Raw genomic sequence first — 57,671 nt, 5'->3', positions numbered from 1 at the left:
TGGCACTGAACATTGACCCTACATGTGTAGGATAGGTGGGAGACTATGAAATTGCGTCGCTAGATGTGATGGAGTCGTCCTTGAAATACCACCCTTGTATGCTTGATGTTCTAACGTCGGTCCCTGAATCGGGATTACGGACAGTGCCTGGTGGGTAGTTTGACTGGGGCGGTCTCCTCCCAAAGAGTAACGGAGGAGCACGAAGGTGGGCTAAACACGGTTGGACATCGTGTGGTTAGTGCAATGGCATAAGCCCGCTTGACTGCGAGAATGACAATTCGAGCAGGTGCGAAAGCAGGTCATAGTGATCCGGTGGTTCTGAATGGAAGGGCCATCGCTCAACGGATAAAAGGTACTCCGGGGATAACAGGCTGATACCGCCCAAGAGTTCATATCGACGGCGGTGTTTGGCACCTCGATGTCGGCTCATCACATCCTGGGGCTGAAGTCGGTCCCAAGGGTATGGCTGTTCGCCATTTAAAGTGGTACGCGAGCTGGGTTTAGAACGTCGTGAGACAGTTCGGTCCCTATCTGCCGTGGGCGTTGGAAAATTGAAAGGGGCTGCTCCTAGTACGAGAGGACCGGAGTGGACGAACCTCTGGTGTTCGGGTTGTCATGCCAATGGCATTGCCCGGTAGCTAAGTTCGGAATCGATAAGCGCTGAAAGCATCTAAGCGCGAAGCGAGCCTTGAGATGAGTTTTCCCTGACGCTTTAAGCGTCCTTAAGGGTTGTCGTAGACTACGACGTTGATAGGCAGGGTGTGTAAGTGCTGCGAGGCATTGAGCTAACCTGTACTAATTGCCCGTGAGGCTTAACCATACAACACCCAAGGGGTTTTGTGGACTCATAGAAATACCAGACCTTGAATGAGTTTGAAGAGAACAAAAACAGCTTTCCAGATTATTTTGCCTTCAGTTTTTAAAACTGAAAGTAAAAGCAAAATTTGCTTGGCGACCATAGCATTGTGGACCCACCTGATCCCATGCCGAACTCAGAAGTGAAACACAATAGCGCCGATGGTAGTGTGGGGCTTCCCCATGTGAGAGTAGGACATCGCCAGGCTTTAATTTCGACTTTGTCTAGTTTCTAGACAAGTCACCATAGAGTTCTAGGTTTTCTTAGTATTTTATGTTGACTTTCAAAGTGGAAAGCGTATTATGCGCGTCCTGCTTAAGTGCTAAGGCACTGAAAGCAAAGCTCTTTAACAATTTAAACCTATCAATCTGTGTGGGCACTCGTTGATGAATATCAAAATTTGTTTTGCAATAGCAAAGCAAGATTTCCTCGGAAATCAATTTGGTTTCAATGAACTGAGTGACCAATACAAAATTAAGTTTACTTAATTTTGGCACAGTCAATTCATTACCATTCTGTTGGAATGGTAATAGCTTTAGAATTACATGTTTACTTCGGTAAATAATAGTTTTGAAGTCAGTATTCATTGAGCCGACAAAATCTTAAATTGAAGAGTTTGATCATGGCTCAGATTGAACGCTGGCGGCAGGCCTAACACATGCAAGTCGAGCGGAAACGACAACATTGACTCTTCGGATGATTTGTTGGGCGTCGAGCGGCGGACGGGTGAGTAATGCCTAGGAAGTTGCCCGGTAGAGGGGGATAACCATTGGAAACGATGGCTAATACCGCATAATCTCTATGGAGCAAAGCAGGGGACCTTCGGGCCTTGTGCTACCGGATACGCCTAGGTGGGATTAGCTAGTTGGTGAGGTAATGGCTCACCAAGGCGACGATCCCTAGCTGGTCTGAGAGGATGATCAGCCACACTGGAACTGAGACACGGTCCAGACTCCTACGGGAGGCAGCAGTGGGGAATATTGCACAATGGGCGAAAGCCTGATGCAGCCATGCCGCGTGTATGAAGAAGGCCTTCGGGTTGTAAAGTACTTTCAGTTGTGAGGAAGGGGGTAAGCTTAATACGCTTATCTCTTGACGTTAGCAACAGAAGAAGCACCGGCTAACTCCGTGCCAGCAGCCGCGGTAATACGGAGGGTGCGAGCGTTAATCGGAATTACTGGGCGTAAAGCGCATGCAGGTGGTTCATTAAGTCAGATGTGAAAGCCCGGGGCTCAACCTCGGAACTGCATTTGAAACTGGTGAACTAGAGTACTGTAGAGGGGGGTAGAATTTCAGGTGTAGCGGTGAAATGCGTAGAGATCTGAAGGAATACCAGTGGCGAAGGCGGCCCCCTGGACAGATACTGACACTCAGATGCGAAAGCGTGGGGAGCAAACAGGATTAGATACCCTGGTAGTCCACGCCGTAAACGATGTCTACTTGGAGGTTGTGGCCTTGAGCCGTGGCTTTCGGAGCTAACGCGTTAAGTAGACCGCCTGGGGAGTACGGTCGCAAGATTAAAACTCAAATGAATTGACGGGGGCCCGCACAAGCGGTGGAGCATGTGGTTTAATTCGATGCAACGCGAAGAACCTTACCTACTCTTGACATCCAGAGAAGCCAGCGGAGACGCAGGTGTGCCTTCGGGAGCTCTGAGACAGGTGCTGCATGGCTGTCGTCAGCTCGTGTTGTGAAATGTTGGGTTAAGTCCCGCAACGAGCGCAACCCTTATCCTTGTTTGCCAGCGAGTAATGTCGGGAACTCCAGGGAGACTGCCGGTGATAAACCGGAGGAAGGTGGGGACGACGTCAAGTCATCATGGCCCTTACGAGTAGGGCTACACACGTGCTACAATGGCGCATACAGAGGGCAGCAAGCTAGCGATAGTGAGCGAATCCCAAAAAGTGCGTCGTAGTCCGGATTGGAGTCTGCAACTCGACTCCATGAAGTCGGAATCGCTAGTAATCGTGAATCAGAATGTCACGGTGAATACGTTCCCGGGCCTTGTACACACCGCCCGTCACACCATGGGAGTGGGCTGCAAAAGAAGTGGGTAGTTTAACCTTTCGGGGAGGACGCTCACCACTTTGTGGTTCATGACTGGGGTGAAGTCGTAACAAGGTAGCCCTAGGGGAACCTGGGGCTGGATCACCTCCTTATACGAAGATATCGTTGATGAGTACCCACACAGATTGATTAGGTTTAGAAAGTAAAAGAGACGAAGAACTCCCAAGTTCTTCAATATCCAGTGTCCCGTTCGTCTAGAGGCCTAGGACACCGCCCTTTCACGGCGGTAACAGGGGTTCGACTCCCCTACGGGATACCATTGGGTCGTTAGCTCAGTTGGTAGAGCAGTTGACTTTTAATCAATTGGTCGCAGGTTCGAATCCTGCACGACCCACCATTCTTTCTCCGCGAAGGAATTAAAACTATCGTGGGCGATTAGCTCAGTTGGGAGAGCACCTGCCTTACAAGCAGGGGGTCACTGGTTCGAGCCCGGTATCGCCCACCATTCTCTAAATATTCTTGGTTATATTCATATCCAAACCACTTCTTTTGTCGCTGGTTGGTATGTTTGACTCTGAGAGTCTTTAGAAAATGTGAATTTTAGAACACTGGTTCTTAAAGTCTCATGCTCTTTAACAATTTGGAAAGCTGACTGATTGATTACTTACGAGTAATTCAATCAAATTTAAAAGTTCTCAATGTTTATCTTTAACTAGATAAACACAACAAACACATTCAAGTGTCTTGTATTCGAATCAAACCTAGTTTGATTCACAATTGAGTCCGGCAAACAGTTATCAAGAATTAACCCTTCTTGATGACAACCAAAACCTTGGTTAGTTGCCATACACTAAGACCCTTTCGGGTTGTATGGTTAAGTGACTAAGCGTACACGGTGGATGCCTTGGCAGTCAGAGGCGATGAAAGGCGTAATAACTTGCGATAAGCCCAGATTAGGTAGTAATAACCTTTTGAGTCTGGGATTCCTGAATGGGGAAACCCACTTACATAAGTAAGTATCCTGTTGTGAATACATAGCAACAGGAGGCAAACCGGGGGAACTGAAACATCTAAGTACCCCGAGGAAGAGAAATCAACCGAGATTCCGAAAGTAGCGGCGAGCGAAATTGGATTAGCCCTTAAGCTTTTAATGATGCAGGTGAAGACTCTGGAAAGTGTCGCAACAAAGGGTGATAGCCCCGTAACCGACGCATCATAATCAGTGAAATCGAGTAGGGCGGGACACGTGATATCCTGTCTGAATATGGGGGGACCATCCTCCAAGGCTAAATACTACTGACTGACCGATAGTGAACCAGTACCGTGAGGGAAAGGCGAAAAGAACCCCTGTGAGGGGAGTGAAATAGAACCTGAAACCGTGTACGTACAAGCAGTAGGAGCACCTTCGTGGTGTGACTGCGTACCTTTTGTATAATGGGTCAGCGACTTAATTTTAGTAGCAAGGTTAACCGTTTAGGGGAGCCGTAGGGAAACCGAGTCTTAACTGGGCGTACAGTTGCTAGGATTAGACCCGAAACCAGGTGATCTAGCCATGGGCAGGTTGAAGGTTGAGTAACATCAACTGGAGGACCGAACCGACTAATGTTGAAAAATTAGCGGATGACTTGTGGCTAGGGGTGAAAGGCCAATCAAACCTGGAGATAGCTGGTTCTCCCCGAAAGCTATTTAGGTAGCGCCTCGGACGAATACTACTGGGGGTAGAGCACTGTTAAGGCTAGGGGGTCATCCCGACTTACCAACCCTTTGCAAACTCCGAATACCAGTAAGTACTATCCGGGAGACACACGGCGGGTGCTAACGTCCGTCGTGGAGAGGGAAACAACCCAGACCGCCAGCTAAGGTCCCAAAGTATAGCTAAGTGGGAAACGATGTGGGAAGGCTCAGACAGCCAGGATGTTGGCTTAGAAGCAGCCATCATTTAAAGAAAGCGTAATAGCTCACTGGTCGAGTCGGCCTGCGCGGAAGATGTAACGGGGCTAAGCTATACACCGAAGCTGCGGCTACGTACCTTAGGGTATGTGGGGTAGGGGAGCGTTCTGTAAGCCGTTGAAGGTGGTCTGTAAGGGCTGCTGGAGGTATCAGAAGTGCGAATGCTGACATGAGTAACGATAAAGGGAGTGAAAAACTCCCTCGCCGGAAGACCAAGGGTTCCTGTCCAACGTTAATCGGGGCAGGGTAAGTCGACTCCTAAGGCGAGGCCGAAAGGCGTAGTCGATGGGAAACAGGTTAATATTCCTGTACTTCTTATAATTGCGATGGGGGGACGGAGAAGGCTAGGTGAGCCTGGCGACGGTTGTCCAGGTCCAAGTACGTAGGCGGAAAGTTTAGGTAAATCCGGACTTTCATTAACGCTGAGATACGATGTCGAGCTACTACGGTAGTGAAGTCATTGATGCCATACTTCCAGGAAAAGCCTCTAAGCTTCAGATTATAAGAAATCGTACCCCAAACCGACACAGGTGGTCGGGTAGAGAATACCAAGGCGCTTGAGAGAACTCGGGTGAAGGAACTAGGCAAAATGGTACCGTAACTTCGGGAGAAGGTACGCTCTTATCAGTGAAGTCCCTTGCGGATGGAGCAGACGAGAGTCGCAGATACCAGGTGGCTGCAACTGTTTATTAAAAACACAGCACTGTGCAAAATCGTAAGATGACGTATACGGTGTGACGCCTGCCCGGTGCCGGAAGGTTAATTGATGGGGTTAGACTTCGGTCGAAGCTCTTGATCGAAGCCCCGGTAAACGGCGGCCGTAACTATAACGGTCCTAAGGTAGCGAAATTCCTTGTCGGGTAAGTTCCGACCTGCACGAATGGCGTAATGATGGCCACGCTGTCTCCACCCGAGACTCAGTGAAATTGAAATCGCTGTGAAGATGCAGTGTACCCGCGGCTAGACGGAAAGACCCCGTGAACCTTTACTACAGCTTGGCACTGAACATTGACCCTACATGTGTAGGATAGGTGGGAGACTATGAAATTGCGTCGCTAGATGTGATGGAGTCGTCCTTGAAATACCACCCTTGTATGCTTGATGTTCTAACGTCGGTCCCTGAATCGGGATTACGGACAGTGCCTGGTGGGTAGTTTGACTGGGGCGGTCTCCTCCCAAAGAGTAACGGAGGAGCACGAAGGTGGGCTAAACACGGTTGGACATCGTGTGGTTAGTGCAATGGCATAAGCCCGCTTGACTGCGAGAATGACAATTCGAGCAGGTGCGAAAGCAGGTCATAGTGATCCGGTGGTTCTGAATGGAAGGGCCATCGCTCAACGGATAAAAGGTACTCCGGGGATAACAGGCTGATACCGCCCAAGAGTTCATATCGACGGCGGTGTTTGGCACCTCGATGTCGGCTCATCACATCCTGGGGCTGAAGTCGGTCCCAAGGGTATGGCTGTTCGCCATTTAAAGTGGTACGCGAGCTGGGTTTAGAACGTCGTGAGACAGTTCGGTCCCTATCTGCCGTGGGCGTTGGAAAATTGAAAGGGGCTGCTCCTAGTACGAGAGGACCGGAGTGGACGAACCTCTGGTGTTCGGGTTGTCATGCCAATGGCATTGCCCGGTAGCTAAGTTCGGAATCGATAAGCGCTGAAAGCATCTAAGCGCGAAGCGAGCCTTGAGATGAGTTTTCCCTGACGCTTTAAGCGTCCTTAAGGGTTGTCGTAGACTACGACGTTGATAGGCAGGGTGTGTAAGTGCTGCGAGGCATTGAGCTAACCTGTACTAATTGCCCGTGAGGCTTAACCATACAACACCCAAGGGGTTTTGTGGACTCATAGAAATACCAGACCTTGAATGAGTTTGAAGAGAACAAAAACAGCTTTCCAGATTATTTTGCCTTCAGTTTTTAAACTGAAAGTAAAAGCAAAATTTGCTTGGCGACCATAGCATTGTGGACCCACCTGATCCCATGCCGAACTCAGAAGTGAAACACAATAGCGCCGATGGTAGTGTGGGGCTTCCCCATGTGAGAGTAGGACATCGCCAGGCTTTAAATTAAATCTTTAGGTTGACCAACCTGGAGATATGGACGCTCACTTAGTGAGTTGACCACTGCGGAGTGGTAGTTCAGTTGGTTAGAATACCGGCCTGTCACGCCGGGGGTCGCGGGTTCGAGTCCCGTCCACTCCGCCACTATTTGAAAAGCCCTAGTCTTACGACTAGGGCTTTTTACGTTTCAAGGAATATGTTTTTAGGTCTGTACCTGAATAGCATAAGGCGTGGGTGATCGCTTCTTGTCGACGCCATCAATAGATTGAATAGCTTTTTCTCATTTAATACGCCTCTCCAAGCTGTCTTTCCTCATTACTATTAATAGCAGTATCTGTAAGTTCTGTTTCTAACTAATAGTTTTTATAATTCTAGCTTTTACTCGAAGAAATAGCTTTTTAGCTCAATTTGATGTGTTATGAACGCTGATATTAAGTCTTTAGGTTGGATATATCGAGGTGGGGTTGGGTTTAAACGGTAATATAAGTTCATCTCTATTAATTTATAATGATAAAAATTAAGCCCAGCATTAAAAATACTGGGCTTGTGCTTATAATATCTGTTTTAAAACTCTATCAGCTTTGACTCTGGTTATCTTCCGTATGAGCTTTTGAACTTGATCTGGGTAGGTTTCAATTTTTTCTAATTGCTTATAGGTGCAGATAAGCTGAGTGTGTTGAAGAATGTTATCTACTTCAGCTTGGAACTTGTTTGATAGATGGTTGTAGTGATCTTGAATAAAAATCCCATTCTCTAAATCTAACTTCCAAGCTCTTGGGTTTAAATTGTTCCCAGTTAACAGCATATAGCGTTTATCGACCCAAATCCCTTTTAGATGGAAGCTATTATTGTCATGTTTCCATAAGTGGATAGAAAGATTACGACTTGCAATATGTGACTCATTAGCTTTTGCAAAGCGTCGTAGGTTTACTTCATATAGGTAAGGTAAACCACCAATAGTTTTGAATTCTTCCTCCGGAGAGATAAAGAAGTCATTCGCCGTTTTATCGCCGACTACAATACGTATTTTTACGCCACGTTTAAGTGCTTTTTTTACTTCTTTGGCAAGGCTTGGTGGGAAATTAAAATAAGGTGTGCAAATGAATACTTCGTCTTTTGCTTGTGCAATCAGCTGATTTATACCTTGATTTAATCTATTACGTCTCTTTCCTATGCCTACTAGCGGAGTTATTGCCACTTGCTCAGTAGATATATCTTGAGAGTCGAACTTGTATTGAGAGCGTGCTAGAGCTGATCTAAGTTGCCTAATGGCTGGTTTAATCTCTTTTGTTGTTGGCTTTTTAGACTTTGCTAAGTCATTGACTGCACTATCTGCAATCATTTCATTATGTATATACGCATACATCGAGTTTGCTAGAGCTATGTTTTTCATAACATGATAGCGATCAAAGCGGTAGCGATCGTGGTAGTTCAAATAGATATTGTTGAGACTTGCTCCGCTATAAATAACGGAATCATCGATTATAAAGCCTTTGAGGTGAAGAACCCCAAAAACTTCACGACCACGGACAGGGACCCCATAAACTGGGATGGAATGTTCATATTGTTCTGCGAAGGTTCTATACATTGCAGCATTACCTTCAGAAGACTCAGCACCAATTAAGCCTCTTTGAGCGCGATGCCAATCCACACAAATACTGATATCTAATTCAGGCTTAACTTGCTTTGCTTCATACAAGGCGGTCATGATTTCACGACCTGCATCGTCGTCTTCTAAATACAATGCAACTAAGCAGATTCGCTCAGTTGCTGACGAGATTTCTTTAAGTAAACGAATTCTGAACTCTTGCGCTGAGAGTAGTACATCAAACTGATCTGGATCTTGTGCCAAAGTTGGCAACTGTACTAATGGATTCCTACTGGCAATCATATCGACTGTTTTACCTTAAAAGTATGCAAAATTGCGGACCACTAATTTTATCAAAGTCATACCCATAATGACTAGACAATCGAGCCATTCTTTAACAATTTGCTTGGAAGTGCATCGGAATGAGATCTTTACCGCTATTTGTGTAGCGTAAAAATAATGTTTTTAAGCTATTCGGTAGATCTACTACATCTATCTTCTTGAAATAATGTGCGGAGTAAAAGCTTTCAAGGTGGCGATAAGCAAAGCAGAAATCTTGGTTGGTGAGGATATTTGAGACGCAATAGTTCATTAACAGACTACCATGTCCTTGCCCACGTAACGCGGTTGAAATCACCATGCCAGTTAATAAGCGATATTCTTCAATACTTCTAAAGCGAACAATACCTATAATTGAGTTGTCTTTTGTTAATGAGTAAATTAACTCGCTCTTGTTTACTTTACCTGTTGGATAATGTTCTTTATAAAACTTTTTAACCAGTGGGACTTTTATTGGGTCTAGTTGACTTATTTCGACATTGTTCATTCTGTCACTGCGCTGTTTAATTATCTGCTGTAGAATACACTGAGTGTAATTTAACTAAATAGCGCCATGCAATCTTATCTGAACGCCAACCTCAAAGCTTTCCATACATTTTCGATTGATCAAACCTGTGAGGTATTAGTCGAAGTGCATTCCGTTGAAGAGCTCATCACCGTTTATCAATCAGAAGAGTGGAAACACTTACCTAAGCTGATACTTGGTAAAGGCAGCAATATGCTGTTTACAAGGCACTTTTCTGGCGTGGTTATAATCAATAGGATTTTAGGGAAAAAGGTCTCTGACGAACCCAATGGCTTCAAGTTACATATTTCTGGTGGAGAAGATTGGCCTGACTTAGTTGGATGGAGTGTAGAAAAGAATATGGCAGGTTTAGAAAACTTAGCTATGATTCCTGGGTGTGCAGGCTCCGCTCCTATTCAGAATATAGGTGCTTATGGTGTTGAATTTAAGGATGTTTGTGAGTATGTCGATATCCTTTGCCTTGATACTTTTAAAGTTAAACGACTATCGCGCAGTGACTGTTTATTTGACTATCGAGATTCAATATTTAAACATGATTTATATGAAAAATCAGTCGTCATCGCAATAGGACTATTTTTAGAAAAGCCTTGGAAGGCATGTAACCACTACGGACCATTAAAAGAACTTGCCTCTGATAACTTGTCTTCTCAATCTATCTTTAATGAGGTCTGCAAAATACGAACTGAAAAGCTTCCCGATCCAATGCAACAAGGTAATGCAGGAAGTTTCTTTAAAAACCCGGTGATCTCCAAGGATCTTTTTGATCGTGTTCAAGCTAAGTTTCCCGACATTGTTGGCTATCCCTGTGGTGAAACAGTAAAAGTTGCTGCTGGGTGGCTCATTGACCAATGTGGATATAAAGGTTTGCGTGAGGGAGGGGCTCAAATTCACGCTAAACAGGCACTTGTTATTATTAATGCAGGCTCGGCTACTTCAGATGATGTCATCATTTTGGCAAAGAGAGTCCGTGAGGCGGTACGTGCACGTTTTGAGATTGATTTGGAACATGAGGTTCGTTTCATTGGAAATAAATGTGAAACTAACTTAGCTGAAATTGTGGACAATCAATGATGAAAGAACATAGTACAAAGCTGACTCTACTCACGTGTCTTTCTGATGGTCAATTCCATTCAGGTGAAAAACTTGGTGAATTGCTCGGTATTTCACGAGCTGCGGTGAGTAAACATATCAAAGGCATACAGTGTTGGGGCATTGATATTTTCCGGGTACAAGGTCGTGGGTATCAATTAGCTGACTCTCTTGAAATGCTTAGTCAAAGCTCGTTAGTTGCAGCTTCCGATGACGCCTCAGTCGATGTGATTCCTATCATTGATTCTACAAACCAATATCTACTCGATAGAACGAATGAACTCGCTTCTGGATCGGTATGTCTTGCTGAGTATCAAGCCGCTGGACGTGGTCGTCGTGGTCGAGAGTGGGTATCTCCATTTGGCGCAAACTTATACTTATCAATGTATTGGAAACTTGATGCCGGCATGGCTGCTGCAATGGGGTTAAGCCTTGTTGTAGGGGTAGCTGTTGTCGAAGCCTTAGAAAAAATAGGGGTTCAGGGAATTAAATTAAAATGGCCGAATGACCTTTATTATAACGATAAAAAACTTGCAGGGATATTGGTCGAGCTATCAGGTCAAGCCGGTGGTGCTGCTCATATTGTCATTGGCTTAGGTCTAAATATGTCGATGAAATCGGAAGTTGAAGGGATTGATCAGCCATGGACGTCACTTACAGAAGTTTGTAATGGAGAAGTTCCTAACAGAACGGAACTTGCTCAAGCATTAATTTGCGCATGGCATACTGCGTTAACTGATTACGAATTGAATGGGATGTCAGGGTTTGTCCCTAGATGGAATCGCTTGGATAATTTCTTAGGTCGAAATGTACGGTTATTGATTGGACCAAGGGAGTTAGAGGGAGAAGTCATGGGAATTAATGAACAAGGTGCCGTGTTACTCAAGACTCATAATGGTCTTGAGAGTCACATTGGTGGAGAAATATCCCTTAGAAAAAATGATTAATCACTTCTACTACTTTCTTAAAAGTACTTCTTCTACTGTGTGATTTTGTCCTTTGCGTAGGATCAGATGGGCACGTTCTCGAGTCGGCAAAATATTTTGCTCTAGATTAAGGCCATTAATTGATTGCCAAATGCTTTCAGCTTTCTCAAAAGCTAATTGATTGGACAGTTTTGTATAATGACTAAAATAAGAGCCAGGTTTAGTGAAGGCTCCTTCTCTGAATTTCATAAAACGGTTGATATACCACTCTTTAATGAGTGAGCTATCAGCGTCGACATAAAGAGAAAAATCTAAAAAGTCTGAAATAAATACTCTATGTGGCTCATGTGGGTAATTCATCCCGCTTTGAAGTACGTTCAATCCCTCAATGATTAAAACATCAGGTAGGTCTACAACCTTGTTCTCACCCGTAATGTTATAGGTTAAATGTGAATAAACTGGAGCCGTAACATTACGTTTGCATGCCTTCACGTCTGAAACAAATTGGACTAAACGTTTTATATCGTAAGACTCTGGAAAACCCTTTTTAGTCATTAAACCTCGCGCTTGTAACTCCTCATTAGGATATAGAAAACCATCAGTCGTGATGAGTTCAACTTTAGGGTGATTTTCCCAACGAGATAATAAAGCTTTTAGTAACCTAGCTGTCGTACTTTTCCCTACAGCAACACTGCCTGCTATACCAATAATGAAAGGTGGCGCTTTATCTGTTTTATCTAAAAACTGATGTAGGACTGAATTACGGTTTTGTCTGGCGGCGACATATAGATTGAGTAAGCGAGATAAAGGGAGGTAAATGTCGACTGCTTCTTCAATTGTGAGCTTTTCATTAATGCCTTGAAGCTCTTTTAAGTCGCTTTCTGATAGCGTCATTGGCACGGAATTTCTTAGATCAGACCAATGCGTGCGATCAAATGACATAAATGGGCTCATACAACACTCTATAGAAAGAAAATCAATTGAATGGAAAATACAGCAAGCGGTTCATAAATCAAATATCTAAAATGATCAGCTTGAATATAATCTCCTAAAACTTGAGATAAACAGTACTCTAAAGTGCCTATATTGAAGATTTTTTTAATTTTTTTAATTTTCCTATTGCAAGGTGGAAAATCATTCAATAAAATGCGCCCCACTTGTGCCGACTTAGCTCAGTAGGTAGAGCAACTGACTTGTAATCAGTAGGTCACCAGTTCGATTCCGGTAGTCGGCACCACTTTCTCCATCTGTTATTCAGGCCATGAGAGAAAGCTAAAAAATTTGGAGGGGTTCCCGAGTGGCCAAAGGGAGCAGACTGTAAATCTGCCGGCACTGCCTTCGATGGTTCGAATCCGTCTCCCTCCACCATATTCTAAAGGTTAAATAGCTCAAAAGAGTTACGTGTTGCGTGCATCGTATAATGGCTATTACCTCAGCCTTCCAAGCTGATGATGCGGGTTCGATTCCCGCTGCACGCTCCAACTCATTTTTGTGTGCTGATATAGCTCAGTCGGTAGAGCGCACCCTTGGTAAGGGTGAGGTCCCCAGTTCGACTCTGGGTATTAGCACCAGTCTAAAGCATACTTTTCCTTTTTATATCATAACGCCATTTTTTTGGTTGCGTGGCTTAATGCCACCTAATACCCGTACCTAGAGGGACACCCCATGTCTAAAGAAAAATTTGAACGTACGAAACCGCACGTAAACGTTGGTACTATCGGCCACGTTGACCACGGTAAAACAACTCTAACAGCTGCTATCTGTACTACACTTTCTAAAGTGTACGGTGGTGAAGCAAAAGACTTCGCATCTATCGATAACGCTCCAGAAGAGCGTGAGCGCGGTATCACAATCGCAACTTCTCACGTTGAGTACGATACTCCTGAACGTCACTACGCACACGTAGACTGTCCTGGACACGCCGATTATGTTAAAAACATGATCACTGGTGCTGCTCAAATGGATGGCGGTATCCTAGTTGTTGCTGCTACAGATGGTCCTATGCCACAAACTCGTGAGCATATCCTACTTGGTCGTCAAGTTGGTATCCCTTACATCATCGTATTCATGAACAAATGTGACATGGTTGATGACGAAGAGCTACTTGAGCTAGTAGAAATGGAAGTTCGTGAACTTCTTTCTGAGTACGAGTACCCAGGAGACGACCTTCCAGTAATTCAAGGTTCTGCACTTGGCGCTCTAAACGGCGAAAAGCAGTGGGAAGACAAGATTGTTGAGCTTGCAGAAGCACTAGATTCTTACATTCCACTTCCAGAGCGTGCTGTTGATCTACCGTTCCTACTTCCTATTGAAGATGTGTTCTCAATTCAAGGTCGTGGTACTGTTGTTACTGGTCGTATCGAGCGTGGTATCCTACGTGTAGGTGACGAAGTAGAAATCGTTGGTATCAAAGAGACTACTCTTACTACTTGTACTGGTGTTGAAATGTTCCGTAAGCTGCTTGACGAAGGTCGTGCAGGTGAGAACGTTGGCGCACTTCTACGTGGTACTAAGCGTGATGACGTTGAACGTGGTCAAGTACTTTCTGCGAAAGGTTCAATCAACCCACACACTAAGTTTGAGTCTGAAGTATATGTACTTTCTAAAGACGAAGGCGGCCGTCACACTCCTTTCTTCAAGGGTTACCGTCCACAGTTCTACTTCCGTACAACTGACGTAACAGGCGATATCACTCTACCTGAAGGCGTAGAAATGGTAATGCCAGGTGACAACGTTCAAATGACTGTTGAGCTAATCGCTCCAATCGCAATGGACGAAGGTCTACGTTTCGCAATCCGCGAAGGTGGCCGTACAGTTGGTGCTGGTGTTGTAGCTAAAATCTTTGCATAAGATTTGACGAACCACTAGTAAAAAGGGCATCATTTGATGCCCTTTTTCTGCGCTAAAAAAAGAGTTGCTTGATTTAACGTCAATTTTAGCTCTTAGCAAAGAATTCTATGGTTATTTTGTTTGAAATGGCTATTAAATGTGTTGTTTTGCAACGCAAAGGAATGTGCCCTGCAACAGCGGGGTTATTGTCGTCTATATTTAAGACTTATCACAGGTTGGTTTTATGAAAGCAAACGCTGAAACTCCTGATAGCTCAAATGCAGCAGATACAATGAAGTGGGTAGCCGCTTTTGTTCTGTTAGCTGCCGCTGTTGTGGGTAATTACCTGTATGGTGAATTGTCTGTTGTAATTCGCGCTGCAGGTGTAGTTGTGCTGATTGCTGCCGCACTAGGCGTTGCAGCAACAACAACTAAAGGTAAAGCTGCGATCTCGTTCGCTCAAGAGTCTCGAGTTGAAATTCGCAAAGTGGTTTGGCCTACTCGCCAAGAAACTATGCAAACTACGTTGATCGTGTTAGCTGTATGTATTGTTATGTCACTAGTGCTATGGGGAATTGACGGCATTATGGTCCGTTTAGTTGCTCTAGCGACTGGTGTGTGAGGGTTCTGATTCATGAGTGAAGCTCCAAAAAAACGTTGGTATGTAGTTCAAGCCTTTTCTGGCTTTGAAGGTCGTGTTGCACAATCGCTACGCGAGCATATTAAAATGCACAACATGGAAGAACTGTTTGGCGATGTGCTAGTACCTACTGAAGAAGTAGTGGAAATGCGCGCAGGTCAACGTCGTAAGAGTGAACGTAAGTTCTTCCCTGGCTATGTATTAGTTCAAATGATTATGGAAGACGAATCATGGCACTTAGTGCGTAGTATCCCTCGTGTTATGGGCTTCATTGGTGGTACCTCTGATCGTCCGGCACCAATCACAGACAAAGAAGCCGATGCTATCTTGAACCGTCTAGAGAAAGCGAGTGAATCTCCGCGTCCTAAGACAATGTTTGAAGCGGGTGAAGTGGTTCGTGTTAATGATGGTCCGTTTGCTGACTTTAACGGTACAGTTGAAGAAGTAGATTACGAGAAGAGCCGCATTAAGGTTTCTGTATCGATCTTTGGTCGTGCAACACCTGTTGAGCTTGAATTTGGTCAAGTTGAAAAACTTGATTAAAAAAACACCTTTTTAGGGTTGTTATAGGCGCGAATTATGATTATAATTTCGCGCCTTTTTACTTCTATGGAAGTGAAAAGAATTTATTGAAAAACTGGGGAGCTTGTTTTACAAGCGCATGTACCCACTAATAGGAAATATCATGGCTAAGAAAGTTGAAGCTTATATCAAACTGCAAGTTGCAGCTGGTATGGCAAACCCAAGTCCACCGGTTGGTCCTGCTCTAGGTCAACACGGCGTGAACATCATGGAATTCTGTAAAGCGTTCAACGCAAAAACAGAATCTGTTGAGAAAGGTCTACCTACTCCAGTAGTTATTACTGTTTACAACGACCGTTCTTTCACGTTCGTAACTAAGACTCCACCTGCTGCTGTTCTTCTTAAGAAAGCTGCTGGCGTTAAGTCTGGTTCAGGTCGTCCAAACACTGAAAAAGTTGGTACTGTAACTGACGCTCAAATCCAAGAAATCGCAGAAACTAAAGCTGCTGATATGACTGGTGCTGACATCGAAGCAATGAAGCGTTCTATTGCTGGTACTGCTCGTTCAATGGGCCTAGTGGTAGAGGGATAAGATCATGGCAAAACTTACTAAGCGTATGCGCGTAATCCGCGACAAAGTTGAAGTTACTAAAGAGTACGAAATCAACGAAGCTGTAGCTCTTCTTAAAGAACTAGCGACTGCTAAATTCAATGAAAGTGTTGACGTTGCTGTTAACCTTGGCATTGATGCTCGTAAATCTGACCAAAACGTACGTGGCGCAACAGTGCTACCTCACGGTACTGGCCGTGAAATCCGCGTTGCTGTTTTCACTCAAGGTGCAAACGCAGAAGCTGCTAAAGCTGCTGGCGCAGATATCGTTGGTATGGAAGATCTTGCTGAGCAAGTGAAAAAAGGCGTAATGGACTTTGACGTTGTTGTTGCTTCTCCAGATGCAATGCGCGTTGTTGGTCAACTAGGTACTATCCTAGGTCCACGCGGTCTAATGCCAAACCCTAAAGTTGGTACTGTAACTCCTAACGTTGCTGAAGCAGTTAAGAACGCTAAAGCTGGTCAGGTTCGTTACCGTAACGACAAAAATGGCATCATTCACACTACTATTGGTAAAGCATCTTTCGAAGCTAACGAGCTTCAAGAGAACCTAGAAGCACTTCTAGTGGCTCTTAAGAAAGCTAAACCTTCTTCAGCGAAAGGTACTTTCCTGAAGAAAGTAAGCATCTCTACTACTATGGGTGCTGGTGTTGCTGTTGATCAGGCTAGCCTGAATACTCAAGCAAACTAATTTGATTAGGCGCAGATTTAGTGTATACTTCTGCGCCTAATATTTGTGGTTGGGTGGTTTTTGAAGCAATTCATAATCATCTATCCCAAGACCGTAGGCGCTGTTAATTTTCGAGAGAATATTGATAGCTTAATAAAACCTACGTAGGCGACGTTATAGATATTTTATAACATCGTAAACGCTCATTACACAATGTAATGAGTGCTGTAATCACAACCAGAGGTTAATCCAAATGGCTTTAAATCTTCAAGACAAAAAAGCAATTGTTGCTGAAGTCAACGAAGCAGCCAGTGGTGCACTTTCTGCAGTTGTAGCTGATTCTCGTGGCGTTACTGTTGGCGCGATGACTTCTCTACGTAAACAAGCGCGTGAAGCGGGTGTTTACATGAGAGTTGTTCGTAACACTTTAGCACGTCGTGCAGTAGAAGGTACTCAGTACGAGTGTCTACAAGACACATTTACTGGTCCATCTCTACTTGCATTCTCTAACGAGCACCCAGGTGCTGCAGCGCGTCTTTTCAAAGACTTCGCTAAAGAGAATAAAGACTTCGAGATCAAAGCTGCTGCATTTGAAGGCGCAGTTACTGATGCTGATGTACTAGCGACACTACCAACTTACGACGAAGCTATCGCACGCCTAATGATGTGCATGAAAGAAGCTTCTGCTGGTAAACTGGTACGTACTATCGCTGCTGTTCGTGATCAAAAAGAAGAAGTTGCGGCATAAGCCCTGCTTTATTTGATTACAAAATAAATTATTGTTGACTTAAAAGAGAATTGTTATGTCTATTACTAACGAGCAAATCCTAGACGCAGTTGCAGAAATGTCTGTAATGCAAGTTGTTGAGCTTATCGAAGCTATGGAAGAGAAATTCGGCGTATCTGCTGCTGCTGCAGTTGTTGCTGGTGGCGCTGCTGCTGAAGCTGCTGAAGAGCAAACTGAATTTGACGTAATCCTAACTGCTGTTGGCGGAAACAAAGTTTCTGTAATCAAAGCAGTACGTGGCGCTACAGGTCTAGGCCTTAAAGAAGCTAAGGGTCTAGTAGACTCAGCTCCTGCTGCACTTAAAGAAGGCGTTGACAAAGCTGAAGCTGAAGCTCTAAAAGCGACTCTAGAAGAAGCTGGCGCGACTGTTGAAGTTAAGTAATTATTACTTGATTTCTTAGCCGCAAGGCTAATGGCTGGTGGTTTATTAACCACCGGCCTTTTTGCGCTGTAGGGCTTTGATGAATTTTCCCGCTGTTTAACCATCATTGTCTGAGCAAAAAACCAATTCATATTTTCGAAATGATTGGTAACTACAGTAAACAGCTGTTAGTCACTACCCCCTCTGCTGAGTGTTTTGGGTAGTTTGGGTCACTTATCAGCGAGCTGAGGAACCCCATGGTTTACTCTTATACCGAGAAAAAGCGCATCCGTAAGGATTTTGGTACTCGTCCACAAGTTTTGGACATTCCATACCTGTTATCGATCCAGCTCGATTCGTTCGACAAATTTATCGAACAGGATCCTGAGGGGCAATACGGTCTTGAGGCTGCTTTTCGTTCTGTTTTTCCAATTCAGAGCTACAACGGCAATTCCGAGCTGCAATACGTTAGCTACCGTCTTGGTGAGCCAGTTTTTGATGTTAAAGAATGTCAAATTCGTGGTGTAACTTATTCAAAACCTCTACGCGTAAAATTGCGCCTAGTTATCTTTGATAGAGATGCACCTGCAGGCACCGTAAAAGACATTAAAGAACAAGAAGTCTACATGGGCGAAATTCCGCTTATGACAGACAATGGTACTTTTGTAATCAATGGTACCGAGAGGGTTATCGTATCCCAGCTGCACCGAAGCCCAGGCGTGTTCTTCGACAGCGATAAGGGTAAAACCCACTCATCGGGTAAAGTTCTTTATAACGCACGTGTAATTCCTTACCGCGGCTCATGGCTAGACTTTGAGTTCGATCCTAAGGATAACTTATTCGTACGTATCGACCGTCGTCGTAAGCTACCTGCTTCAATCATCCTTCGTGCACTTGGTAAATCGACGGAAGAGATCCTAGATCTGTTCTTCGACAAAGTGAACTTCGAAGTGAAAGACCAAACTCTATTAATGGAGTTGGTTCCTGATCGTCTACGTGGTGAAACTGCGTCATTCGACATTGAAGCTAACGGTAAGACTTACGTTGAGACTGGTCGTCGAGTTACTGCTCGTCATATCCGTCAACTTGAAAAAGATGGCGTTGAGCACATCGAAGTACCAGTAGAGTACATCGTTGAAAAAGTTGCTGCTAAAGATTACATCAATGAAGCAACTGGCGAGATAATCGTTGGCGCAAACCAAGAGATTACACTAGAGGCACTTGCTAACCTTTCTCAAGCAGGTCACAAAGCTCTAGAAGTACTGTTCACGAATGATCTAGACCATGGTCCATTCATGTCAGACACTCTACGTGCAGATAGCACAGTAGATCGCATCTCTGCATTGGTAGAAATCTACCGCATGATGCGTCCTGGCGAGCCACCGACGAAAGAAGCTGCAGAATCATTGTTCGAAAGCCTATTCTTCTCTGAAGATCGTTACGACCTATCAACTGTAGGACGTATGAAATTCAACAGCTCTATCGAGCGTGAAGAAGAAGAAGAGCGCGGTACTCTGGATGAATCAGACATCATTGAAGTGATGAAGAAACTGATCGGCATCCGTAACGGTAAAGGCGAAGTGGACGATATCGACCACCTTGGTAACCGTCGTATCCGTTCTGTAGGTGAAATGGCAGAAAACCAATTCCGTGTTGGTCTAGTTCGTGTAGAACGTGCCGTTAAAGAACGTCTAAGCCTTGGTGACCTTGATGCAATCATGCCTCAAGATCTTATCAACGCTAAACCGATCTCTGCTGCAGTTAAAGAATTCTTTGGCTCTTCACAGCTTTCACAGTTCATGGACCAAAACAACCCATTGTCAGAAGTTACGCACAAACGTCGTATCTCTGCTTTAGGTCCAGGCGGTCTAACTCGTGAACGCGCAGGCTTTGAAGTACGTGACGTTCACGTAACTCACTACGGTCGTCTATGTCCGATCGAAACGCCTGAAGGTCCAAACATCGGTCTAATTAACTCGCTATCTGCGTTTGCGCGTTGTAACGATTACGGTTTCCTAGAAACTCCGTACCGTCGCGTTGTAGATGGTGTAGTAACAGAAGAAGTTGATTACCTGTCGGCAATCCAGGAAGGTCAATTCGTTATCGCACAGGCAAACACGGTTCTTACTGAAGAAGCGACGTTTGCTGATGAGCTAATCACTGCTCGTCAAAAAGGTGAATCTGGTCTTCACCCTCGCGATCACGTTGACTACATGGACGTTGCGACAAACCAAGTAGTATCTATCGCTGCTTCGCTTATCCCGTTCCTAGAACACGATGATGCGAACCGTGCATTGATGGGTGCGAACATGCAACGTCAAGCTGTACCAACACTTAAGGCTGATAAGCCTCTAGTAGGTACTGGTATTGAACGTAACATCGCAGTTGACTCTGGTGTTACAGCGGTTGCTAAACGTGGTGGTCAAGTTCAGTCTGTTGACGCTTCTCGTATCGTAGTTAAGGTTAACGAAGATGAATTGGTACCTGGCGAAGCTGGTATCGATATCTACAACCTAACTAAATACACGCGTTCGAACCAAAACACATGTATTAACCAACGTCCAACTGTACTTCCTGGTGAACCAGTTGCACGCGGCGATGTTCTTGCTGATGGTCCTTCAACTGACCTTGGTGAACTTGCTCTTGGCCAAAACATGCGTATCGCGTTCATGCCTTGGAACGGTTACAACTTCGAAGACTCGATCTTAGTATCTGAGCGCGTAGTTCAAGAAGACCGTTTCACGACAATCCACATCCAAGAACTATCTTGTGTGGCTCGTGATACTAAGCTGGGCTCTGAAGAGATCACAGCTGATATTCCAAACGTAGGTGAGTCTGCTCTGTCTAAACTAGACGAGTCAGGTATCGTTTACATTGGTGCTGAAGTTAAGGGTGGCGACATCCTAGTTGGTAAAGTGACACCTAAAGGTGAAACTCAACTGACTCCTGAAGAGAAGCTACTACGTGCTATCTTCGGTGAGAAAGCATCTGATGTTAAAGATACTTCTCTACGTGTACCAAACTCTGTTTCGGGTACTATCATTGATGTACAAGTCTTCACTCGCGATGGCGTAGAGAAAGACAAACGTGCACTTGAAATCGAGCAGATGCAGCTTAAAGAAGCTAAGAAAGATTTAACTGAAGAGTTCCAAATTCTTGAGGGTGGCCTTCTTAACCGTGTTAAAGCTGTACTTCTGTCTGGTGGTTACTCTGAAGCTAAGCTTGATACTATCGGTCGTAAGCAATGGCTAGAGCAAGTTCTAGAAGACGATGCGCTACAAACACAGCTTGAGCAACTTGCTGAGCAGTGGGATGAGCTAAAAGCAGACTTCGATAAGAAGTTTGAAACTAAGCGTCGTAAAATCACTCAAGGTGATGATCTAGCGCCTGGCGTTCTTAAGATTGTTAAAGTTTACCTAGCGGTTAAACGTCGTATCCAGCCTGGTGATAAGATGGCCGGTCGTCACGGTAACAAAGGTGTAATCTCTAAGATTAACCCTGTTGAAGACATGCCATACGATGAGAAAGGTCAGCCTGTAGACATCGTACTTAACCCGCTGGGTGTACCATCGCGTATGAACATCGGTCAGATCCTAGAAGTTCACTTAGGTTTGGCTGCGAAAGGTATCGGTGACAAGATCAACCAAATGGTTAAGGAACAGCAAGAACTTCATAAGTTCCGTGAGTTCCTACAGAAGGTTTATGATCTTGGTGATACTCGTCAGAAAGTTGATATTGCTGAACTATCTGATGATCAGGTTCGTACACTGATTAAGAACCTACGTGGCGGTCTACCGATTGCTACTCCTGTGTTCGATGGTGCTTCTGAGTCTCTAATCAAAGAACTACTTAAACTGGGTGATCTGCCAGAATCTGGTCAGCTTAAACTGTTTGATGGTCGTACTGGTGATTCGTTTGAGCGTCCTGTAACTGTTGGTTACATGTACATGCTGAAACTGAACCACTTGGTTGATGACAAGATGCATGCTCGTTCAACTGGTTCTTACAGCCTAGTAACTCAGCAACCACTTGGTGGTAAAGCTCAGTTCGGTGGTCAGCGTTTCGGTGAGATGGAAGTATGGGCACTAGAAGCATACGGTGCTGCATATACTCTACAAGAAATGCTAACAGTTAAGTCAGATGACGTTAACGGCCGTACTAAGATGTATAAGAACATCGTAGATGGTAACCATAGCATGGAACCTGGCATGCCAGAGTCGTTCAACGTACTGTTGAAAGAGATTCGCTCGCTAGGTATCAACATCGAGCTAGAAGACGAAGAGTAATCCCTCTTTTTTAAAAGAAGATTGGATTACTTGGTAAAGGGGGCTCACTTTAGTCGGTGAGCTCCTTTAACTCCTTACAGGAGCTGAACGTGAAAGACTTATTAAACTTTCTAAAAGCACAGCATAAGACCGAAGAATTTGATGCAATCAAAATCGGTCTATCTTCACCAGACACGATCCGTTCGTGGTCTTTTGGTGAAGTTAAAAAGCCAGAAACAATTAACTATCGTACGTTCAAACCTGAACGTGATGGTCTGTTCTGTGCTCGTATTTTTGGTCCAGTTAAAGATTACGAATGTCTTTGTGGCAAATACAAGCGCCTGAAGCACCGTGGTGTTATCTGTGAGAAGTGTGGCGTTGAAGTTACACAGACTAAAGTTCGTCGTGACCGTATGGGCCACATTGAGCTAGCTTCACCAGTTGCTCACATCTGGTTCCTAAAATCACTACCGTCTCGTATCGGTCTACTAATGGATATCCCTCTGCGTGATATCGAACGTGTTCTTTACTTCGAAATGTACGTAGTAACTGAACCGGGTATGACTGATCTAGAAAAATCTCAGATGCTTACTGAAGAAGAGTATCTGGATCGTCTAGAAGAGTGGGGTGACGAATTCACTGCTAAGATGGGTGCTGAAGCGATCAAAGATCTGCTTTCAACAATGGACCTTCATCAAGAAGTGGAAGAAATGCGCGAAGAGTTAGAAACAACTAACTCAGAAACTAAGCGTAAGAAAGTTACTAAGCGTTTGAAGCTAGTTGAAGCATTCATCTCTTCAGGCAACAAGCCTGAGTGGATGATCTTAACTGTACTTCCAGTGCTACCGCCAGATCTACGTCCTCTAGTTCCACTAGATGGCGGTCGTTTCGCGACTTCTGATCTGAACGACCTTTATCGTCGTGTGATCAACCGTAACAACCGTTTGAAGCGTCTTCTAGAGCTAGCTGCTCCGGACATCATCGTACGTAACGAAAAACGTATGCTGCAAGAGTCTGTTGATGCACTTCTAGATAACGGTCGTCGCGGTCGTGCGATCACAGGTTCTAACAAGCGTCCTCTGAAATCTCTTGCTGATATGATCAAGGGTAAACAAGGTCGTTTCCGTCAGAACCTTCTAGGTAAACGTGTAGACTACTCTGGCCGTTCTGTAATCACAGTAGGTCCATACCTTCGTCTACATCAGTGTGGTCTTCCTAAGAAGATGGCACTTGAGCTATTTAAACCATTCATCTACAGCAAGTTAGAAACTCGTGGCATGGCTACGACAATCAAAGCTGCTAAGAAAATGGTAGAGCGCGAAGAAGCGATCGTTTGGGATATCCTAGACGAAGTTATCCGCGAACACCCAGTACTGCTTAACCGTGCACCTACACTTCACCGTCTAGGTATCCAAGCGTTTGAACCAGTACTAATCGAAGGTAAAGCGATTCAGCTTCACCCACTAGTGTGTGCGGCATATAACGCCGACTTCGATGGTGACCAAATGGCTGTACACGTGCCTCTAACTTTAGAAGCACAGCTAGAAGCTCGTACCCTAATGATGTCGACGAATAACATTCTGTCGCCAGCATCAGGTGATCCGATCATCGTTCCTTCTCAGGATGTTGTATTGGGTCTTTACTACATGACACGTGACAAGATCAACGTGAAAGGTGAAGGTATGTACCTTGCTGGCCCTGCTGAGGCTGAAAAGGCATACCGTACTAAGACTGCTGAGCTTCACGCTCGCGTTAAAGTGCGTATCACTGAAACTGTAGTAGATGAAGACGGCAATAGCACTACGAACACTGGTCTAGTTGACACGACTGTAGGTCGTGCAATGCTGTGGCAGATCGTTCCATCAGGTCTACCGTTTAGCATCGTTAACCAAAAGCTAGGTAAGAAGCAAATTTCTAACCTGCTTAACGAGTGTTACCGTAAGCTTGGTCTAAAAGATACAGTAGTATTTGCTGACCAAATCATGTACGCAGGTTTTGCATACGCGGCACTTTCTGGTGTTTCTGTAGGTATCAACGATATGGTTGTACCTCAAGCTAAATACGATGAAATTGAATCTGCTGAAGAAGAAGTTCGTGAAATCCAAGAGCAATTCCAATCTGGTCTTGTTACTGCGGGTGAGCGTTACAACAAAGTTATCGATATCTGGGCGTCTACGAACGACCGTGTTGCGAAAGCAATGATGGATAACCTATCTTCTGAAACAGTTATCAACCGTGATGGCGAAGAAGAACAGCAAGAATCGTTCAACAGCATCTACATGATGGCCGATTCAGGCGCACGTGGTTCTGCAGCTCAGATTCGTCAGCTAGCAGGTATGCGTGGTCTGATGGCGCGTCCAGATGGTTCAATCATCGAAACGCCGATCACAGCGAACTTTAAAGAAGGTCTAAACGTCCTTCAGTACTTTATCTCAACGCACGGTGCTCGTAAGGGTCTTGCGGATACAGCACTGAAAACAGCAAACTCGGGTTACCTAACTCGTCGTCTAGTAGACGTTGCTCAAGACGTTGTAGTACACGAACATGACTGTGGCACGCATGAAGGTATCGACATGATGCCTCACATCGAAGGTGGTGACGTTAAAGTAGCACTTTCTGAGCTTGCTCTAGGTCGTGTAGTAGCTGAAGACGTTCTTAAGCCTGGTACTGAAGATGTACTGATTCCACGTAATACTCTGATTGATGAGAAGTGGTGTCAAATCATGGAAGACAACTCTGTAGATAGCATGAAAGTGCGCTCAGTTGTTACCTGTGATGCAGACTTCGGTTGTTGTGCACAGTGTTACGGTCGTGACCTAGCACGTGGCCACCTAGTGAACCAAGGTGAAGCAGTTGGTGTTATCGCTGCACAATCTATCGGTGAACCGGGTACACAGCTTACAATGCGTACGTTCCACATCGGTGGTGCGGCATCTACTGCAGCAGCAGAGAACAGCATCCAAGCTAAGACAACTGGTACTGTGAAACTTCACAATGCTAAGTTCGTAGTAAACAAAGACAAGAAACTGGTTATCACTTCTCGTGCATCTGAGATGACGATTGTTGATGAATTCGGTCGTACTAAAGAGAAGCACAAACTTCCTTACGGTTCGATGCTAACCAAAGGCGACAACGCAGCAGTAACTGCTGGTGAAGTTGTAGCTAACTGGGAAGCGCATACCATGCCAATCATCACTGAAGTGGCAGGTCGTATCCAATTCGTAGATATGATCGATGGTATTACAGTTTCTCGTCAAACTGACGATCTAACTGGTCTTTCTTCAAGTGAAGTTACAGACGCAGCAGCTCGCCCAGCAGCAGGTAAAGATATGCGTCCAGCTATCAAACTTGTTGATGAGCAAGGTAATGACGTAATGATCCCTGGTACTGATATGCCAGCTCACTACTTCCTACCTGGCAAAGCGATTGTAAACATCGAAGATGGCGCTGAAGTTGGCATTGGTGACACATTATCTCGTATCCCTCAAAAATCGAGCGGAAACAAAGATATCACCGGTGGTCTACCTCGCGTAGCTGACCTATTCGAAGCTCGTAAGCCTAAAGAGCCTGCGATCCTTGCTGAGCACACAGGTACTGTGTCTTTCGGTAAAGAAACGAAAGGTAAGCGTCGTCTAGTAATCACTCGTGAAGGCGGTGACGCTTACGAAGAGATGATTCCTAAGCATCGTCAATTGAACGTGTTCGAAGGTGAGAAGATTGAGCGTGGCGATGTAATCGCTGACGGTCCTGAAACTCCACACGATATCCTGCGTCTACGTGGTATCCACGCTGTGACTCAGTACATCGCGAACGAAGTTCAAGAAGTTTACCGCTTACAAGGCGTAAAGATTAACGATAAGCACATTGAGACTATCGTTCGTCAAATGCTACGTAAGTGTACGATCACTCACTCTGGTGATTCTGAGTTCTTACCTGGTGAACAGGTTGAGTACCACAATGTTAAGATTGCTAACCGTAAGCTAGAAGCTGAAGGTAAAGAACTAGTACGTTTCGAACGTGACCTACTAGGTATTACTAAAGCATCGCTTGCAACTGAGTCATTCATCTCAGCAGCATCTTTCCAAGAAACGACTCGCGTACTAACAGAAGCTGCGGTTTCTGGTAAGCGTGATGACCTTCGTGGTCTGAAAGAGAACGTTATTGTTGGTCGTCTGATTCCAGCTGGTACTGGTTTCGCATACCACCAAGATCGTCAGAAGCAACGTGAAGAGCAAGCGGGTCCGTCAGCTGAGCAAGCTACCGATAACCTAGCAGCACTTCTAAATGCTGGTTTCTCTTCAGAAGAGTAATTCTTCAGAAGTGAATCTTTCTTACGAGTAATCGTTAAGAGATAAAAAGGCACCTTAGGGTGCCTTTTTTGTTTTCGGCGTTTTATATTTTTTTAGTATTTGAGTTTCAAAAGAGAACTAACTGCTAATTAGCAGACAATAAAAAAGCTTGTGAAAATCACAAGCTTTACAATCATGCCCATTAAGCATTAAGCATTAAGCATTAAGCATTAAGCATTAAGCACCTGGCGGTACAGCCAAGCTATCGGCGATTTGTTGGATTAGCTGATCTTCAACTTCGAATCTCGCTTCGATGATTTCTCCTATAAGAGATAAATCACTGTCGAAATCGGCTAGCTCATCTGTAGCGGTAATTGCAGCATACTTATCAGTGAAGTTAAGCAGGGGCTCCGTAGTTAATACAATATGCCCATAGCTTTGGTTAATCTCATCAGTGGCTTCAAAACCTGTAGACTGCCACTTGTTCATTACCATGTCGTAAATTTTAAAGTGACCTTCAGAGATATAGTCGACAAGGTGTTGGCAAAAATTTTGTAGTTCCGCAGGGGAAGGGAGTTCAGAAAGTGTGCTTGCTTTAGCTGAGCTCGGCTGAAGAGCCGCAAGCTTGCAATATTCAACAATGAGAGATTGTCGAGTTTCTAACCAATGATCGATGACTTCATTTGAGCCACCCCACTGTTCTTGTACTTGCTTGAATTTATTTAGCATGACCATGTCCTCATGATCTGACCACAGCCTTGTGATCGTATGAATTGCCGCAACAGGGGTCCGTTTCATTACTCAATTACTAAAAGTAATAGCTTGAATTATTCTATGCCACAACCCTAGTATGAAATTAGATTGCCAGTAAAATGAATGAACTGCAAGCAATGAGGGGGTGAGATGTTAAAAAAAAGTGACATTGATAAGTCTAAGTTAGCGTATTGGTGTGTGGTATCGGGAAGTGATATTTGGGTGGTGAATGATGAACTCCCATTTGGAACGGCACAGAGCTTAGGCTTGTCTCATGAATTGGCTATTTGCATTGGTCAGTACAATGACAAACCAGTGTACTGGGTGAATGACGCAGAATTAAATCAATCACTAGAATTGACTTCATTACGAGAATTATTGCATTGGCCTGAAGCCCAATTTTTATTAGCAAGTAAAGCGATTCAGTACGGACATATGTCTCAAAGTATGCGTTTTTGCCCACAATGTGGAGGACGAAATTTTTTAAATCATAATCAAATCGCAATGCAGTGCGGGGAATGCCGAACATTGCATTACCCGAGGATCTTCCCGTGCATAATCGTAGCGGTTCGTCATGCTAATAAAATTTTATTAGCTCAGCACCCGCGTCATAAGACTGGGATGTATACCGTCATCGCTGGCTTTTTAGAGGTCGGTGAAACAGTAGAGCAGTGTGTCGCGCGTGAGGTGAAAGAAGAGACAGGGATTGATGTCGATAATATCCGTTACTTTGGTAGTCAACCTTGGGCATTCCCTTCGAGCATGATGCTGGGTTTTTTTGCGGATTATGCTGGGGGAGTGGTAAAGCCAGACTACAGTGAGCTTTCTGATGCTCGCTGGTTTGAGGTAAATGAACTTCCTGAAGTTGCTCCTCATGGTACTATTGCTCGACAGCTTATAGATAAAACGGTAGAAGATGCCGCTTCATGATTCTTGCTTAATACGGCTCTATGATTTGCTATTACCGTTCATTCTGTTTCTGTAGTGATACTCGGTTTTGTTGCTGCTGAGATTGACGTGAAAAAGACAAAAAAAACCCTCCACAAGTGGAGGGGGTAAGTAAGATGTCGTTATGAGATGCTGAGTACAAAATACTCAGTTTATTATTGTAATTTTCGCTAGCGAACAAATATTTAACATGCGCCTATATAGGGTGCAAATTAACCATTGATTTAAAAGTTAATAACTTGATCTAGGTTGCAAAGCACACAGCTTTTGCGACCCAATCGGTGTTAGAATGCTTAACTTCAAAAATAGACAAGATTGAATTGGAATTTAACGGAATGACTGAACTAAAGAATGACCGCTATTTACGCGCACTGTTAAAGCAACCTGTTGATTGCACTCCTGTATGGATGATGCGTCAAGCAGGCCGCTATCTTCCTGAATATAAAGCGACTCGTGCTGAAGCAGGCGACTTTATGTCACTGTGTAAAAATGCAGAATTGGCGTCAGAAGTAACACTTCAACCTTTACGCCGCTTCCCTCTAGATGCTGCAATCTTGTTCTCTGATATTTTAACGATCCCTGATGCTATGGGGCTTGGTCTTTACTTTGAAACGGGTGAAGGTCCTAAATTTGAACGCCCTATCACATGTAAAGCTGACGTAGAGAAGATCGGTTTACCGGATCCAGAGGGTGAGCTTCAGTACGTAATGAATGCTGTTCGTCAGATCCGTAAAGACCTGAAAGGCGAAGTGCCATTGATTGGCTTCTCTGGTAGCCCATGGACACTTGCGACTTACATGGTTGAAGGTAGCAGCTCTAAAGCGTTTACTAAGATTAAGAAGATGATGTATGCAGAACCGCAAACTCTGCACCTACTTCTAGACAAGCTAGCAGATACGGTTATTGAATACCTAAACGCGCAAATTAAAGCGGGTGCTCAATCGGTCATGGTATTTGATACATGGGGTGGTGTACTTACTCCGCGTGACTACAACCTGTTCTCTCTTCAGTACATGCATAAAATCGTTGATGGTCTAATTCGTGAAAACGAAGGTCGTCGTGTACCTGTAACTCTGTTTACTAAGAACGGTGGCATGTGGCTTGAGTCTATCGCAGCAACAGGCTGTGATGCAGTGGGTCTAGATTGGACAATCAATATTCAAGACGCGAAAGCTCGAATCGGAGATAAAGTTGCTCTACAAGGCAACATGGACCCATCTATCCTTTATGCTCAGCCTGAGCGTATTCGTGAAGAAGTGGGCACTATCCTAGAAGGTTTTGGTGATGGTGGAACAGGGCATGTATTTAACCTTGGTCATGGTATTCACCTAGATGTGCCACCAGAGAATGCTGGTGTATTCGTTGACGCTGTTCACGAACTATCTAAGCCTTACCACAAGTAATTCTGAGTAAGATTATTGAAAGCGTTGCCAGGAAACCTGCAGCGCTTTTTTATTATCTGTTATCGGCAATATGCCTATTTTATTTTTCGGTGTAGCTCGCTCTCGCTAGGTATTTGGAGCATGGTAGGCTAATTGCTTTGAGACGTGTTCTTGGATGTAAGGAATGACGTCATCCAAAAACCATGGGTTCTTTTTAAGCCAGATATTATTTCGAGGAGAAGGGTGGGGTAGAGGGACATAATTTGGCGCCCACTTTTGCCATTGCTTTACCGTATCAGTCAGCGTGTTTGGTTTCTCATCTAAATAGTGCTTCTGTGCATATTGCCCAATAAGTAATGTCATTTTGATATTTGGTAAACATTCAATTACCCGCTTGTGCCATAAAGGCGCACATTCTTTTCTTGGAGGAAGGTCGCCACTCTTTCCTTTACCTGGATAACAAAGCCCCATAGGAACGATTGCGATTTTATGTGGGTCATAAAAAGTCGCTTTATCTATTTTTAGCCAGGCTCTTAACCTCTCACCACTGGCATCATTCCATGGGATTGATGATTCATGCACTTTCACCCCTGGAGCTTGCCCGATGATAAGCAGAGTAGCGTCCGGGTGAGCTTGAATGACTGGGTTAGCCCCTAGTTGTAACTCTGGCTCACAAACACGGCATGAGCGAATTTCTGAAAGTAGATCGTCAAACATAAGTCTTCATCGTTGAATGAGTTATGGCGCTAATTAAAAGTTAATACCCTTTATCAAAATCGATAAGGTTATTAAGTTGGAAGCCATCTCGCCATAATTGGTAGTTTTTAGCGAAAATATTTACAACCTGGCGTGGTTCGCTGAGTGCCGCGATATGTGGTGTGATTGTAATTTTTGTTATCCCCCAAAAAGGATGATCGGCAGAAAGAGGCTCTTGCTCGAAAACATCTAGGAAAGCATGATCTACCCAGCGATTTTTTAACGCTAATAGCAGAGCTTTATTATCCAGAGAGCTTCCTCTGCCTACGTTAAAGAGCAAGCAATTTCTACAGAATCCCAATGCTTGCTCATTAAGCAGATATTGAGTGTCTGGAGTAGCAGGTAAAGTGTTCACGACGATATCGGCTTGCTCTAAAGCAGCCTTAATCTCATTAATGTGGAAGGTATCTTTAAAGCTTAAGCTCTTAGAAGGGATGCCTGTACGATTAATACCAATAGTATGAATACCTAGTGCAGAAGCCGCATGAGCTAAATGACTACCGATTGTTCCTGTACCTAAGATAACCATCACCTTACTAGTGAGCGAAGTATACAAATGGGGCTGCCATAGGCGCTCTTTTTGTTGCTGGTGGTAAGTTTGGAAATGGCGATAATGATGGATACTATAACCGAGAACATATTCAGCAATCGCAGGACCAAATATCCCTTTAACATTGGTTAATGTGTAATCCTTTCGAAGGTTTGGATCGGTAAGAGCATTAATTCCAGCATAAGTGCTTTGTAGCCAGTCAAGTTGTGAAAAGTCGTCTAAGATAGAGGTAACCAATGGCGGAGAAGCCAAAACTATTTGTGCTTCTTTAGGGGATGAACAGATCTCAAGGTCAGGTAAGGCTTGGTTTTGAATGAGCTGTTTATAAGTATCATCATGTTCTGTCGCTATATAGAGCTTATTCGTGAAATTGTTCATAGACCTACCTTTTTTCCCTAGAGTTTATCAAGTACACTTCCGCTGTCTTTTTCTGCAATTATTGAGTGACTATGCTACAGAATCCACTGCAGGTTCGTCTTGAAAAGTTAGAACCTTGGCAACAAATCACCTTCATGGCGTGCTTATGTGAGCGTATGTACCCTAACTATGCCATGTTTTGTGATAATACAAAATTTGCTGAAGCGCGCATTTATCGTGATGTGTTAGACAGTGTTTGGGAAATCTTGACTGTTAAAACTGCAAAAGTAAATTTTGAACGCCAATTGGAGAAAGTGGAAGAGTTGTTCCCTAGCTCTGATGATTTCGACTTTTATGGTGTCTACCCTGCGATGGACGCTTGCCAAGGTTTATCAACTCTACTTCATGGTTTGTTAGACAGAGAATTCTTGTTTGAATCAATGATTAAATTGAGCCACCAATCAGTGAAAACAGTAGCTGATTTAGAATTTGCTCAAGGCTCTGATGAAATCACAAATGAGAACCAGAAAGAGAATGAAGCGGTTTGTGAAGAGTGGGATGTCCAGTGGGCTATTTTCCGCCCATTACGTGAAACGACAGAGCGTGATATCGAGTTGATTAAAGATTTACGTTTAGAATTACGTGAAGACCCGGTTAGTAATATCGGTGTGACATTATAAGTCAGGCTGTTCCTACTAATAAAAAAGGCTCCGATGGGAGCCTTTTTTATTATCTTATTTTAATGTCTCAGGAGAATCTTTTATTTCAGTAGGTTTCTCTTTAATGACTTCATCTTCGTCATCATCACGGCTCTCAATCACTCCGTGTGTTTCCTTCCATTTCTCCCAGCGTTGGAAAGCAAGCTCTTGCATGTCGGTGTTTTTATCAGCTTCGTCGACGATCTCTTCACCTAGTAGGTGCTCAAAGATATCTTCCAGCGTAATAATTCCTTGAACGGTACCATATTCGTCAACGACAAGAGCAAGTTGCAAGCGGTTAGCCATCATCTGGTCAAATGCTTTAACTAACCCTAGGTTGTTGAGAAGGACATGAATAGGTCTCATCACTTCGCCGAGCTTCTTCTGACCGCAGCCTGCTTGTTGTAAACGAAATAGCTCTAAGCGGTGAACAAAGCCAATGATATTGTCGCTTTGCTCATCAAATACAAGAGGTCGAGAGAATGGTGTATCTTTGTGTTGCTCTAAGAATTCATCAACACTCATCTCTGCATCAACGCGAAATACAACCGGTCTTGGTGTCATGACGTGCGTTACCGCCACATCTTGAATACCAAGTAAGTTACTTAGAATTTTAGATTCACCTTCAGCGAACTCACCACTTTCTTTTGCCAAAATCGCCATAGCAGAAAGTTCATCACGCATTTTTGGCTGTTGATGACCTCTCGCAAGACGTTTGGTGATTTGCTCAGAGAACCAAACAAACGGTGTTAAGAAAAAGACCATCCAGCGTAAAACGGTCGCTGACATTGGAGCTAGTTGTCGCCAGTACGTTGCACCAATGGTTTTAGGTACGATTTCAGATAGAACCAAAATAGCCAAAGTCAGTACGGCTGAGAATACACCTAGCCATTGGCTACCAAATACCACAGCAGCTTGTGCACCTGCTGTTGCTGCACCAATAGTATGTGCGATGGTGTTAAGAGTTAGGATAGATGCAAGTGGACGGTCGATATCAGTTTTAAGCTTACCTAAAGATTCTGCTGCAGGGTGCTCTTTTTGTTTCAGCTGAGCAATGTAGCTCGGGCTAATACTAAGTAGTACTGCTTCTAAAACAGAACAGATAAAAGAAATCCCGATAGCAACGGAAATGTAGATAGTTAGCAGCAGCATGTTTGCCCTTAATTAGATTGTACGCTTTAACAGCGATTCACCATGGATTATAGAGAACAAATTGTTTTTCGGACATCAATTATTTTCGCTTAAAGCCCCTTTAGATAAGGGCTGAGGGGAAGAAATAGGTAACAAATTGTGAGTTATTACTCATATTATGGCTAAAACTGCGGCATTAGAGCCAAAGATCGACGACAAACCTTTGCCAGACAGGGCATTTTTGTTTTAGAGTGAATTGAATTTAAAAATACAGAGAAGGGAAACCTAAATGAACAAGACTCAATTAATCGACTTTATTGCTGAAAAAGCGGACCTTTCTAAAGCTCAAGCTAAAGCAGCTCTAGAAGCGACCCTTGGTGGTGTGACTGATACACTAAAAGATGGCGAGCAAGTTCAGCTAATTGGTTTTGGTACTTTCAAAGTAAACCACCGTGCAGCTCGTACAGGTCGTAATCCAAAAACTGGCGATGAGATTCAAATCGCTGCTGCAAATGTTCCTGCATTTGTTGCTGGTAAAGCACTGAAAGATTCAGTGAAATAATCTAAACTGTACCGAGGTAGTCTATTTCTCACCTCGGTACAGGTTTTATGAATAAAGCATTTCTCTTAGCTTCACTATTATCGACATTTCTTCTTGGGTGCTCTTCATCCAATCCACGTCAAAACCTAGAACAATTTGAAACCTTTACAGGTGGACAAGTTATGGGTGATGCAACCAGCTTCTACTGGATCACTAATAAATTAACTAGCCCTCATACTGCTTCTGATTATGTTGTTGTAGGTGATTACGGTTGGTACAAAAGTGATTACAGTTGGAAAGAAGGTGAGCTCAGGGAACTCGTACGCGAAGGCAAGCAACGAGATACTTCAAACACTTTAGTACCTTATCGAGTCCATATCCGTTTCAATAAAACGGGTGAGGCGGTTTACCAGCAGTATCGTATTGATGGTCGAGTTCTGCCAATCCAACCTGTCCAATTACAGCGTTATCAAAAAGAAGCGCAATCTGTCATTGATAACGCCACGAAGCAAAACGGCGATGGTTTAGAGCTGATGCAAGGTTACTGGGATGGTAAAACATTCGAGACATGTTCAGGTTCTGAATTTGAGAATCTAGAATTTAACCAAACTTTACCGAGTTTTGTGATTGAGCGTTTAGCAAGTGTGGATAGCTATGCTGCTTTTCTGGGACGTAAATATTTAAACAAAGTGTCAGTTGAAGAGTTGCTTATGTTATCGGAAGACAGCCAAGATTGTATTACCCGACCAGAACTGTTGCCGCAGTAGTTTTACCGTAATAACGTTGTCGCCATAGCTTCGGTGGAATAACGTTATTCTAATAACTAAGCCATCAGTTCAACTTATAATATGGCAATAAAAAAGGTGCATCTCAGCACCTTTTATATTTTAGAGAGTATTCTCTTATCTCTATGACTCTTGCTCGCGCGCAATCGCACGGTAACCAATGTCATTGCGGTGGAACATACCATTCCAGCTAACTTGCTTAGTTAAGGCGTAGGCGCGCTCCTGAGCTTCAGAAACCGTATTACCTAATGCTGTCGCACAAAGTACACGACCGCCGTTTGTCACAACATCGCCAGCTTCGTTATTCGCTGTACCTGCGTGGAAGATTTTTTGACCTTCAACTTCGCTTGTAGGAAGAGTAATAACATCACCTTTTGCATAATCAGCAGGGTAACCGCCAGCGGCAAGGACCACGCCGATAGAAGCGCGAGGATCCCATTTAGATTCTGCTTCGTCTAGCTTTTCGTTAACAGCCATTAGACATAACTCAACTAGGTCTGATTCCATGCGCATCATGATAGGTTGCGTTTCAGGATCGCCAAAGCGGCAGTTATATTCGATAACTTTTGGCGTGCCATCAGCATCAATCATTAGACCAGCGTAAAGGAAACCCGTGTAAGGCGCGCCTTCTGCATCCATACCACGTACCGTTGGGTAGATAACTTCTTCAAGGATGCGGTTGTGGATTTCTGGAGTAACGACAGGAGCAGGAGAGTAAGCACCCATGCCGCCAGTGTTAGGACCTGTGTCTTTGTCGCCAACACGTTTGTGATCTTGGCTGGTGGCCATAGGCAGTACGCTTGCGCCATCAACCATCACGATGAAACTTGCTTCTTCGCCTTCAAGGAACTCTTCAATGACTACGCGGCTACCTGCTTCACCAAATGCATTGCCCGCTAGCATGTCTTTGATTGCGTCTTCAGCTTCTTCAAGAGTCATCGCAACGATAACGCCTTTACCTGCCGCAAGACCGTCAGCTTTCACTACAATTGGAGCACCTTGCTCGCGTACGTAAGCAAGTGCTGGCTCAATCTCAGTGAAGTTTGCGTAGTAACCTGTTGGAATGTCATGGCGAGCTAAGAAGTCTTTAGTAAATGCTTTAGAACCTTCAAGCTGCGCTGCTGCTTGCGTTGGACCAAAGATAGGAAGACTCACTTCGCGGAAGGCATCAACCACACCTATAACTAGTGGTGCTTCAGGGCCAACGATAGTCAGTTCGATTTTTTTCTCTTGAGCAAACGCGACTAAACCTGCGATGTCTTCAACGCCGATGTTTACGTTCTCAAGCTTAGGCTCAAGCGCTGTGCCTGCATTACCTGGAGCAATGAATACTGTTTCAACGTTTGGATTTTGAGCTGCTTTCCAACCCAAAGCATGTTCTCTACCGCCAGCACCGATGATTAATACGTTCATGTTTCAATCCTTAAGTCTTTAATTCTTAAAAGTCCCTCAAATTTGAGAGGCTCGATAGCAACTAATCGTTTAGATAAACCAATATTAGTGGCGGAAGTGACGCATGCCTGTGAAGATCATCGCCATGCCGTGTTCGTCTGCTGCAGCGATAACTTCGTCATCACGCATAGAACCGCCCGGTTGGATTACACATTTGATACCCGCTTCTGCTGCCGCGTCGATACCGTCACGGAATGGGAAGAACGCATCAGATGCCATTACACAACCTTCAACCTGTAGACCTTCGTCTGCAGCCTTGATGCCTGCGATTTTAGCTGAGTAAACGCGGCTCATCTGACCAGCGCCTACACCGATAGTCATGTCGCCTTTCGAGTAAACGATAGCGTTAGATTTAACGTACTTAGCAACTTTCCAGCAGAATAGAGCATCTTTCAATTCTTCAGCTGTTGGTTGACGCTTAGAAACCACTTTCAGGTCATCTTCAGACACCATGCCTTGGTCACGATCTTGAACTAGCAAACCACCGTTAACGCGTTTCACGTCAAAACCAGTTGTCTTAGTTGTCCACTCACCACACTCAAGCAGGCGAAGATTTTTCTTAGCCGCTACGATTGCTACTGCTTCAGCAGAAACAGATGGTGCAATGATAACTTCAACGAATTGACGCTCAGTGATAGCCGTTGCTGTTGCTGCGTCTAGTTCACGGTTGAAAGCAATGATGCCGCCAAATGCAGACGTTGGATCTGTTTTGAATGCACGGTCGTAAGCTTCTAGGATGTCTTCACCTAGTGCAACACCACATGGGTTAGCGTGCTTAACGATGACACATGCTGGCTCGCTGAACTCTTTTACACACTCAAGTGCTGCGTCAGTGTCAGCAATGTTGTTGTAAGAAAGTGCTTTACCTTGAATTTGGCGAGCAGTCGATACTGATGCCTCTTCAGGATTCGCTTCAACGTAGAATGCGGCTGCTTGGTGGCTGTTCTCACCGTAGCGCATGTCTTGTTTCTTCTCGAACTGTTGGTTGAATGTACGAGGGAACTTAGACTCTTCATCACCTTCTTTGTTCTCACCGTAAGATGGAACCATAGTGCCGAAGTAGTTTGCTATCATGCCGTCGTAAGAAGCTGTGTGCTCGAATGCTGCGATAGCGAGGTCGAAGCGAGTCTCTAGCGTTAGAGACTTCTCGTTCGCGTCCATTTCAGCAACAACGCGCTCGTAGTCGTGTGCGTTAACCACGATAGTTACGTCTTTGTGGTTTTTCGCTGCAGAGCGAACCATTGTTGGACCACCGATGTCGATGTTCTCAACAGCGTCAGCAAGGGTACAACCTTCTTTAGCAACGGTTTCTGCGAATGGGTATAGGTTTACAACAACCATATCGATAGGGTTGATACCGTGAGTTTCCATCACGTCATCATCTTGACCACGACGGCCTAGAACACCACCATGAACTTTTGGGTGCAGAGTCTTAACACGGCCATCCATCATTTCTGGGAAACCAGTGTAATCAGATACTTCTGTAACAGAGATGCCTTTTTCAGCAAGCAGGCGAGCAGTGCCACCAGTAGATAAGATATCTACACCACGGTTAGCAAGAGCTTGTGCAAATTCAACGATACCAGTTTTGTCTGATACGCTGATTAGAGCGCGGCGAATTGGACGAGCGTTATTCATGCTTCCATTTCCTCAAATTCATGGGGTTAAAATAAAGATATTTGCCAAAAAAGAACTTGTTTCTACCTTCCCACCTTAGGTTATTCTAGATACTGGTAAGAGATAAAATATTGGTCAGTTTTGGTAAAGACCTTTGGGGCGTTCTTATAATCAACATATAAGATAACCAACTCCAAATTTGATGGCGCAGATTCTAACTAATTTATTACAAAAAAGCTCGCGCAATCGTTTGGCATCTCAAAATTAATTAGGAAAAATGCCATTTCAGCTTCAAAAGTAACGAGATGGTTAATAGAAGAAGATAACCAAAGAGTCGAAATTATGTTTCAGATTGGTGAATTAGCAAAAAGATGTGGTGTTACTGCCGATACATTGCGCTTTTATGAAAAAAATAAACTTATTGCACCTGCGGGTAGGAGTGACTCAGGCTATCGTATTTACAGTGAAGAAAACCAAAAACAAGTCAGTTTCATTCTTAAAGCAAAAGAACTGGGTTTAAGCTTGGATGAAATCAGAGAGTTGCTGGAAATAAAGCTGGAAGCAACTGAGCATAGTTGCGCTGAAGTAAAAGCGATTACGACTGCCAAATTAGTTGTTATAGATGAAAAAATCAAAGAACTGGGAAGAATTAGAACGGCATTGAAGAAAATTAATGATGCTTGCTGTGGGCACGTGGATGATGATGCTAGTCATTGCTCGATATTAGGAGCATTTGCAAGTGAGGAGCATGAAGATTCGTGTTGTCAGCACGACAACATATAACAGGTCTAAGAAGCTTGAAGGATGTTGGCATTTAAAGGTGAGTCTATTTTGATAGTAGGTAAGTTATCATAATAAATAGTGACCTGATTACGACCTGTTTGCTTTGAGTAGTACATGGCTTTATCTGCTTGAACTAATAGCTCACGAACAGATGTGACCGTTGGATTTAATTCAGCTAGCCCAATACTCACTGTAGGGTAGATGGTATGCCCATCTACAGTGCATGGTGTAGACTCTATACTCGTTCTGATTGCTTCTGCGGTACTGTAAGCTTCAATTGCACTGGTATTCGGCAGCACTATTCCAAACTCTTCTCCCCCTAGACGGCCAATGTAGTCGTTCGAGCGGATAGACTGTTGGCAAATGTGCGCAACTTGAGTGATTACCTCATCTCCAGACAAATGACCCACACGGTCGTTAATTTCTTTGAAATGGTCAATATCAATCATTAAGCAGGCTACGTTTTGCTTTTGTGATTGTTTCATTTCATTTTCGAGACCGAGTAAGAACGCTCTTCTATTCAAAATACCCGTTAGCTCATCAGTTTCAGATAACCTCTTGAGCTCGGCTTCGTGCAGGTAAGCTTCTGTTATGTCTTTTTCTTGCCAGAGTATATAAGGGGCGTTATTCGTACGTGTCAGTGGTTTTAGAGTAGATTCAAACCATCTTTCTTCGGTGTTGCTTAACGATTCCAATTCTTCAATAGAAAGCTGTAGTTGCTGACAAGGTGAAATGGAATAACGAAATTGTTTGAGCTCTCCGGATGCTAAAGCGTGTAATGCATGCTGCATTAATTGCTCCGCAAGAGATGGTGGGAGAAGCGTATTGATTGTCGGATTGTCAGAAAGCGCCGTAGAAAGGGGAATATGCCCAAAGCTTTCAATGATTAATCCATTCTTATCGATCAGCAGATGACGATCAGGAAGCTCGCTTAGCAAGGTGCTGAGCCATTCTTCCCTTTGCATATCAACCATGTAGCATCCCGAATATAAGAATAATCGACCATTATATCGGTCACTCGGGGGTTATCAATCCTAACGGATCACAAATTGGCTAATATTTGTTCGTTTAATTTGTTTTACGTATAAAAAAACCGAATCCACAAAGTGAACTCGGTTTAAATCGAAAATTACGAAAGAACGATTAGTTCATGCCGTATTTTTTAAGCTTCTTGCGAAGAGTTCCGCGGTTAATACCCATCATAGTTGCTGCGCGAGTTTGGTTTCCGCGAGTGTACTGCATGATAGTGTCTAGTAGTGGCTGTTCCACTTCAGCTAATACTAGCTCGTATAACTCGCTGACTTCTTGACCGTTTAATTGAGCAAGGTAATTTTTCAATGATGCTTTAACTGAGTCACGTAGAGGCTTCTGCGTGATTTGGTCTTGTGATGTAACTGTCGTTACTGTCAATGCTTCTGAAGTCAGATTTTGTTCGAACATATTCGGTCTAGCTCTTCTCGTAATTATAGTGCAACGTGATCAAAATAACCTTCTAGCGCCTCAAGTTGCAGCTCAGCTGCCTCGAGAGCGTTGAAGGTACGGCGAAACTCACTCGCTTGTTCATGTTCTTTTAAATACCAACCCACATGCTTACGAGCAATGCGAGGGCCTAAAAACTCTCCATAAAATTCATGTAGAGCGTGAACATGACCAAGCATGATACTTTTCACTTCCTCAGTTGGAAGCTCTGGCATCGTGGTACCGTTTTCCAAATAGTGTAGGATTTCGTTAAAAATCCATGGGCGACCTTGGGCAGGGCGACCAATCATTAAAGCGTCCGCACCGGTGTACTCCAGTACAAACTTAGCTTTCTCTGGGCTATCGATATCACCATTAGCAATAACCGGTATCGAGACAGCTTGTTTTGCCGCTTTAATGTGTTTGTATTCTGCCTCTCCTTTGTACATACATGCGCGAGTTCTCCCATGGAGAGCAAGAGCTTGTATGCCGCAGTCTTCGGCTATTTTTGCTATGTGGACACAATTTCTGTTACTTGTGTCCCAACCCGTACGAGTTTTCAATGTTACTGGAACATCGACTGCATTCACGACCGCTTTCAAGATATCTTCAATGAGATCTGGATATTGGAGCAAAGCAGAGCCCGCGAGCTTTTTGTTTACTTTTTTAGCTGGGCAACCCATGTTGATATCGATGATTTGCGCACCGTTACCTACATTGAATTGCGCAGCTTCAGCCATCAGCTGTGGATCTGCACCAGCAATTTGTACAGAACGAATGCCCGATTCGCCTTCATGTACCATTCGCTGCTGAGACTTCGACGTTTTCCAAACTTTAGGATTGGAGGACATCATTTCACTGACTGCCATCCCCGCACCGTAGCGAAGACACAACTCTCGGAATGGTCTATCCGTCACGCCAGCCATAGGAGCAACGATTAGATTGTTCTTTAGTTGATAGTTTCCAATTTTCAAAACGTCATCACAGTTCTGTACTAGCAAGGGCGCGCATTTTACGCATTTTTTTGCTGCGTGAAAAGACTAATATTTGAGCATTTACAATTTGTTTTTGTAATTTGCATAAAATTCAATCAATTAGGCTGCAAAGTCTTGTCTAGCCTTGCTTGCGACCAGAGATTCGGCACCACTCAGTTTGAGAAGCTATCGGATCAATGTGAAGCTCGTCACGATAATAGTTCGCAACATCTTCCGCTTGTGTATCTAAAACACCCGACATTGCCAGTTGTCCGTTTGGTTTAACGAGACCTTTGATGATGCCTGATAGTTCACGAAGAGGTGCAGCTAAAATGTTTGCTACGACCACGTCTGCGATTAAGCCTTCAGGTTGATCTTGAGGCATATACACTTCAAGTTGATCGACAACACCATTACGCTCGGCATTATCTTTAGAAGCGACTAAAGCTTGAGGATCAATGTCGATCCCAACTACTTTTTCTGCGCCCAGTTTGATCGCAGCGATCGCTAAAATGCCAGAGCCGCAACCAAAGTCGATAACGGTCTTACCTGTTAAGTCGATGCTTTCTAACCATTCAAGGCAAAGTGCGGTAGTAGCATGTGTACCAGTACCAAATGCAAGACCAGGGTCTAGTAGAACATTGACAGCTGTTGGATCTGGAACGTCACGCCAGCTTGGGCAAATCCATAGTCGTTCGCCAAACTGCATTGGGTGGAAGTTATCCATCCACTCTCGTTCCCAATCTTTATCTTCTAGCTGTTCAACTTTGTAAGCGAAATCAGCAGGGAACATACCACTGGCTTTTATCTGCTGGATAACAAGCCCTGTATCAACCTCTGCATCATATAAAGCGAGAATGTCACAGTCACCCCAAAGTCGAGTTTCACCCGGCAGAGGTTCAAATACAGGATTATCTTTAGCATCAAGGAAAGTTACAGAAAGAGCGCCAGTCTCTTCCATTAACATATCGCCAATTGTTTCGGCATTTTCATTGGTTGCATTGAGCTTGATTTGAATCCAAGGCATGGCTGCATCTTCTATGTGATAAAATTTGGATGGCGAGTCTAGCAGAAATTATGAGCAAGTTCACGAAAACACCAACGATAAAATAGGGGAATATCGATTGAATTTTTCGGACCGATAAAAACAAAAATGCTCACCGAAGTGAGCATTTTTAGTATTCTATAGGGAACACGTTACTGAAGGCTGATTTCTATTGCAGACCAAGCTTCTTCTCAAGGTAGTGGATGTTTGCACCACCATGTTGGAAGTTTTCGTCGTTCATAATAGCCTGTTGAAGTTCAGTATTAACGTTAATACCTTCAACAATCATCTCACCCAATGCGTTCTTCATACGAGCGATAGCGACATCACGGTTCTCACCGTAAGTGATCAGCTTACCAATCATTGAATCGTAGTGTGGTGGCACTGTGTAACCAGTGTAAATATGAGATTCCCAACGAACACCCATGCCGCCTGGAGCGTGGAAGCGTTCAATCTTACCTGGAGATGGTAGGAAACGAACTGGATCTTCCGCGTTGATACGACATTCGATTGAGTGACCGCGCAGCTTAATATCATCCTGTGTGAATGATAGAGGCTGACCCGCAGCGATGCGAAGTTGCTCTTTCACTAGGTCGATACCTGTTACCATTTCAGTAATCGTGTGCTCAACCTGGATACGAGTGTTCATTTCGATGAAGTAGAACTCACCGTTCTCGTATAGGAATTCAAATGTACCTGCACCGCGGTAGTCAATTTCAAGACATGCTCGAGTACAGCGGTCACCGATATATTTACGCATTTCTTCAGTGATGCCTGGCGCTGGTGCTTCTTCCACAACTTTCTGGTGACGACGTTGCATTGAGCAGTCACGTTCACCAAGATGGATAGCATTACCTTGACCATCTGCAAGAACTTGAACTTCAATATGACGAGGATTTTCAAGGAATTTTTCCATGTAAACCATATCGTTATTGAAGCAAGCTTTTGCTTCAGCACGAGTCATCGCGATAGCTTCTGTCAGTTCCGCTTCAGAACGAACAACACGCATACCACGACCGCCGCCGCCGCCAGAAGCCTTGATGATTACTGGGAAGCCAATACGCTTAGCGTGAGCTTTGTTTTTCGCTTCATCATCATCTAGTGGACCATCTGAACCAGGAACACAAGGTACACCAGCTTTCTTCATTGAAGTGATAGCCGATACTTTGTCACCCATCATACGGATAGTTTCCGCTTTAGGGCCAACAAAGATGAAACCGCTACGTTCTACTTGTTCAGCAAAATCAGCGTTTTCAGATAGGAAACCGTAGCCTGGGTGTACCGCAACTGCACCCGTTACTTCCGCTGCGCTAATAATGCGAGGGATGTTTAGGTAGCTGTCGATACCGCGAGCAGGACCAATACAAATTGTTTCGTCTGCAAGAAGTACGTGCTTAAGATCGCGGTCAGCTGTTGAATGAACAGCAACGGTCTTAATGCCAAGCTCTTTACAGGCACGCAAAATACGCAGTGCAATTTCACCACGGTTCGCAATTACTAATTTATCTAACATAATGAGTGTTCTCTATTATTCGATAATTACTAGAGCTTGGTCGAACTCAACTGGTTGGCCGTCTTCAACTAGGATTGCTGTTACAACACCAGATTTATCAGCTTCGATTTGGTTCATCATTTTCATTGCTTCAACGATACATAGAGTTTCGCCAGCAGTTACAGATTGACCAACTTTAACGAATGGTTTTGCATCTGGGCTTGGTGCGCCGTAGAAAGTACCAACCATTGGAGAAAGAACTTGGTGACCAGCAGGAACTGCAGGTGCAGCCTCAACGACAGGAGCTGCCGCAACAGGAGCTGCTGCAACAGGAGCCGCTGCAACAGGAGCCGCTGCGTATTGAACAGGTGCTGCAGATACAGGGCTGTTACGACTGATTCGTACTGACTCTTCACCTTCAGAGATTTCTAGCTCAGAAATACCAGATTCTTCAACCAATTCGATTAGCTTTTTGATTTTGCGAATATCCATTGTTTCTTTCTCTTTATCTGTTGATTGACCTGACTCTATGACTGAGTAGGTAAGTATTAGTTCTGTCTTTAGACAGTTATTTTGACGTCAGCTTATTAATCGCTGCCATCAAAGCAAATTGATAACCTTGAGCACCTAAGCCACAAATCACACCTTCTGCTTTATCTGAAAGGTAAGAATGATGGCGAAATGATTCACGTGCGTGAACATTCGATAGGTGTACTTCAATAAATGGTATCGCGACTCCTAATAATGCATCTCGTAACGCAACACTGGTATGAGTGAAAGCTGCTGGATTTATTATAATAAAATCAATGGACTGATAAGCACTGTGTATGGCTTCGATCAGTTCATACTCACGGTTAGATTGTAGGTGCGACAACTCGACGTCTTGCGCGTTTGCTTGCTCGGTTAAAGATTCAATAATCTGTTCGAGTGTTTGAGAACCATAGTGTGCAGGCTCTCGTAGTCCTAAAAGGTTAAGGTTTGGACCATTTAAAACTAGAATGCGTAACTTTGTAGACATCGTGAGGGTATCTTCCTATATCGTGACAACGAGTGCGAATGTTCCCATTTTATTTACAATTTAGACGTATTTACCAGAGGTGAAACGTCCAAATTTTCAAATTAGACCCAGATTATAGCTAATTCAGCGAAAATCGCAGCAAATTACTGGTCTAATCACCTATAGTTCAGGTCGGGAGTTGTTACTAACTTATCAAAAAAGGTTCGCTACCTTAATTTTTGTACGGATAATTGAGATCAAGATCAGGCACAAAAAAACCGCCACACAGGTGACGGTTTGTAAATGTTGCTGTTTTAAACAGCTTGTAAAAGCATAGTGTGAAGCTTGTTATGCAATTTCTGCTTTTTCAGCAATAAGCTTATCAACTACACTAGGGTCGGCAAGAGTCGATGTATCGCCAAGGTTGCTGGTATCACCTGTTGCAATTTTACGTAGGATACGGCGCATAATTTTACCTGAGCGTGTTTTTGGTAAAGAGTCAGTCCAGTGCAGTACATCTGGCGTGGCTATCGGTCCAATCTCTTTTCTTACCCAGTCCTTCACTTCTTTATGAAGTTCAGCTGTAGGGAACTCACCGTCATTGAGTGTGATGTAAGCATAGATTGCTTGCCCCTTGATATCATGAGGAATACCAACAATGGCAGCTTCTGCTATTTTATCGAAAGCAACTAATGCAGATTCGATTTCCGCAGTACCCATACGGTGACCAGAGACGTTTAGTACGTCATCGACACGACCTGTGATCCAGTAGTAGTCGTCTTCATCGCGTCGAGCACCATCACTTGTAAAGTACATACCTTTAAATGTAGAGAAATAGGTCTGCTCAAAACGTTCATGATCACCATAAACTGTACGCATTTGCCCTGGCCATGAATCAAGAATAACTAGGTTACCGTCTGTAGCGCCTTCGATGATGTTCCCCATGTTATCAACAAGGGCTGGCTGAACACCAAAGAATGGGCGAGTTGCAGAACCTGGTTTCAGGTAAGTTGCTCCTGGAAGAGGGGCTATTAAGATACCGCCAGTTTCAGTTTGCCACCATGTATCGACAATCGGAGATTGCTCATTACCAATTGTTTTATAATACCATTCCCAAGCTTCTGGGTTAATTGGCTCACCTACTGATCCCATAATGCGTAAGCTATCACGAGAAGTACCTTCAACGGCTTCATTACCTTTTGCCATCAATGCGCGAATCGCGGTTGGTGCGGTATAGAGGATATTCACTTGGTGCTTATCGACTACTTCGCTCATACGGCTAGTATTTGGGTAGTTTGGAACACCTTCAAACAAGATTGTTTTTGCACCATTCGCAAGTGGTCCGTAAACAAGGTAGGTGTGACCCGTGATCCAACCTACATCAGCAGTACACCAGAAGGTTTCGCCTTCTTGGTAATCAAAAACATACTTAAACGTCATTGCCGCGTAAACGAGGTAACCACCTGTAGTGTGTAGAACCCCTTTTGGTTTACCTGTTGATCCTGAAGTATAAAGAATGAATAGCGGATCTTCGGCTTTCATTTCTTCCGGTTCACAGACCTCTGAAACTGTCGCTGTCGCTTCATGCCACCAAACATCACGATGTTCATGCCATTCCACATCGCCACCCGTACGTTTCATAACAATGACTTTCTCAATGTTTTTCACTTCTGGGTTGGTCAGTGCTTCATCAACGTTTTTCTTCAGTGGTACAGCTCTTCCGCCACGCACGCCTTCATCAGCTGTAATGACTACTTTTGAATCTGAATCAATGATTCGGCCTGATAGTGCTTCAGGAGAGAAACCGCCGAACACGACTGTGTGTACGGCACCAATTCGAGTACAAGCCAACATTGCTACCGCGGCTTCTGGAACCATTGGCATGTATAAACACACTACATCACCTTTACGTACGCCTTGCTCTTTTAGAGCATTTGAAAACAGGCACACTTCTTTGTGTAATTCATTGAAGGTCAGTGTTTTATCATCGGCAGGGTCATCGCCTTCCCAAATGATAGCGACTTCGTCACCACGATCGGCTAGGTGACGATCAATACAGTTTGCTGAAACATTTAATGTCCCGTCTTCAAACCAGCGAATATCCACATGACCAGGGTCGAATGAAGTGTTTTTTACTTGGGTGAAGGGTTTAATCCAATCTACTATTTTTCCGTGTTCACCCCAGAATCCTTCTGGGTCAGATACAGATTGCTGGTACATGGCTAGGTAAGTGTCATTATCCGCGTGTGTGGTTGCTTTGATATTGTCTTGTACTGGATAAACGTGGGCTTCACTCATTGCTTCTCTCCTTGTGCCTTCATTCCATGTGAACTGGGCAATTTCCGTTATGCGCTAATTCCGCTAGCTGTTTTTTAAACATGGCATTTATTTGAATTGTCTTTTATTGACTGCCTGTCGTGCTATCACTCTCGGCTAGGTGGGGAATTTCTACAATTAGACTTTAGGATGAGACGCCGCTTTCTACTTAAAAAAAGGGGCGTTAAGTTTATAAAATAGCGACTTATGTTGAAATTTGCGAGATTGATCTAACGTTGATTATTAAGAGCTAGTTTTCAATGGGAAGAGTTGAAACGCGGTAAGTCACCGTGTTTTAAACGAACGAAGACCAAAGCGGCAGAGATAGCATCTTGTAGAGCGTCGTGCTTGTTGTTTTGTTGGGGAAGCCCAAGTTGCTTACAAATGGCGTCAAGACTTAAGTCGAAGTAGGAATTAGGCAAATGTTTTTCGAACTTGTCTTGGTAGAGCAAACTGACTTCAATGAGTTTGTTTGGCATGGGAAAACCGAGTTGCTTGATGCATGCTCGGTCCAATATCTTCTTGTCATATCGTATATGGTAGCCCACAAGCGGGCGGTTGCCGATAAAGTCGAGAAGTTCAATTAGAGCCTGTTTTTCTTCGATACCATTTTTAAGATCTTCATGACGAATCTTATGGATTTTGATAGAGCCAGAATCTAGAGATTGAGGAGCCCTAAGACGAACTTCGAAGGGTTGGCTGGTAATAATACGGTTGCCGATGATTTTTGTTGCCGCAATAGTGACAAGTTCTGCTCGGTTTGGATCCAGGCTGGTGGTTTCACAATCAAGCGATACATATTCACTTTGATGTGGGGCAGTAAAAAGCTCTCTGTAAGGTGAACCCTTTAGCTTGTAATGCCAGAACCGTCGAGTAAGCCCATTCATAGAAAGAGGCTCATGAAATGTCTTTGGCTTATCACAGGCAGCCTTTGGTTTATCACAGATAGTTTTTGGCTAATCATAGATAACCTTGGGCTCGCCATAGATAAATAGATATACATTGGCATAGCTTAATCACGAACTTGGTAGTGGTAACCAAGCCATTGTTTGAATTTTTTGACCACATGCAAACTATGGCGGAGTAAGTCTCGGTCTGATCTCTCCATTAACTTAATATCTAGCTTATTACTGCTGTGCTGCTGGGTGAGCCTTTGTGCCAATCTCCACTTGAAAAATTGTTTAAGTGCCTCACTTAAATTATCGGCTGTACTTTGTTCAAGAACCTTTCTCTTGACTAAGGCATTGATGCGGTCAAAGGTATTTTTATGAGGAATATTGTATTCCAAGCTTAATGCACGAATACCATGCACTATAGGGAAGATACCGCCTTGCTTGATATCCAAACCAGACTTCGATTTTTTTACATTACCAAAGAGTGTTAACGGGACTGAGAAATTCAGTGCAGGTCGGCAAAATTCAGTGAGGATTAACTCTTGCCCGGCCATTAATTCACTGAGGTGTTTCTGGATTGGTTCAAGTAATTCTTTATTACCGGCGACAGCGTGAGCATCTGCCATAATCGCAATGTCCATGACTTTTTCGGGTGTCGCCGAATGTACCCAATTGGAGAGTGTTTTTTTCCATTCGAGTTGGGAGCTCACCCATTTGGGATTATTGACCATTACGTTACCTGGGCAAAGAGGGTAGCCCAGCTGTTGCAAGGTGTGAGTCAGGTTTTCCATCACGTATTCGCATTGATGCCAATGTAGTCCATCTTGAATGATGAGAGCGTTATCTTGATCGGTTTTTAAAATTTGCTCTCCACGACCCTCAGACCCTAATACAACGAAACAGCAATGATTATGTAAAGCGGGTGGAACGACTAACTCAAAGGCCTTTTCAATTATTTGCTCATTAACGGCTGATATTAATTCCATGATAAACCGGGTACGAATACCATTATTTAAAAGACTCTCCACAAGTTGACGTTGTTTATTTGATGCGAGTGCAAGTTCTTCAATACTGGTTGCTCTCGCGATACGCAGAGTCAGAACGTGTGAGTGTGTGGAAAAGGCACTTAATATTTGAGTCATATCGAGCATGCCAATCGCTTCGCTGCCATCACAGACCATGACTCGCTTCATGCGGTTTCTTGTCATGGTAATCATGGCATTAAAAAGAAAGTCATCTTCCTCCACATGGAACACTGGAAAAGTCGCAATATCCCCCACGGGCGTATCAAGTGGGAGGTTATCTATCATAACTGCATGGAGCATATTGGTGCGGGTAACAATGGCATAAGGATAGGGCTTTGGAGTTCCTATAGTTCTAGGATCATCGTAGGCCAAATGCACCAGTGCTGAATCTAATCCGCTTTCTTTTAATGCTTGAGTCACTTGATTGATTGGCTGTTCTGGAGTGAGGATCAGTGGCGGGTGATAAATAGAACTATCAACTTTGGTAAGAATAAACTCCGCCAAGTTTTGTTGCTCTTGAGCTTCTTTAATAAGCTGTTTGCGTTTAGCAAGGTTGTTATCAAAGTAAGCGGCAAATTGCCCGTTCTCGTTGTAAAGCTCTAAAAAAACATGAGAAGGGAGCAGATAGCTTAAGGTGTCCTCGAGAGCGATATATTGGTGCTTTACCTGCTCATTGAATTGGCTTCTTACATCAAAAATATCGTCATTGGCGTAGTGCGCGTAAATTTCTTTGTTGTCAGGCGATCGTTCTTCAACGGCACCTTTAATCAGTATATGCAGGTGGTGGCTCGGTTTATTGGCCTCAACGATGACTTCTTGCTCTCGATAGTATGCGACATCCAATGAAGAACGTAAGGTCAATTGTTCGCTTTCGGATAAACGATCAAAAGGCGGAGACTGCATATTAAATTTATCAGGCATCATCGTCGCACAATAAAGGAGTGATGATCTCAGTTTGCCAAAAATCGAGTTGAGCGCTAGACGACTTTAGTCTAGAAAACGAAGAAGCTGAATCTAGATAGTGATGAAGCTTAGGTTAAATAGTAATTAAGCTTAAGTAAGGTAGTGGTGAATCGATGAGTTTAAAAGGCAATATTGGCTTCCATATTTCTAATACGGAAATTTGCAACGTCGTTTTATTCCCTTTTTCGTAAGCAATAAGCTAGGCATAATTCATCAATGCTCTTTTCTGTCTTCTTTAATAGGTCTTCGCGATGCAAAACCCTTCACCTTATGGCTGGATATCTCAGTATTTTCTTGGCTTTTTCTTTGCCTATGGCGTTTATCTGCCATTTTGGGCGCTGTGGTTTGAAGACCAAGGTGTTGCGCCAAGCGACATTGGTATTTTAATTGGTGCTGGCTTTGCGACTCGTTGTGTCGCTAACTTTGTTATCACACCACGCATTCATAAAGTTGAGCACTTAATCCCTGCTTTACGATGGTTGAGCCTCGCTGCATTAATTTTCGTAGGTTTTCATTTCTTTACTGGAGGCAGTTTTGCACTAATGCTGCTGGCTACGGTTCTGTTTAATTTATGCTGCGGTCCTATCGTTCCTTTATCAGATGCGATGGCGAACTATTACAGCCGAATTAAGCTATTGGACTATGGGCGCACTCGTTTGTGGGGCTCTATTGCTTTCATTGCTGGTTCAACGGTTGTGGGCTTCTTAGTCGCTGAGTTTGGTACTGAAATGATTTTGTATACGGCATTAGCTGGCGTGCTTTTTTCTTTAGTCCTGTGCATGCGTAATCCAAGCATTATGCCAGTAACACAGCAAGAAGAAGAGGCGACAAGACCTAAGCTGATGCAGTTGCTGCGTGAACCTTCGGTAGTGAAGTTTTTAACGCTAATGGCTTTGATCCAAGGTAGCCATGCGGCTTACTACAGCTTTAGTGCGATTTACTGGAAAGAAGCAGGACACTCGGAAGCGATTATAGGTTACCTGTGGAGCTTAGGTGTTGTTGCGGAAGTCGCGGTATTTGCATTCAGTAAGCGATTATTTTCAGGCTGGACTCTACGTACTTTATTCGTTATCGCGTCAATTGGTGTTATGGCTCGTTGGGGGATCACCGCTTCGACCACGGCTATCTTCGCATTAGTCATGGTTCAGTTATTACACGGTGTGACTTTTGCGATGGCACATATTGCTGCTATCCAATACATTCAATCAGAAAAGCCAAGCAAAATGGTCGCACTCCAGGCTTTATACAACGCAATTCCATTGGGTGCATTCATTGCGCTGATGACCACTCTGAGTGGTTGGGGCTATGAATTATGGGGCGCTGATATTTTCTGGTTTATGGCGGCAATGGGTGTTCTTGCTCTGTTTATCAAGGTTGATGAGAAACACTCAGTAACAGATGTAAACAGTAAAACGAAAGCGGAGCCTGAAGCACAGAATTAGAGCGTTCAGATTGTGTTCGCCCTCTATCCTTAGTTTAATAAACTTTGCTCAATTAAAGCCTGCACATTGCAGGCTTTTTCATAAGGATATGAATGAATGCAAGGTAGGCTTATATGCAAGGTTGGATAGTCGTTCCAGTATCACTCGCGTACTTAGGCGTATTATTTCTTATTGCTTGGTATGGAGATAGACAGACTCGCTGGTTATCTCGTTGGCGACCATGGATCTACAGCCTTTCCATTGCGGTGTACTGTACTTCATGGACCTTCTACGGAACGGTTGGTCAGGCAAGCAATAACCCTTGGTCTTTTTTACCCATCTATCTCGCTCCCATCCTAGTTTTTACTTTGGGTTGGCGAGTCTTAGCGCGTTTGATTTTGATCGCGAAACGAGAGCACATTACCTCAATTGCCGACTTTATCGCGGCTCGTTACGGAAAGTCGCAAGGGCTAGCAGTGGCAGTTACCTTAATTGCGGTTGTGGGTATTCTGCCTTATATCGCATTGCAGCTACGCGGTATTACCATGGGGCTCGATATTGTTGCCCCAAACCTTGCTCATGATTTTGGTTATCAGGACTACCATGTTTCTTGGTTTGTGGTTGGGGCATTAGCCATTTTTACCATGTTATTTGGTACCAGACATATCGATAATACAGAGCATCACCGCGGTATGATGATGGCGGTGGCATTTGAATCCATCGTTAAGCTGGTGGCTTTTCTTATCGTGGGTATTTTCATCATTTATCTAGCGTTAAGCAGCAATGAAATCAACTTACTGGATGTCGCTTCTTCCACTTACAAGCCGCCTAATATTCCTACGTTAGCCATCCACACAGTGCTCACTATGCTGGCTATCGTCTGTTTGCCTCGCCAATTTCATACTATGGTAGTAGAAAACGAGAGACCACAAGATCTGCATACGGCTCGTTGGTTATTTCCTCTCTACCTTATTTTAATGGGATTGTTTGTTTTACCTATTGCTTGGGCTGGGCAAGGGTTGTTAACGACTATGCCAGCAGATACTTATGTCATCAGTGTGCCAATGGAAGTTGGGGCTAATCACATTGCACTATTGGCATTTCTTGGAGGTACGTCAGCCGCCAGTGGTATGGTTATCGTATCGACAATTGCACTTGCGATAATGGTTTCAAATGATTTAGTGATGCCGTTATTACTGCGTCGTATGCGTTTATCGCAACGAACTCACCGACACTTTTCTGGTTTACTGCTCATTATTCGTCGGGCGCTGATTTTACTGTTGTTGCTCGGTGCGTGGGGGTTCTATCAGGCTTTAGATAGTATCCACTCACTTTCTGCCATCGGCTTCTTATCGTTTGCAGCCATTGCTCAATTTGCACCTGCATTAATCGGCGGCATGTACTGGCGTTTGGGTAATCGTAAAGGCGTCTATGTCGGTTTAATGTTTGGATTCCTAATTTGGCTTATTACTCTGATGAGCCAAACCAGCATGCTTGCCGGAGATGGTGAAACTAACTTATTGCTATGGTTGATTACCCCACCACAAATATTGAGTGGTTGGGAAATTAGTAGCTCAGATTGGGGAATCGTCCTCAGTGTGAGTGTGAATACTTTATGTTATATCGCGGTGTCGTTACTGACGCGCCCAAGCCTAAGTGAACGCTTACAATCGGCATCTTTCATTGGCACACCGTTGCCTGAGAATGAAAACATCAGCTTGTATCAAGGGCGAGTCACGGTTGCTGAATTGGAGATGCTAGCATCCCGTTTTGTTGGACGACCGCGAGCTAAGTCTGCTTTCCAAACTTACTGGCAGCAGCAAGGTCCTCCTTTGTTACCTAATCAGCAAGCACCTGAGAGTTTGATTCGCCATGCGGAGCGAGTTTTAGCGGGTGTATTTGGAGCTTCGTCTGCCAAGTTAGTACTTACTTCTGCTTTGCAAGGCAGAAACATGCAGCTTGAAGAAGTGGCGACCATTGTGGATGAAGCATCAGAGCTTTATGACTTTAGCCGGGGCTTACTACAAGGTGCAATCGAGCACATTGGACAAGGCATTGCTGTAATTGATAAGCAAATGCGCTTGGTGGCGTGGAATCAGCGTTATCTAGAGTTATTTGAATTCCCCGCAGGTTTGATACAAGTTGGTCGACCGATCTCAGATGTCATTCGCCATAATGCTGAACAAGGCTTGTGTGGTCCCGGCGATCCTGAAGATCATGTTCGTCGCCGTGTGTACCACTTGGAGCAAGGTACTCGGCATACCTCTTCGAGAATTCGTGCTGACGGTCGAGTGATTGAGGTTCAAGGTAATCCAATGCCTGGCGGTGGGTTTGTGATGAGTTTTACCGATATCACGGTATTCAGACAAGCCGAACAAGCACTTAAAGAAGCCAACGAAAGTTTGGAATCTAGGGTTCACGAGCGTACTCAAGAGCTTGAAAAACTTAACCATCGATTAGTGAAAGCAACCAAAAAATCTGAATTGGAATCCCAATCAAAAACGAGGTTTTTAGCAGCCGTAAGCCATGATCTCATGCAACCACTTAATGCGGCTCGCTTGTTTGCCTCTTCACTATCTGAAGTGGCTAAAGATTCTGAAGTGAAGCAGCTGTCTTCCCACATTGAAAGTGCACTTGGGGCTGCTGAAGATTTGATTGGCGATTTGCTGGATATTTCTCGTTTGGAGTCAGGAAAATTAGAAACTCATGTGCATGCGTTTTCAATTAATGATGTGCTATCCAATCTTAATGCTGAATTCAGCGCGCTGGCTAAGCAACAAAACATACAATTTGAGATGATTCCTTCATCATTATTTATTGAGTCTGACCCTAAATTATTGAGACGTGTAATTCAGAACTTTTTAACTAATGCTTTCCGCTATAACCCGAGAGGAAAAGTGGTGTTGGGTGCTCGTCGTGTGAATGGGCAAGTTCGTATTGATGTATGGGATAACGGAACGGGTATTGATGAAGATAAGCAGCAAGAAATTTTTGAAGAGTTTACTCGTGGTAGCCAAGTCCGTGCTGATCAAGGATTAGGGTTAGGGCTCGCGATTTCAAAAGGGATTGCGCACGTGTTGGATCATCATATCTCTATGCGATCGTGGCCAGGGGAAGGGAGCGTCTTTTCTATCACTCTTAACCGAGCTGAAAAAATTATTGCGCCTCAGATTGTTCAAGCCGTCACGCCGACCAGCGACTTAGATCATTTGAAAGTGTTATGCGTGGATAATGAACCTGAAATTTTAGTGGGGATGGAGAATTTAATTGGTAGGTGGGGCTGTGAAATTAAAACAGCAACAGATTTGGTTCAAAGTCTAAAAGCTTTGGATGATGATTGGATTCCAGATGTGATTTTCTCTGACTATAGGCTAGACAATGGTCGAACTGGGTTAGAAGTGCTGCAACAGTGCCGACTGCGCTTGGGTAATAACTTCGAAGGAGTCATTATTAGTGCAGATAGAACGGATGACATGATGTCTGCGATCAAAGGAAACGGTTTTGGATTCATAGCTAAGCCTGTTAAACCATTAAAACTAAGAGCCATTTTGAATCGACTTGCTTAGGCTTTTTAAGAGTAAGAGTACAAACAGAAAGAAGGTCTCACTTGAGACCTTCTTTTTATTGAATCGTAGTTAACTTAAATCACGGATAACCTAATCCGCGATACCGCCTTGAGTTAGCTTGGTTGGATCAAGTAAGCGAGCTAACTCTTCTCGGCTTAAATCTGTTTCCTGTTCTGCGACATCTAAAATTGGGCGCCCTTCTTTATAGGCTTTTTTGGCAATGTCAGCCGCTTTTAAATAACCAATCACAGGGTTAAGAGCGGTGACTAATATTGGGTTTTTAGAAAGTGCTGAATCTAAGTTATCTTGTCTAACTGTAAATGTAGCGATGGCTTTATCTGCTAAGGAAACGGCACTATTGGATAGCAGCTCAATGCTTTCCAAAATATTGTGTGCAATCACAGGCAGCATCACATTGAGTTGGAAGTTGCCTGATTGCCCAGCAATGGTAATGGTAGTGTCATTGCCAATGACTTGAGCTGAAGCCATGGCAGCCGCTTCGGGAATCACAGGGTTCACTTTGCCTGGCATTATAGAAGAACCAGGCTGCAAAGCTTGCAACTCAATTTCGCCAAGACCAGCAAGAGGACCTGAATTCATCCAGCGAAGATCGTTCGAGATCTTCATGATCGCCACTGCCGCTGTTTTAAGCTGACCAGATAATGCGACGATCGCATCTTGGCTACTTAGGTTGAAAAAGAAGTTGTCGCTTGCTGTGAGCTTAAGCTTCGTGGCTTGAGATAGGTTATCTGCAAACTTACTAGCGAAACGCGGATCGGCATTGATCCCTGTTCCAACGGCTGTCCCGCCCTGAGCTAGAGCTGTGACAGAAGCAAGGCTATGTTCAATTCCTTGCTGGGCATGTTCAATTTGATATTTCCACCCACCCAGTTCTTGAGAAAAAGTGATCGGCATGGCATCCATTAGGTGCGTGCGCCCCGTTTTTACCACGTTAGATAACTCTGACTGCTTGGTTTCTAGCACTGATGTTAGGTGATTTAAAGCGGGCAATAGTTGTTTTTGAACAGCCATGACTACGCTCACTTGGATAGCAGTAGGCACGACATCATTACTGCTTTGCCCCATGTTCACGTGATCATTCGGGTTCACGTTGCCACCAAGTTGGGTAGAAGCGAGAGTGGCGATTACCTCATTAGCATTCATGTTTGAGCTAGTGCCTGAGCCCGTTTGATATACATCGATAGGGAAGTGATCAAGATGGTCGCCATCAATAATTTCTTGGCTCGCATCGATAATTGCAGCAGCAATATCACCTTCCAATAAGCCCAGTTGTGCATTGGTACTCGCCGCTGATTGCTTGATGTAGGCGAGAGCTTGAATGAAGCGAGTTGGCATAGTGTGCGAACTGAAAGAGAAGTTATCTACTGCTCGCTGAGTTTGTGCTTGGTATAGCGCGTTTTTAGGTACATGGACTTCACCCATGCTGTCCGTTTCAATTCTGTATTCTTGGGTCATCTTCTATCCTTGTTAGCCAAGTGGTGCTTGGACTTGTTGTAATTTTCTATGTAGGGATTGGTAGCGAGCATTACCTTCAACTTGTTGGCAGTAGTGTCGTTTTAAACAATAAAGAGGTGAGTAAATAGAATCGAGGCAGACTCGGCGGAAGATCATGCTGCGCTGAGGAGATTCGATTGCTTCAATCAAATGGAGGAAGATCTGACGTAAAAATAGTTCACAAAGTAAGATGTTTTCGTTTTCAGCGTGTTTTTCATAATAGGAAGCAAGTGTTATCCCGCAGTGGATATATTCTTGAATAACGTCGGGCTCGAAACCCGCTGAAGTCGTGGGTGCCGCAAAGCGATCTTGTGCTTTGTAAAACATTGAGTAGAGAATTTTTTGCTCTTCCATAGAAAGTTCTTCCATAAAAATCTTTCGATAATGTAATGATAATTATTATCGTTTGGGTTTTTAAACACAACCTCTTTATAAAAGAAAAGCCGATGCTATCAGCATCGGCTTCAGGTCGTTTCAATTTGAATCCCTACAATCCAACTTGAATCTTATATTTTCACTAGGTCTTAGTGGTCGTGAGCTTCACCTGCACCTTTAGGGTAACGGATGTTCTCAACCATCTCTTGTACATCTTGTGGAACTTCAGCTGTTACTTTATTCACTGCAATTGATACTACAAAGTTTAGACACATACCTAGCGTACCGATGCCTTCTGGGCTGATACCAAACCACCAGTTTTCAGGTGTGCTTGCTGCTGGGTTAATGAATTTGAAGTAAATGATGTAGCTTGCTGTGAAGGCAATACCCGTTAACATACCTGCGATTGCGCCTTCCTTGTTCATCTTCTTATAGAAGATACCTAGGATGATTGCAGGGAAGAAGGATGCTGCCGCTAAGCCGAATGCAAATGCCACTACTTGAGCTACGAAACCTGGAGGGTTAATACCTAAGTAACCCGCCCCGACAATTGCGACCATTGCTGCAATACGTGCGGCTAATAGCTCTTGTTTGTCGGTCATGTTTGGTCTGAAGCCTTTCTTCAGTAAATCATGAGAGATAGACGTTGAGATAACCAGTAGTAGACCTGCAGCAGTTGATAGTGCAGCGGCTAAGCCACCTGCAGCCAGTAGTGCTACAACCCAGTTTGGTAGTTTCGCAAGTTCTGGTGAAGCCAGTACGATGATGTCGCGGTTAATCTTCATCTCGTTGCGTTCATCACCCGAGTAGAACATTTTGCCATCGCCGTTCTTATCTTCCCAACCAACTAGACCAGTGCTTTCCCAGTTTTGGTACCAGCTTGGTGCTTCTGCTGCTGGAACACCTTGCATGTCAGGACCATTGATAGTTTCGATCATGTTTACACGAGCGAATGCTGCAACACCTGGTGCTGTTGTGTATAGCAAAGAGATGAACAGGAGTGCCCAACCTGCTGAGATACGAGCATCACGTACACGTGGTACTGTGAAGAAACGAATGATTACGTGTGGAAGACCTGCAGTACCAACCATTAGAGCTGCACAGATGAAGAATACATCCACCATGCTCTTGTTACCTTCGGTATAGGCGGTAAATCCGAGTTCTTCGGTTAGCCCATCCAGTTTATCTAGTAGATAAACATCGGTACCTGAAAGTGTTGACCCCATACCAACTTGTGGAAGTGGGTTACCAGTCATCATGATTGATGTGAAGATTGCTGGGACAAGGAAAGCGAAAATGAGGACACAGAATTGAGCTACCTGCGTATAAGTGATGCCTTTCATGCCGCCAAGTACAGCGTAGAAGAAAACAATACCCATACCAATGATGATACCAAGGTTAATGTCGACTTCTAAGAAACGGGAGAATACTACGCCCACACCACGCATTTGACCTGCTACGTAGGTAAACGATACGAAGATTGCACAAAATACAGCAACCATACGCGCGGTTCTTGAGTAGTAACGCTCACCGATGAAATCTGGAACCGTAAACTGACCAAACTTA

The 57,671-nt window shown here is 44.0% G+C and carries 42 protein-coding genes, 8 tRNA genes and 5 rRNA genes (2 of these 55 running past the window's edge); 32 read left to right on the top strand and 23 right to left on the bottom strand.

What is annotated here, in order from left to right:
- The 6 genes from OCU78_RS13680 to OCU78_RS13655 form a co-directional block, all read left to right on the top strand.
- Window positions 1-820 (top strand): 23S ribosomal RNA (locus tag OCU78_RS13680); it begins 2,074 nt to the left of the window's first position.
- Between the two features lie 127 nt (window positions 821-947).
- Window positions 948-1,063: ribosomal RNA gene (gene rrf / locus OCU78_RS13675) — 5S ribosomal RNA — on the top strand.
- 397 nt (window positions 1,064-1,460) lie between these two features.
- Window positions 1,461-3,015: ribosomal RNA gene (locus OCU78_RS13670) — 16S ribosomal RNA — on the top strand.
- Between the two features lie 91 nt (window positions 3,016-3,106).
- A tRNA-Glu gene (locus OCU78_RS13665) sits at window positions 3,107-3,182 on the top strand.
- Between the two features lie 2 nt (window positions 3,183-3,184).
- Window positions 3,185-3,260: transfer RNA gene (locus OCU78_RS13660), tRNA-Lys, on the top strand.
- Window positions 3,261-3,292: 32 nt separating this feature from the next.
- A tRNA-Val gene (locus OCU78_RS13655) sits at window positions 3,293-3,368 on the top strand.
- A gap of 207 nt (window positions 3,369-3,575) precedes the next feature.
- Here the strand turns inward: OCU78_RS13655 and OCU78_RS13650 are convergent.
- A complete protein-coding gene (locus OCU78_RS13650) occupies window positions 3,576-3,710 on the bottom strand; it encodes a hypothetical protein (RefSeq protein WP_261856019.1) in 135 nt (44 codons plus the stop codon).
- 25 nt (window positions 3,711-3,735) lie between these two features.
- On the opposite strand from OCU78_RS13650, the gene OCU78_RS13645 reads away from it, so the two are divergent.
- The 3 genes from OCU78_RS13645 to OCU78_RS13635 all read left to right on the top strand — a co-directional run bounded on the left by OCU78_RS13645 (window position 3,736) and on the right by OCU78_RS13635 (window position 7,015).
- A 23S ribosomal RNA gene (locus OCU78_RS13645) occupies window positions 3,736-6,629 on the top strand.
- Between the two features lie 126 nt (window positions 6,630-6,755).
- Window positions 6,756-6,871, top strand: a 5S ribosomal RNA gene (gene rrf / locus OCU78_RS13640).
- Together the 16S, 23S and 5S rRNA genes with 4 tRNA genes alongside form the textbook arrangement of a ribosomal RNA operon.
- 67 nt (window positions 6,872-6,938) lie before the next feature.
- Window positions 6,939-7,015, top strand: a tRNA-Asp gene (locus tag OCU78_RS13635).
- A 406-nt stretch (window positions 7,016-7,421) separates the two neighbouring features.
- Here the strand turns inward: OCU78_RS13635 and pssA are convergent.
- A complete protein-coding gene (gene pssA / locus OCU78_RS13630) occupies window positions 7,422-8,762 on the bottom strand; it encodes a CDP-diacylglycerol--serine O-phosphatidyltransferase (RefSeq protein WP_137375011.1) in 1,341 nt (446 codons plus the stop codon).
- Between the two features lie 91 nt (window positions 8,763-8,853).
- Window positions 8,854-9,285 (bottom strand): GNAT family N-acetyltransferase, encoded by a 432-nt coding sequence (locus OCU78_RS13625; RefSeq protein WP_137375012.1) that lies wholly within the window; start codon window positions 9,283-9,285, stop codon window positions 8,854-8,856.
- Between the two features lie 66 nt (window positions 9,286-9,351).
- On the opposite strand from OCU78_RS13625, the gene murB reads away from it, so the two are divergent.
- Entirely contained in the window at window positions 9,352-10,395 is a 1,044-nt protein-coding gene (gene murB, locus OCU78_RS13620; RefSeq protein ID WP_137375013.1) for a UDP-N-acetylmuramate dehydrogenase, read from the top strand.
- The gene (gene birA / locus OCU78_RS13615; protein ID WP_137375218.1) at window positions 10,395-11,360 is read left to right on the top strand and encodes a bifunctional biotin--[acetyl-CoA-carboxylase] ligase/biotin operon repressor BirA; all 966 of its coding nucleotides are present in this window, start codon (window positions 10,395-10,397) and stop codon (window positions 11,358-11,360) included. Before murB ends, birA begins: the two co-directional genes overlap by 1 nt.
- 9 nt (window positions 11,361-11,369) lie before the next feature.
- Here birA and coaA read toward each other — a convergent pair whose 3' ends face one another.
- Complete coding sequence (gene coaA, locus OCU78_RS13610; protein WP_137375014.1) at window positions 11,370-12,293, bottom strand: type I pantothenate kinase; 924 nt, start codon at window positions 12,291-12,293, stop codon at window positions 11,370-11,372.
- 207 nt (window positions 12,294-12,500) lie between these two features.
- On the opposite strand from coaA, the gene OCU78_RS13605 reads away from it, so the two are divergent.
- From OCU78_RS13605 to rpoC, 13 genes are all read left to right on the top strand, one after another.
- Window positions 12,501-12,576, top strand: a tRNA-Thr gene (locus tag OCU78_RS13605).
- Window positions 12,577-12,622: 46 nt separating this feature from the next.
- A tRNA-Tyr gene (locus tag OCU78_RS13600) sits at window positions 12,623-12,707 on the top strand.
- Window positions 12,708-12,745: 38 nt separating this feature from the next.
- Window positions 12,746-12,820: transfer RNA gene (locus OCU78_RS13595), tRNA-Gly, on the top strand.
- A gap of 14 nt (window positions 12,821-12,834) precedes the next feature.
- Window positions 12,835-12,910: transfer RNA gene (locus OCU78_RS13590), tRNA-Thr, on the top strand.
- A 94-nt stretch (window positions 12,911-13,004) separates the two neighbouring features.
- Window positions 13,005-14,189 carry an elongation factor Tu gene (tuf, locus tag OCU78_RS13585; protein WP_137375015.1) on the top strand — a complete coding sequence of 395 codons (1,185 nt, stop codon included), beginning with the start codon at window positions 13,005-13,007 and terminating at the stop codon, window positions 14,187-14,189.
- Between the two features lie 223 nt (window positions 14,190-14,412).
- Window positions 14,413-14,790, top strand: a complete 378-nt coding sequence (secE, locus tag OCU78_RS13580; RefSeq protein ID WP_137375016.1) for a preprotein translocase subunit SecE — start codon at window positions 14,413-14,415, stop codon at window positions 14,788-14,790.
- A 12-nt stretch (window positions 14,791-14,802) separates the two neighbouring features.
- Window positions 14,803-15,351 (top strand): transcription termination/antitermination protein NusG, encoded by a 549-nt coding sequence (gene nusG, locus OCU78_RS13575; protein ID WP_137375017.1) that lies wholly within the window; start codon window positions 14,803-14,805, stop codon window positions 15,349-15,351.
- A 142-nt stretch (window positions 15,352-15,493) separates the two neighbouring features.
- The gene (gene rplK, locus OCU78_RS13570) at window positions 15,494-15,922 is read left to right on the top strand and encodes a 50S ribosomal protein L11 (protein ID WP_026084318.1); all 429 of its coding nucleotides are present in this window, start codon (window positions 15,494-15,496) and stop codon (window positions 15,920-15,922) included.
- Window positions 15,923-15,926: 4 nt separating this feature from the next.
- A complete protein-coding gene (gene rplA / locus OCU78_RS13565) occupies window positions 15,927-16,631 on the top strand; it encodes a 50S ribosomal protein L1 (protein WP_137375018.1) in 705 nt (234 codons plus the stop codon).
- A 232-nt stretch (window positions 16,632-16,863) separates the two neighbouring features.
- Window positions 16,864-17,358, top strand: a complete 495-nt coding sequence (gene rplJ / locus OCU78_RS13560) for a 50S ribosomal protein L10 (RefSeq protein ID WP_137375019.1) — start codon at window positions 16,864-16,866, stop codon at window positions 17,356-17,358.
- A 55-nt stretch (window positions 17,359-17,413) separates the two neighbouring features.
- Window positions 17,414-17,779: a 50S ribosomal protein L7/L12 gene (gene rplL / locus OCU78_RS13555; protein ID WP_137375020.1), complete on the top strand. Its 366-nt coding sequence runs from the start codon at window positions 17,414-17,416 to the stop codon at window positions 17,777-17,779.
- Window positions 17,780-18,015: 236 nt separating this feature from the next.
- A complete protein-coding gene (rpoB, locus tag OCU78_RS13550) occupies window positions 18,016-22,044 on the top strand; it encodes a DNA-directed RNA polymerase subunit beta (protein WP_137375021.1) in 4,029 nt (1,342 codons plus the stop codon).
- An 89-nt stretch (window positions 22,045-22,133) separates the two neighbouring features.
- Window positions 22,134-26,333 (top strand): DNA-directed RNA polymerase subunit beta', encoded by a 4,200-nt coding sequence (gene rpoC, locus OCU78_RS13545; protein ID WP_137375022.1) that lies wholly within the window; start codon window positions 22,134-22,136, stop codon window positions 26,331-26,333.
- Between the two features lie 216 nt (window positions 26,334-26,549).
- Here the strand turns inward: rpoC and rsd are convergent, their stop codons facing one another.
- Window positions 26,550-27,047, bottom strand: coding sequence for a sigma D regulator (gene rsd, locus OCU78_RS13540; RefSeq protein WP_137375219.1), 498 nt, complete (start codon window positions 27,045-27,047; stop codon window positions 26,550-26,552).
- A gap of 168 nt (window positions 27,048-27,215) precedes the next feature.
- On the opposite strand from rsd, the gene nudC reads away from it, so the two are divergent.
- On the top strand, window positions 27,216-27,995 hold the full coding sequence (gene nudC / locus OCU78_RS13535) for an NAD(+) diphosphatase (RefSeq protein ID WP_137375023.1): 780 nt from the start codon (window positions 27,216-27,218) through the stop codon (window positions 27,993-27,995).
- Window positions 27,996-28,348: 353 nt separating this feature from the next.
- Window positions 28,349-29,416, top strand: coding sequence for a uroporphyrinogen decarboxylase (gene hemE, locus OCU78_RS13530; RefSeq protein ID WP_137375024.1), 1,068 nt, complete (start codon window positions 28,349-28,351; stop codon window positions 29,414-29,416).
- A 105-nt stretch (window positions 29,417-29,521) separates the two neighbouring features.
- Here the strand turns inward: hemE and OCU78_RS13525 are convergent, their stop codons facing one another.
- Both OCU78_RS13525 and OCU78_RS13520 read right to left on the bottom strand, forming a co-directional pair.
- Window positions 29,522-30,112, bottom strand: coding sequence for a uracil-DNA glycosylase family protein (locus OCU78_RS13525; RefSeq protein WP_137375025.1), 591 nt, complete (start codon window positions 30,110-30,112; stop codon window positions 29,522-29,524).
- Between the two features lie 40 nt (window positions 30,113-30,152).
- On the bottom strand, window positions 30,153-31,079 hold the full coding sequence (locus OCU78_RS13520) for a D-2-hydroxyacid dehydrogenase (RefSeq protein ID WP_137375026.1): 927 nt from the start codon (window positions 31,077-31,079) through the stop codon (window positions 30,153-30,155).
- Between the two features lie 71 nt (window positions 31,080-31,150).
- Here OCU78_RS13520 and OCU78_RS13515 point away from each other — a divergent pair, with 71 nt between their 5' ends.
- The gene (locus OCU78_RS13515; protein WP_137375027.1) at window positions 31,151-31,738 is read left to right on the top strand and encodes a YjaG family protein; all 588 of its coding nucleotides are present in this window, start codon (window positions 31,151-31,153) and stop codon (window positions 31,736-31,738) included.
- 54 nt (window positions 31,739-31,792) lie between these two features.
- Here the strand turns inward: OCU78_RS13515 and OCU78_RS13510 are convergent, their stop codons facing one another.
- Window positions 31,793-32,908, bottom strand: coding sequence for a CNNM domain-containing protein (locus OCU78_RS13510; protein WP_137375028.1), 1,116 nt, complete (start codon window positions 32,906-32,908; stop codon window positions 31,793-31,795).
- A gap of 268 nt (window positions 32,909-33,176) precedes the next feature.
- On the opposite strand from OCU78_RS13510, the gene hupA reads away from it, so the two are divergent.
- Together hupA and OCU78_RS13500 are read left to right on the top strand one after the other, a co-directional pair.
- Entirely contained in the window at window positions 33,177-33,449 is a 273-nt protein-coding gene (gene hupA, locus OCU78_RS13505; RefSeq protein ID WP_137375029.1) for a nucleoid-associated protein HU-alpha, read from the top strand.
- A 47-nt stretch (window positions 33,450-33,496) separates the two neighbouring features.
- Window positions 33,497-34,195 carry a DUF1481 domain-containing protein gene (locus OCU78_RS13500; RefSeq protein WP_137375030.1) on the top strand — a complete coding sequence of 233 codons (699 nt, stop codon included), beginning with the start codon at window positions 33,497-33,499 and terminating at the stop codon, window positions 34,193-34,195.
- A gap of 141 nt (window positions 34,196-34,336) precedes the next feature.
- Here OCU78_RS13500 and purD read toward each other — a convergent pair whose 3' ends face one another.
- Both purD and purH read right to left on the bottom strand, forming a co-directional pair.
- On the bottom strand, window positions 34,337-35,626 hold the full coding sequence (purD, locus tag OCU78_RS13495; RefSeq protein ID WP_137375031.1) for a phosphoribosylamine--glycine ligase: 1,290 nt from the start codon (window positions 35,624-35,626) through the stop codon (window positions 34,337-34,339).
- Window positions 35,627-35,710: 84 nt separating this feature from the next.
- Window positions 35,711-37,303, bottom strand: a complete 1,593-nt coding sequence (gene purH / locus OCU78_RS13490; RefSeq protein WP_137375032.1) for a bifunctional phosphoribosylaminoimidazolecarboxamide formyltransferase/IMP cyclohydrolase — start codon at window positions 37,301-37,303, stop codon at window positions 35,711-35,713.
- 321 nt (window positions 37,304-37,624) lie between these two features.
- Between purH and zntR the strand changes: the two genes are divergently transcribed.
- On the top strand, window positions 37,625-38,065 hold the full coding sequence (gene zntR, locus OCU78_RS13485) for a Zn(2+)-responsive transcriptional regulator (RefSeq protein WP_137375033.1): 441 nt from the start codon (window positions 37,625-37,627) through the stop codon (window positions 38,063-38,065).
- 5 nt (window positions 38,066-38,070) lie between these two features.
- Here the strand turns inward: zntR and OCU78_RS13480 are convergent, their stop codons facing one another.
- The 10 genes from OCU78_RS13480 to OCU78_RS13435 all read right to left on the bottom strand — a co-directional run bounded on the left by OCU78_RS13480 (window position 38,071) and on the right by OCU78_RS13435 (window position 49,186).
- A complete protein-coding gene (locus OCU78_RS13480; protein WP_137375034.1) occupies window positions 38,071-39,039 on the bottom strand; it encodes a GGDEF domain-containing protein in 969 nt (322 codons plus the stop codon).
- 169 nt (window positions 39,040-39,208) lie between these two features.
- Window positions 39,209-39,505 carry a DNA-binding transcriptional regulator Fis gene (fis, locus tag OCU78_RS13475; RefSeq protein ID WP_004729744.1) on the bottom strand — a complete coding sequence of 99 codons (297 nt, stop codon included), beginning with the start codon at window positions 39,503-39,505 and terminating at the stop codon, window positions 39,209-39,211.
- A 23-nt stretch (window positions 39,506-39,528) separates the two neighbouring features.
- A complete protein-coding gene (dusB, locus tag OCU78_RS13470; protein ID WP_167494072.1) occupies window positions 39,529-40,497 on the bottom strand; it encodes a tRNA dihydrouridine synthase DusB in 969 nt (322 codons plus the stop codon).
- Window positions 40,498-40,636: 139 nt separating this feature from the next.
- The gene (prmA, locus tag OCU78_RS13465; protein WP_137375036.1) at window positions 40,637-41,524 is read right to left on the bottom strand and encodes a 50S ribosomal protein L11 methyltransferase; all 888 of its coding nucleotides are present in this window, start codon (window positions 41,522-41,524) and stop codon (window positions 40,637-40,639) included.
- Between the two features lie 187 nt (window positions 41,525-41,711).
- A complete protein-coding gene (accC, locus tag OCU78_RS13460; RefSeq protein ID WP_137375037.1) occupies window positions 41,712-43,055 on the bottom strand; it encodes an acetyl-CoA carboxylase biotin carboxylase subunit in 1,344 nt (447 codons plus the stop codon).
- A 15-nt stretch (window positions 43,056-43,070) separates the two neighbouring features.
- On the bottom strand, window positions 43,071-43,526 hold the full coding sequence (gene accB, locus OCU78_RS13455) for an acetyl-CoA carboxylase biotin carboxyl carrier protein (RefSeq protein ID WP_137375038.1): 456 nt from the start codon (window positions 43,524-43,526) through the stop codon (window positions 43,071-43,073).
- Window positions 43,527-43,602: 76 nt separating this feature from the next.
- The gene (gene aroQ / locus OCU78_RS13450; protein ID WP_137375039.1) at window positions 43,603-44,052 is read right to left on the bottom strand and encodes a type II 3-dehydroquinate dehydratase; all 450 of its coding nucleotides are present in this window, start codon (window positions 44,050-44,052) and stop codon (window positions 43,603-43,605) included.
- 327 nt (window positions 44,053-44,379) lie between these two features.
- Window positions 44,380-46,329, bottom strand: coding sequence for an acetate--CoA ligase (gene acs, locus OCU78_RS13445; RefSeq protein ID WP_137375040.1), 1,950 nt, complete (start codon window positions 46,327-46,329; stop codon window positions 44,380-44,382).
- A 275-nt stretch (window positions 46,330-46,604) separates the two neighbouring features.
- On the bottom strand, window positions 46,605-47,234 hold the full coding sequence (locus OCU78_RS13440; protein ID WP_137375041.1) for a 3'-5' exonuclease: 630 nt from the start codon (window positions 47,232-47,234) through the stop codon (window positions 46,605-46,607).
- A 125-nt stretch (window positions 47,235-47,359) separates the two neighbouring features.
- Window positions 47,360-49,186: a DUF294 nucleotidyltransferase-like domain-containing protein gene (locus OCU78_RS13435; protein WP_137375220.1), complete on the bottom strand. Its 1,827-nt coding sequence runs from the start codon at window positions 49,184-49,186 to the stop codon at window positions 47,360-47,362.
- 293 nt (window positions 49,187-49,479) lie between these two features.
- On the opposite strand from OCU78_RS13435, the gene OCU78_RS13430 reads away from it, so the two are divergent.
- Window positions 49,480-50,670 carry a 3-phenylpropionate MFS transporter gene (locus OCU78_RS13430; protein WP_137375042.1) on the top strand — a complete coding sequence of 397 codons (1,191 nt, stop codon included), beginning with the start codon at window positions 49,480-49,482 and terminating at the stop codon, window positions 50,668-50,670.
- Window positions 50,671-50,783: 113 nt separating this feature from the next.
- The gene (locus tag OCU78_RS13425; RefSeq protein ID WP_137375043.1) at window positions 50,784-54,215 is read left to right on the top strand and encodes a PAS domain-containing hybrid sensor histidine kinase/response regulator; all 3,432 of its coding nucleotides are present in this window, start codon (window positions 50,784-50,786) and stop codon (window positions 54,213-54,215) included.
- Window positions 54,216-54,305: 90 nt separating this feature from the next.
- On the opposite strand, the gene OCU78_RS13420 is transcribed toward OCU78_RS13425, so the two are convergent.
- The 3 genes from OCU78_RS13420 to OCU78_RS13410 all read right to left on the bottom strand — a co-directional run.
- Window positions 54,306-55,691, bottom strand: coding sequence for a class II fumarate hydratase (locus OCU78_RS13420; RefSeq protein WP_137375044.1), 1,386 nt, complete (start codon window positions 55,689-55,691; stop codon window positions 54,306-54,308).
- Between the two features lie 12 nt (window positions 55,692-55,703).
- Window positions 55,704-56,084 (bottom strand): hypothetical protein, encoded by a 381-nt coding sequence (locus OCU78_RS13415; protein ID WP_137375221.1) that lies wholly within the window; start codon window positions 56,082-56,084, stop codon window positions 55,704-55,706.
- A 170-nt stretch (window positions 56,085-56,254) separates the two neighbouring features.
- Window positions 56,255-57,671, bottom strand: the 3' portion of a protein-coding gene (locus tag OCU78_RS13410; protein WP_137375045.1) for a sodium:solute symporter family protein. It continues 287 nt past the right edge of the window; the window shows 1,417 of its 1,704 coding nt (coding positions 288-1,704); its start codon lies off the right edge, out of view — the gene reads right to left on this strand; the stop codon is at window positions 56,255-56,257.

This window comes from Vibrio gallaecicus, assembly GCF_024347495.1.
Classification (GTDB): domain Bacteria; phylum Pseudomonadota; class Gammaproteobacteria; order Enterobacterales; family Vibrionaceae; genus Vibrio; species Vibrio gallaecicus.
The sequence above is the reverse complement of the archived record's forward strand: the minus strand, read 5'-3'. Positions and strand labels throughout refer to the sequence as shown.

Excerpts from the sequence above, each read along its gene's own strand:
- rplJ (WP_137375019.1), top strand. The coding sequence starts at position 16,864 with ATGGCTTTAAATCTTCAAGACAAAAAAGCAATTGTTGCTGAAGTCAAC.
- hupA (WP_137375029.1), top strand. The coding sequence starts at position 33,177 with ATGAACAAGACTCAATTAATCGACTTTATTGCTGAAAAAGCGGACCTT.
- OCU78_RS13415 (WP_137375221.1), bottom strand. The coding sequence starts at position 56,084 with ATGGAAGAGCAAAAAATTCTCTACTCAATGTTTTACAAAGCACAAGAT.
- coaA (WP_137375014.1), bottom strand. The coding sequence starts at position 12,293 with ATGAGCCCATTTATGTCATTTGATCGCACGCATTGGTCTGATCTAAGA.
- prmA (WP_137375036.1), bottom strand. The coding sequence starts at position 41,524 with ATGCCTTGGATTCAAATCAAGCTCAATGCAACCAATGAAAATGCCGAA.
- hemE (WP_137375024.1), top strand. The coding sequence starts at position 28,349 with ATGACTGAACTAAAGAATGACCGCTATTTACGCGCACTGTTAAAGCAA.
- aroQ (WP_137375039.1), bottom strand. The coding sequence starts at position 44,052 with ATGTCTACAAAGTTACGCATTCTAGTTTTAAATGGTCCAAACCTTAAC.
- OCU78_RS13625 (WP_137375012.1), bottom strand. The coding sequence starts at position 9,285 with ATGAACAATGTCGAAATAAGTCAACTAGACCCAATAAAAGTCCCACTG.
- OCU78_RS13435 (WP_137375220.1), bottom strand. The coding sequence starts at position 49,186 with ATGCCTGATAAATTTAATATGCAGTCTCCGCCTTTTGATCGTTTATCC.
- accB (WP_137375038.1), bottom strand. The coding sequence starts at position 43,526 with ATGGATATTCGCAAAATCAAAAAGCTAATCGAATTGGTTGAAGAATCT.
- acs (WP_137375040.1), bottom strand. The coding sequence starts at position 46,329 with ATGAGTGAAGCCCACGTTTATCCAGTACAAGACAATATCAAAGCAACC.
- birA (WP_137375218.1), top strand. The coding sequence starts at position 10,395 with ATGAAAGAACATAGTACAAAGCTGACTCTACTCACGTGTCTTTCTGAT.
- OCU78_RS13500 (WP_137375030.1), top strand. The coding sequence starts at position 33,497 with ATGAATAAAGCATTTCTCTTAGCTTCACTATTATCGACATTTCTTCTT.
- rplK (WP_026084318.1), top strand. The coding sequence starts at position 15,494 with ATGGCTAAGAAAGTTGAAGCTTATATCAAACTGCAAGTTGCAGCTGGT.
- secE (WP_137375016.1), top strand. The coding sequence starts at position 14,413 with ATGAAAGCAAACGCTGAAACTCCTGATAGCTCAAATGCAGCAGATACA.
- OCU78_RS13650 (WP_261856019.1), bottom strand. The coding sequence starts at position 3,710 with ATGGCAACTAACCAAGGTTTTGGTTGTCATCAAGAAGGGTTAATTCTT.
- OCU78_RS13440 (WP_137375041.1), bottom strand. The coding sequence starts at position 47,234 with ATGAATGGGCTTACTCGACGGTTCTGGCATTACAAGCTAAAGGGTTCA.
- murB (WP_137375013.1), top strand. The coding sequence starts at position 9,352 with ATGCAATCTTATCTGAACGCCAACCTCAAAGCTTTCCATACATTTTCG.
- tuf (WP_137375015.1), top strand. The coding sequence starts at position 13,005 with ATGTCTAAAGAAAAATTTGAACGTACGAAACCGCACGTAAACGTTGGT.
- rpoB (WP_137375021.1), top strand. The coding sequence starts at position 18,016 with ATGGTTTACTCTTATACCGAGAAAAAGCGCATCCGTAAGGATTTTGGT.
- OCU78_RS13420 (WP_137375044.1), bottom strand. The coding sequence starts at position 55,691 with ATGACCCAAGAATACAGAATTGAAACGGACAGCATGGGTGAAGTCCAT.
- OCU78_RS13520 (WP_137375026.1), bottom strand. The coding sequence starts at position 31,079 with ATGAACAATTTCACGAATAAGCTCTATATAGCGACAGAACATGATGAT.
- zntR (WP_137375033.1), top strand. The coding sequence starts at position 37,625 with ATGTTTCAGATTGGTGAATTAGCAAAAAGATGTGGTGTTACTGCCGAT.
- OCU78_RS13480 (WP_137375034.1), bottom strand. The coding sequence starts at position 39,039 with ATGGTTGATATGCAAAGGGAAGAATGGCTCAGCACCTTGCTAAGCGAG.
- purH (WP_137375032.1), bottom strand. The coding sequence starts at position 37,303 with ATGAATAACGCTCGTCCAATTCGCCGCGCTCTAATCAGCGTATCAGAC.
- OCU78_RS13425 (WP_137375043.1), top strand. The coding sequence starts at position 50,784 with ATGCAAGGTTGGATAGTCGTTCCAGTATCACTCGCGTACTTAGGCGTA.
- nusG (WP_137375017.1), top strand. The coding sequence starts at position 14,803 with ATGAGTGAAGCTCCAAAAAAACGTTGGTATGTAGTTCAAGCCTTTTCT.
- fis (WP_004729744.1), bottom strand. The coding sequence starts at position 39,505 with ATGTTCGAACAAAATCTGACTTCAGAAGCATTGACAGTAACGACAGTT.
- OCU78_RS13510 (WP_137375028.1), bottom strand. The coding sequence starts at position 32,908 with ATGCTGCTGCTAACTATCTACATTTCCGTTGCTATCGGGATTTCTTTT.
- OCU78_RS13515 (WP_137375027.1), top strand. The coding sequence starts at position 31,151 with ATGCTACAGAATCCACTGCAGGTTCGTCTTGAAAAGTTAGAACCTTGG.
- rsd (WP_137375219.1), bottom strand. The coding sequence starts at position 27,047 with ATGGTCATGCTAAATAAATTCAAGCAAGTACAAGAACAGTGGGGTGGC.
- purD (WP_137375031.1), bottom strand. The coding sequence starts at position 35,626 with ATGAACGTATTAATCATCGGTGCTGGCGGTAGAGAACATGCTTTGGGT.
- accC (WP_137375037.1), bottom strand. The coding sequence starts at position 43,055 with ATGTTAGATAAATTAGTAATTGCGAACCGTGGTGAAATTGCACTGCGT.
- nudC (WP_137375023.1), top strand. The coding sequence starts at position 27,216 with ATGTTAAAAAAAAGTGACATTGATAAGTCTAAGTTAGCGTATTGGTGT.
- rplA (WP_137375018.1), top strand. The coding sequence starts at position 15,927 with ATGGCAAAACTTACTAAGCGTATGCGCGTAATCCGCGACAAAGTTGAA.
- OCU78_RS13525 (WP_137375025.1), bottom strand. The coding sequence starts at position 30,112 with ATGTTTGACGATCTACTTTCAGAAATTCGCTCATGCCGTGTTTGTGAG.
- OCU78_RS13430 (WP_137375042.1), top strand. The coding sequence starts at position 49,480 with ATGCAAAACCCTTCACCTTATGGCTGGATATCTCAGTATTTTCTTGGC.
- pssA (WP_137375011.1), bottom strand. The coding sequence starts at position 8,762 with ATGATTGCCAGTAGGAATCCATTAGTACAGTTGCCAACTTTGGCACAA.
- rplL (WP_137375020.1), top strand. The coding sequence starts at position 17,414 with ATGTCTATTACTAACGAGCAAATCCTAGACGCAGTTGCAGAAATGTCT.